This window comes from Exiguobacterium sp. s145 (genome assembly GCF_018618835.1).
Classification (GTDB): domain Bacteria; phylum Bacillota; class Bacilli; order Exiguobacteriales; family Exiguobacteriaceae; genus Exiguobacterium_A; species Exiguobacterium_A artemiae.
Map to the genome: position 1 here is coordinate 1 of NZ_JACSMV010000016.1, position 57,671 is coordinate 57,671.

55 protein-coding genes, 1 pseudogene and 1 riboswitch (1 of these 57 running past the window's edge) are annotated in these 57,671 nt (G+C 37.1%); of the genes and pseudogenes, 31 read left to right on the top strand and 25 right to left on the bottom strand.

The annotated features are described in order from the left end of the window. Positions 1-705 precede the first annotated feature (705 nt). The 9 genes from KNQ07_RS16330 to KNQ07_RS11790 form a co-directional block, all read right to left on the bottom strand. Positions 706-1,092, bottom strand: a complete 387-nt coding sequence (locus KNQ07_RS16330; protein ID WP_214766830.1) for a GtrA family protein — start codon at positions 1,090-1,092, stop codon at positions 706-708. Continuing rightward, entirely contained in the window at positions 1,089-2,048 is a 960-nt protein-coding gene (locus KNQ07_RS11755; protein WP_131504378.1) for a glycosyltransferase family 2 protein, read from the bottom strand. The genes KNQ07_RS16330 and KNQ07_RS11755 overlap by 4 nt, the downstream gene beginning before the upstream one ends. Continuing rightward, positions 2,032-3,729: a DUF6044 family protein gene (locus tag KNQ07_RS11760; protein ID WP_214766832.1), complete on the bottom strand. Its 1,698-nt coding sequence runs from the start codon at positions 3,727-3,729 to the stop codon at positions 2,032-2,034. The genes KNQ07_RS11755 and KNQ07_RS11760 overlap by 17 nt, the downstream gene beginning before the upstream one ends. 481 nt (positions 3,730-4,210) lie before the next feature. After that, the gene (locus tag KNQ07_RS11765; protein ID WP_147512116.1) at positions 4,211-5,149 is read right to left on the bottom strand and encodes an IS30 family transposase; all 939 of its coding nucleotides are present in this window, start codon (positions 5,147-5,149) and stop codon (positions 4,211-4,213) included. Positions 5,150-5,243: 94 nt separating this feature from the next. After that, complete coding sequence (locus tag KNQ07_RS11770; RefSeq protein ID WP_214766834.1) at positions 5,244-5,450, bottom strand: hypothetical protein; 207 nt, start codon at positions 5,448-5,450, stop codon at positions 5,244-5,246. A gap of 78 nt (positions 5,451-5,528) precedes the next feature. Continuing rightward, entirely contained in the window at positions 5,529-6,143 is a 615-nt protein-coding gene (locus KNQ07_RS11775; protein WP_214766836.1) for a hypothetical protein, read from the bottom strand. Positions 6,144-6,182: 39 nt separating this feature from the next. Then, entirely contained in the window at positions 6,183-7,724 is a 1,542-nt protein-coding gene (locus KNQ07_RS11780; RefSeq protein ID WP_214766838.1) for a hypothetical protein, read from the bottom strand. Then, positions 7,684-9,495, bottom strand: a complete 1,812-nt coding sequence (locus KNQ07_RS11785; protein WP_214766840.1) for a hypothetical protein — start codon at positions 9,493-9,495, stop codon at positions 7,684-7,686. The genes KNQ07_RS11780 and KNQ07_RS11785 overlap by 41 nt, the downstream gene beginning before the upstream one ends. 200 nt (positions 9,496-9,695) lie before the next feature. After that, positions 9,696-10,247 (bottom strand): hypothetical protein, encoded by a 552-nt coding sequence (locus KNQ07_RS11790; RefSeq protein WP_214766842.1) that lies wholly within the window; start codon positions 10,245-10,247, stop codon positions 9,696-9,698. Positions 10,248-10,653: 406 nt separating this feature from the next. Between KNQ07_RS11790 and KNQ07_RS11795 the strand changes: the two genes are divergently transcribed. The 4 genes from KNQ07_RS11795 (at position 10,654) to KNQ07_RS11810 (ending at position 15,929) form a co-directional block, all read left to right on the top strand. Further along, positions 10,654-11,100 (top strand): hypothetical protein, encoded by a 447-nt coding sequence (locus KNQ07_RS11795; RefSeq protein ID WP_214766844.1) that lies wholly within the window; start codon positions 10,654-10,656, stop codon positions 11,098-11,100. 568 nt (positions 11,101-11,668) lie between these two features. Further along, positions 11,669-13,741 carry an AAA family ATPase gene (locus KNQ07_RS11800; RefSeq protein ID WP_214766846.1) on the top strand — a complete coding sequence of 691 codons (2,073 nt, stop codon included), beginning with the start codon at positions 11,669-11,671 and terminating at the stop codon, positions 13,739-13,741. After that, a complete protein-coding gene (locus KNQ07_RS11805; protein ID WP_214766848.1) occupies positions 13,738-15,060 on the top strand; it encodes a hypothetical protein in 1,323 nt (440 codons plus the stop codon). Before KNQ07_RS11800 ends, KNQ07_RS11805 begins: the two co-directional genes overlap by 4 nt. A 113-nt stretch (positions 15,061-15,173) precedes the next feature. Further along, positions 15,174-15,929 (top strand): coiled-coil domain-containing protein, encoded by a 756-nt coding sequence (locus tag KNQ07_RS11810; RefSeq protein WP_214766850.1) that lies wholly within the window; start codon positions 15,174-15,176, stop codon positions 15,927-15,929. Between the two features lie 161 nt (positions 15,930-16,090). On the opposite strand, the gene KNQ07_RS11815 is transcribed toward KNQ07_RS11810, so the two are convergent. From KNQ07_RS11815 to KNQ07_RS11845, 7 genes are all read right to left on the bottom strand, one after another. Continuing rightward, a complete protein-coding gene (locus KNQ07_RS11815; RefSeq protein ID WP_214766852.1) occupies positions 16,091-16,441 on the bottom strand; it encodes a hypothetical protein in 351 nt (116 codons plus the stop codon). 31 nt (positions 16,442-16,472) lie between these two features. Next, positions 16,473-17,030 carry a DUF6036 family nucleotidyltransferase gene (locus KNQ07_RS11820; protein WP_214766854.1) on the bottom strand — a complete coding sequence of 186 codons (558 nt, stop codon included), beginning with the start codon at positions 17,028-17,030 and terminating at the stop codon, positions 16,473-16,475. Between the two features lie 92 nt (positions 17,031-17,122). Beyond that, positions 17,123-17,929, bottom strand: coding sequence for a DUF1481 domain-containing protein (locus KNQ07_RS11825; RefSeq protein WP_214766856.1), 807 nt, complete (start codon positions 17,927-17,929; stop codon positions 17,123-17,125). Then, positions 17,926-18,702, bottom strand: a complete 777-nt coding sequence (locus KNQ07_RS11830; RefSeq protein ID WP_214766858.1) for a ParA family protein — start codon at positions 18,700-18,702, stop codon at positions 17,926-17,928. Before KNQ07_RS11830 ends, KNQ07_RS11825 begins: the two co-directional genes overlap by 4 nt. Beyond that, the gene (locus KNQ07_RS11835; RefSeq protein WP_214766860.1) at positions 18,699-19,391 is read right to left on the bottom strand and encodes a DUF3102 domain-containing protein; all 693 of its coding nucleotides are present in this window, start codon (positions 19,389-19,391) and stop codon (positions 18,699-18,701) included. The genes KNQ07_RS11830 and KNQ07_RS11835 overlap by 4 nt, the downstream gene beginning before the upstream one ends. Beyond that, complete coding sequence (locus KNQ07_RS11840; RefSeq protein ID WP_214766862.1) at positions 19,375-20,163, bottom strand: ParA family protein; 789 nt, start codon at positions 20,161-20,163, stop codon at positions 19,375-19,377. The genes KNQ07_RS11835 and KNQ07_RS11840 overlap by 17 nt, the downstream gene beginning before the upstream one ends. 649 nt (positions 20,164-20,812) lie before the next feature. Continuing rightward, complete coding sequence (locus KNQ07_RS11845) at positions 20,813-21,889, bottom strand: hypothetical protein (protein ID WP_214766864.1); 1,077 nt, start codon at positions 21,887-21,889, stop codon at positions 20,813-20,815. Between the two features lie 1,073 nt (positions 21,890-22,962). Between KNQ07_RS11845 and KNQ07_RS11850 the strand changes: the two genes are divergently transcribed. The 3 genes from KNQ07_RS11850 (at position 22,963) to KNQ07_RS16335 (ending at position 24,273) form a co-directional block, all read left to right on the top strand. Further along, a complete protein-coding gene (locus KNQ07_RS11850) occupies positions 22,963-23,418 on the top strand; it encodes a helix-turn-helix domain-containing protein (protein WP_214766865.1) in 456 nt (151 codons plus the stop codon). Between the two features lie 381 nt (positions 23,419-23,799). Next, the gene (locus tag KNQ07_RS11855; RefSeq protein ID WP_214766868.1) at positions 23,800-23,970 is read left to right on the top strand and encodes a DDE-type integrase/transposase/recombinase; all 171 of its coding nucleotides are present in this window, start codon (positions 23,800-23,802) and stop codon (positions 23,968-23,970) included. A gap of 72 nt (positions 23,971-24,042) precedes the next feature. Continuing rightward, positions 24,043-24,273 carry an IS3 family transposase gene (locus KNQ07_RS16335; protein WP_353048638.1) on the top strand — a complete coding sequence of 77 codons (231 nt, stop codon included), beginning with the start codon at positions 24,043-24,045 and terminating at the stop codon, positions 24,271-24,273. Positions 24,274-24,387: 114 nt separating this feature from the next. Here the strand turns inward: KNQ07_RS16335 and KNQ07_RS11865 are convergent, their stop codons facing one another. Further along, positions 24,388-25,821 carry a hypothetical protein gene (locus KNQ07_RS11865; RefSeq protein ID WP_214766871.1) on the bottom strand — a complete coding sequence of 478 codons (1,434 nt, stop codon included), beginning with the start codon at positions 25,819-25,821 and terminating at the stop codon, positions 24,388-24,390. Positions 25,822-27,466: 1,645 nt separating this feature from the next. Further along, on the bottom strand, positions 27,467-27,880 hold the full coding sequence (locus tag KNQ07_RS11870) for an SRPBCC family protein (RefSeq protein ID WP_214766873.1): 414 nt from the start codon (positions 27,878-27,880) through the stop codon (positions 27,467-27,469). 823 nt (positions 27,881-28,703) lie between these two features. Here KNQ07_RS11870 and KNQ07_RS11875 point away from each other — a divergent pair. Further along, positions 28,704-29,639 (top strand): YsnF/AvaK domain-containing protein, encoded by a 936-nt coding sequence (locus KNQ07_RS11875; RefSeq protein WP_214766875.1) that lies wholly within the window; start codon positions 28,704-28,706, stop codon positions 29,637-29,639. A gap of 308 nt (positions 29,640-29,947) precedes the next feature. Here KNQ07_RS11875 and KNQ07_RS11880 read toward each other — a convergent pair whose 3' ends face one another. Further along, complete coding sequence (locus KNQ07_RS11880) at positions 29,948-30,715, bottom strand: excalibur calcium-binding domain-containing protein (protein ID WP_214766877.1); 768 nt, start codon at positions 30,713-30,715, stop codon at positions 29,948-29,950. 987 nt (positions 30,716-31,702) lie between these two features. Here KNQ07_RS11880 and KNQ07_RS11885 point away from each other — a divergent pair. From KNQ07_RS11885 to KNQ07_RS11920, 9 genes and pseudogenes are all read left to right on the top strand, one after another. Next, complete coding sequence (locus tag KNQ07_RS11885; protein ID WP_214766879.1) at positions 31,703-32,089, top strand: GntR family transcriptional regulator; 387 nt, start codon at positions 31,703-31,705, stop codon at positions 32,087-32,089. Further along, positions 32,082-32,762 (top strand): ATP-binding cassette domain-containing protein, encoded by a 681-nt coding sequence (locus KNQ07_RS11890; RefSeq protein ID WP_214766881.1) that lies wholly within the window; start codon positions 32,082-32,084, stop codon positions 32,760-32,762. Before KNQ07_RS11885 ends, KNQ07_RS11890 begins: the two co-directional genes overlap by 8 nt. Further along, positions 32,759-33,577, top strand: a complete 819-nt coding sequence (locus KNQ07_RS11895) for a hypothetical protein (RefSeq protein ID WP_214766883.1) — start codon at positions 32,759-32,761, stop codon at positions 33,575-33,577. Before KNQ07_RS11890 ends, KNQ07_RS11895 begins: the two co-directional genes overlap by 4 nt. A 19-nt stretch (positions 33,578-33,596) precedes the next feature. Then, on the top strand, positions 33,597-34,679 hold the full coding sequence (locus KNQ07_RS11900; protein WP_214766885.1) for a hypothetical protein: 1,083 nt from the start codon (positions 33,597-33,599) through the stop codon (positions 34,677-34,679). A 119-nt stretch (positions 34,680-34,798) separates the two neighbouring features. Then, a riboswitch (TPP riboswitch) is annotated at positions 34,799-34,899 on the top strand. Between the two features lie 135 nt (positions 34,900-35,034). After that, positions 35,035-35,787, top strand: coding sequence for a 3-oxoacyl-ACP reductase (locus KNQ07_RS11905; protein ID WP_214766887.1), 753 nt, complete (start codon positions 35,035-35,037; stop codon positions 35,785-35,787). A 56-nt stretch (positions 35,788-35,843) separates the two neighbouring features. Then, positions 35,844-37,154, top strand: a complete 1,311-nt coding sequence (locus tag KNQ07_RS11910) for an LLM class flavin-dependent oxidoreductase (protein WP_214766889.1) — start codon at positions 35,844-35,846, stop codon at positions 37,152-37,154. 257 nt (positions 37,155-37,411) lie between these two features. Next, positions 37,412-37,591: pseudogene (locus KNQ07_RS16340) on the top strand (Fic family protein); the annotation flags it as partial. Then, complete coding sequence (locus tag KNQ07_RS16345; RefSeq protein ID WP_251139536.1) at positions 37,592-37,834, top strand: hypothetical protein; 243 nt, start codon at positions 37,592-37,594, stop codon at positions 37,832-37,834. A 20-nt stretch (positions 37,835-37,854) separates the two neighbouring features. Then, the gene (locus tag KNQ07_RS11920) at positions 37,855-38,007 is read left to right on the top strand and encodes a hypothetical protein (protein WP_214766893.1); all 153 of its coding nucleotides are present in this window, start codon (positions 37,855-37,857) and stop codon (positions 38,005-38,007) included. Between the two features lie 209 nt (positions 38,008-38,216). Here the strand turns inward: KNQ07_RS11920 and KNQ07_RS11925 are convergent, their stop codons facing one another. Both KNQ07_RS11925 and KNQ07_RS11930 read right to left on the bottom strand, forming a co-directional pair. Further along, positions 38,217-39,368 carry a hypothetical protein gene (locus KNQ07_RS11925; RefSeq protein WP_214766895.1) on the bottom strand — a complete coding sequence of 384 codons (1,152 nt, stop codon included), beginning with the start codon at positions 39,366-39,368 and terminating at the stop codon, positions 38,217-38,219. Between the two features lie 73 nt (positions 39,369-39,441). Further along, positions 39,442-39,984, bottom strand: a complete 543-nt coding sequence (locus KNQ07_RS11930) for a DUF485 domain-containing protein (protein WP_214766897.1) — start codon at positions 39,982-39,984, stop codon at positions 39,442-39,444. A 292-nt stretch (positions 39,985-40,276) separates the two neighbouring features. On the opposite strand from KNQ07_RS11930, the gene KNQ07_RS11935 reads away from it, so the two are divergent. The 5 genes from KNQ07_RS11935 (at position 40,277) to KNQ07_RS11955 (ending at position 44,333) form a co-directional block, all read left to right on the top strand. Beyond that, on the top strand, positions 40,277-40,696 hold the full coding sequence (locus KNQ07_RS11935; protein ID WP_114597395.1) for a MerR family transcriptional regulator: 420 nt from the start codon (positions 40,277-40,279) through the stop codon (positions 40,694-40,696). A 76-nt stretch (positions 40,697-40,772) separates the two neighbouring features. Then, on the top strand, positions 40,773-41,639 hold the full coding sequence (locus KNQ07_RS11940) for an aldo/keto reductase (protein ID WP_114597394.1): 867 nt from the start codon (positions 40,773-40,775) through the stop codon (positions 41,637-41,639). After that, entirely contained in the window at positions 41,636-42,259 is a 624-nt protein-coding gene (locus tag KNQ07_RS11945) for an NAD(P)H-binding protein (protein WP_214766899.1), read from the top strand. Before KNQ07_RS11940 ends, KNQ07_RS11945 begins: the two co-directional genes overlap by 4 nt. Positions 42,260-42,397: 138 nt before the next feature. Continuing rightward, complete coding sequence (locus tag KNQ07_RS11950; protein ID WP_251139537.1) at positions 42,398-43,015, top strand: flavodoxin family protein; 618 nt, start codon at positions 42,398-42,400, stop codon at positions 43,013-43,015. Between the two features lie 16 nt (positions 43,016-43,031). Next, complete coding sequence (locus KNQ07_RS11955; RefSeq protein ID WP_251139538.1) at positions 43,032-44,333, top strand: MFS transporter; 1,302 nt, start codon at positions 43,032-43,034, stop codon at positions 44,331-44,333. Between the two features lie 307 nt (positions 44,334-44,640). On the opposite strand, the gene KNQ07_RS11960 is transcribed toward KNQ07_RS11955, so the two are convergent. Further along, positions 44,641-45,267: a recombinase family protein gene (locus KNQ07_RS11960; protein WP_214766900.1), complete on the bottom strand. Its 627-nt coding sequence runs from the start codon at positions 45,265-45,267 to the stop codon at positions 44,641-44,643. Between the two features lie 682 nt (positions 45,268-45,949). Here KNQ07_RS11960 and KNQ07_RS11965 point away from each other — a divergent pair. Beyond that, the gene (locus KNQ07_RS11965; RefSeq protein WP_214766902.1) at positions 45,950-46,807 is read left to right on the top strand and encodes a hypothetical protein; all 858 of its coding nucleotides are present in this window, start codon (positions 45,950-45,952) and stop codon (positions 46,805-46,807) included. Positions 46,808-46,859: 52 nt separating this feature from the next. On the opposite strand, the gene KNQ07_RS11970 is transcribed toward KNQ07_RS11965, so the two are convergent. Then, on the bottom strand, positions 46,860-47,579 hold the full coding sequence (locus KNQ07_RS11970) for a peptidoglycan DD-metalloendopeptidase family protein (RefSeq protein ID WP_047392554.1): 720 nt from the start codon (positions 47,577-47,579) through the stop codon (positions 46,860-46,862). Positions 47,580-47,811: 232 nt separating this feature from the next. Here KNQ07_RS11970 and KNQ07_RS11975 point away from each other — a divergent pair, with 232 nt between their 5' ends. From KNQ07_RS11975 to KNQ07_RS11990, 4 genes are read left to right on the top strand one after another with little or no spacing between them, the layout of a single operon-like run. Beyond that, entirely contained in the window at positions 47,812-48,510 is a 699-nt protein-coding gene (locus KNQ07_RS11975; protein WP_064506582.1) for a cytochrome c biogenesis CcdA family protein, read from the top strand. Positions 48,511-48,547: 37 nt separating this feature from the next. After that, positions 48,548-49,354, top strand: coding sequence for a hypothetical protein (locus tag KNQ07_RS11980; protein ID WP_214766904.1), 807 nt, complete (start codon positions 48,548-48,550; stop codon positions 49,352-49,354). A 52-nt stretch (positions 49,355-49,406) separates the two neighbouring features. Further along, the gene (locus KNQ07_RS11985) at positions 49,407-50,723 is read left to right on the top strand and encodes a sensor histidine kinase (protein ID WP_064506584.1); all 1,317 of its coding nucleotides are present in this window, start codon (positions 49,407-49,409) and stop codon (positions 50,721-50,723) included. Continuing rightward, on the top strand, positions 50,720-51,391 hold the full coding sequence (locus KNQ07_RS11990; RefSeq protein WP_064506585.1) for a response regulator transcription factor: 672 nt from the start codon (positions 50,720-50,722) through the stop codon (positions 51,389-51,391). Before KNQ07_RS11985 ends, KNQ07_RS11990 begins: the two co-directional genes overlap by 4 nt. Before the next feature lie 60 nt (positions 51,392-51,451). Here KNQ07_RS11990 and KNQ07_RS11995 read toward each other — a convergent pair whose 3' ends face one another. Next, a complete protein-coding gene (locus KNQ07_RS11995) occupies positions 51,452-52,024 on the bottom strand; it encodes a YdhK family protein (RefSeq protein ID WP_047394599.1) in 573 nt (190 codons plus the stop codon). Positions 52,025-52,213: 189 nt separating this feature from the next. Between KNQ07_RS11995 and KNQ07_RS12000 the strand changes: the two genes are divergently transcribed. From KNQ07_RS12000 to KNQ07_RS12010, 3 genes are all read left to right on the top strand, one after another. Continuing rightward, complete coding sequence (locus KNQ07_RS12000; RefSeq protein ID WP_214766906.1) at positions 52,214-53,728, top strand: multicopper oxidase family protein; 1,515 nt, start codon at positions 52,214-52,216, stop codon at positions 53,726-53,728. Positions 53,729-53,822: 94 nt separating this feature from the next. Continuing rightward, positions 53,823-54,149: a four-helix bundle copper-binding protein gene (locus KNQ07_RS12005; protein ID WP_082892467.1), complete on the top strand. Its 327-nt coding sequence runs from the start codon at positions 53,823-53,825 to the stop codon at positions 54,147-54,149. Positions 54,150-54,468: 319 nt separating this feature from the next. Further along, complete coding sequence (locus KNQ07_RS12010; protein WP_047392207.1) at positions 54,469-55,149, top strand: response regulator transcription factor; 681 nt, start codon at positions 54,469-54,471, stop codon at positions 55,147-55,149. A 37-nt stretch (positions 55,150-55,186) separates the two neighbouring features. Here the strand turns inward: KNQ07_RS12010 and KNQ07_RS12015 are convergent, their stop codons facing one another. Continuing rightward, positions 55,187-55,690 carry a PCYCGC domain-containing protein gene (locus KNQ07_RS12015; protein ID WP_214766908.1) on the bottom strand — a complete coding sequence of 168 codons (504 nt, stop codon included), beginning with the start codon at positions 55,688-55,690 and terminating at the stop codon, positions 55,187-55,189. A gap of 413 nt (positions 55,691-56,103) precedes the next feature. On the opposite strand from KNQ07_RS12015, the gene KNQ07_RS12020 reads away from it, so the two are divergent. Then, positions 56,104-57,671: the 5' portion of a heavy metal translocating P-type ATPase gene (locus tag KNQ07_RS12020; protein WP_214766910.1), read on the top strand. The gene runs 439 nt beyond the window's last position; 1,568 of the gene's 2,007 nt are visible here — the first part of the coding sequence; its start codon is at positions 56,104-56,106; the stop codon falls past the right edge of the window.

Consider the following 57,671-nt stretch of genomic DNA (forward strand, 5'->3'; position numbering starts at 1 on the left):
TTAATGGGAGACCACGAAAATGTCTTAACTGGAAAACTGCATACGAGGTCTTCACGGAAGAAGTGTTGCACTTAATTTGACAAACCGTCATATTAAAAAAATCTAGCCTATTTATTTTTATAAATTTATCCAGCGCTCAGTGCCCTCCGTCGCATGGAACAGGAACATAGAGATGCCTCGCGCATGAGCCCGAAAGTTCTTTTTTCTTCTTCGCTAATATAGAAAGATAAGGTTGACACGTTTAGATGATGAGCGATTCAACTAAATCAGACATCTGTAAATAAATCTTCATCCATTCGATTACTGTCTCTCTCATCACTACATCATGAAAGACACTCTCCTCTCGCATATAGAAAAGACGATATACACGTTCTTACCCGCAGTGGCTCCGTCCAATGCGGGCGTCTCACTGCCCTTGGATTTGGGACAAATCTATTCCCCATTTGCTGGTGCTTTTTTTAAAAGAAAAATGACGCTGTTTTCCGTCCATGCCCTCGCGTGAGGACAGGACGGGAGTGTCCCGTCTGCCGAAGTTGAAGATTTAATTTAAGAGTAACCCCGGGGCTTTTAAGCTGAAGTAATCGTCTCCTGCCTCGAAGAGATATGGTCAGGGGTACCGACAGACCGACGTCGAAGTCCTCCTGGGATGAACTTCGGAAAATTTTTGTCAAAAAAACACTTTGCCCCTTAAAGGCAAAGTGTTTTTTAGTCAGTAATTGACTTGCGAAAGACCCAATAAGACTGACCTAAAAAGTTGAGCCCAGTATATAAGACCATGCCAATCAAGATTGCTACTGTCTCCTGGAGGTTTGGAAAAAAGTAATGTACACCAATCAAGCTGATCCGATATGCTAAAAAATAACTCACGAGCACGACGATCAAGAAACGGAGCCAGTAAGACCACCCATCAGCTTCTTGTCGAAAGGTGAACCGTCGATTGAGCAGATAACTGATCCATACACCACACGCATTACCAATCGCTGTTGCTCCCCAGTAGCCAGTACCTACGACATGATAGCATAACAAAGTTATGGTGAGTCCGACCAGTGTATTTAAGACACCCACCAATAAGAAACGAAGAAATGTCATCATTCTCGTATTTTCTCGACGACATACCGCGGGCGCCGCTTGACTTCCTGATAGATTTTTCCGATGTATTCTCCAATCAGTCCAATGCCGAACAGCTGAAGGCCACCAATGAACCAGATTGACATCATCAATGAGGTCCACCCGTCCATCGTCTCCCCCTCATAACGTTGGTACAAGGCGTAGCCCACAAACCCGACTGACACGATGAGCATGAAGAGTGACAGTAAGAACAACAGTTTGATCGGTCGGACGCTAAATGATGTTACGCCATCCCAAGCAAGTGCGATCATCTTTCGCAACGGATACTTAGATTCCCCGGCTTGTCGCTCGTGCCGGGTATAGGTTACCTCTGTTGCCTGAAACCCAAGCGACGGGACAATTCCACGTAAGAATAGATTCCTTTCTGGGTGAGCACAGAGTGTCTCGACCGCTCGTTTGCTCATGAGACGGTAGTCGGCATGATTATAGACTGTCTCTACACCAAGCCAATCAATGAAGCGATAAAACCCTTGTGCGGTGGTCCGCTTAAACCAACTGTCACTTTGACGGTCTTCACGAACGCCGTAAACGATATCGTTTCCTTCTGCGAAACGGGCTAGAAATTGCTCAATTACACTTACATCATCCTGGAGATCGGCATCCATTGATACGACACAGTCAGCTACTGTATGCCCTTCAACAAGCCCTGCGAACAGTGCATTCTGATGTCCGACGTTATGGGCGAGCTTGAGACCACGGAAGCGCGAGTCCTGTGCGTGCACACGTTCGATTTGCTCCCATGTATTGTCACTGCTTCCGTCGTCGACAAACAGGACGAAGGAATCTTTTGCGATCAGTTTTTTTGCTTGCCATTCTTCGAAGAAACGACTCAACGCTTCAATCGTCAGTTGCAAGACATCTTTTTCGTTATAGCAAGGAATGATGACTCCTAATGTCGGCGTATTATTTTTTGTCGTCATGGTTTGTTCTCCTATCTGTATTTTCTAGAGCAGGACTTACTTTGTATAAACGTATATCCCAGGCAGATTGTGAATCATGAAACGTTTTCTCATAATGTAGTCCGATTGCCTTTGCATTTTTAATCGGTACAGCAGATATTATATAGGCAGCACCCATTTTCTTTAATCGTATCGTGTTAATTTCTAATTGGTTAATAGTTACTTGATGATTTTTTGTGAATTCATAGTGCTTTCCAAGCTCGGATGAAAACAGATAGACGCGATTCCCCCACGTATTGTAATACTGTTTAATTTGTTCACTCTTATCGAGCTCATTAGTAATCACTTGACGAAAATCTGATTTGTAGCTTAAAGGATAAAAATTGACATAGCCGTCGATGGTCCGTATTCCATTGTACTGAGCAACGGCGGGATGTAAACCAATCGAAGCGACTTGATAGTCGGATGTCGGTTGGTTAATATATCGTTTAATTGCCGTAAATTGAGATGTGGCATAAAAGTTTTCATAAGATGGATGGTGTCGGTAAAGATATTCTGGATTCCATGTCAGCAGTACCAGAGTTTGAGCTGCTAGTACACATACGATTAATTTCCGACTGCCTTTCTGCCACAACCATTCCAGTACTAAGAAAAACAGACCATACCAAAGCATCGGTTGAAGGAAATGGAACCGCGAAAAATTAAAAGATCGCATTAATGAGACATGCTGTTTTAATGGATTCCATCCGCTGTAAAACCAAAATGCGTACCAAAGCGACAATCCGATCAAGAGCCAAGCTACTTTACGAATTTGTCGAGCTACACTCTCTTTCCGTCTAAGAACGAGCAACAGTACGATCATTGAAATGATAAAAATGATTGGGGATTGAACAGCACGATCATGCGTATGTCCAACATACAAGTTTTTAAAAAATAATTGGATCGTTTCCCAAAATCCATTGTGGGCAGTATCAAAATCATTTCGACTCGAGGGTGTCTCCTCCCATAGCATGGAATAAACGAGACGATACTCAATCGCAAGATAAAGTAGGACTTGTACTCCGTAAGCCAGCCAAAATTGACCATGGAAGGTTCGTCCGCGAATCTCTTTGATAGCATGATAGGTAGCAAGGGTTGCTAGAAAAAAGACAATACCTAAAACGAAGCTCGAATAGAACGGCACAAGTAAAAGAATAAAGTAGCTTGATTTTAGTTTTTTTCTATGCCAAATGTTCCAATATGCCCACAATAGTAGCGGCATCCCGAGCGTACTCAACATTCCTGACGGCCAGAACGGAGTCCAAGAGAAGAGAACAGCGACCCATAAGACATATCCTTGTGGTATTCTATCTCGCGCATAGTCACGCAGCAACAAGTACATACCTAAAAATGCAAAGATACGGACCAACAATTGACTAATCACATACGCTGTATAGGGTGTAAACCATTGATACAACCATAGAATGCCAGTGAATTCACTAACGAAAGCATTCCTCGACACAACGCCGTTCAATAAACTCGGCACATGAGCCAGAAGACTAGCGTAAACGCTATGTGTGTCAACAAGCGTCTTATACCATACAATGTTTGAATCAAGATTATCATGAATTCGAACATGAGCATGCTCTCCGAGTAAAATCATCGGTAGAACATACAAGCTAGCTAGTAGCATCCCTAAAAAAATGTATGTTCTCTCCTTCATACCTTCGCTCCCTTGGAATTAAAATAATCTCAATATCGTCTTTAATCACACTTTTTACACTTCTTTTATTAATAATAATTATTTTTAAGATATCTTCCTTTTAAATGAAAATTAAATTGCTAAGTTGATATTATAGTATAACTTATACAATAAATGGACATTCCTATGAGAATCACACAAAATACGATGATTTTTACAGTTGACGTATTGAAAAAGCTAACATACTGAAGCAACATGCCGATTTAATTCTCTCTACTTTAACAAAACTGTATGTGATAAAAAGCTACAACATATCTTATCCTCTACGTATAGGAATTTCGGTTATCTGACAGATTCATCTTCTTTTATACAAATGATAAAACAGGTAGACTTAGCAATGTACTATGCCAAAAAGATTTGTTAAGTTGCCCATGTATTAATAGAGAGCGAAATTGAATATCTAAATAACTATAATCTTCACTTTTTTTTAGTCGACGGTTTGTCAAATTAAGTGCAACACTTCTTCCGTGAAGACCTCGTATGCAGTTTTCCAGTTGAGACATTTCCGAGGTCTCCCATTAATCCAGGCGAGCGCTTGAGCGAGTTCAGAACGGCTGACCTTTCCGAAATCTGTCCCCTTCGGGAAAAATTCACGGAGAAGACCATTGGCGTTCTCGTTACTCCCACGCTGCCAAGAAGAATACGGATCCGCAAAATACATCGGTACGCCTAACGTGTCACGAATTCGTTCATGACAACTAAACTCTTTTCCACGATCTGTCGTCGCAGTTTGGAACGTTCCCAACGGGAAGTAAAGATGCAATGCTTGAATCGCAGACTCCATCGATTGAGCGGACCGATCTTCCATCGGTACAGCGAGATAAAAACGGCTCTTTCGCTCGACGAACGTTGCGACACAGGCTTTGGATTTCCCTCTACCCGAGACAACAGTATCAAGCTCCCAATGTCCGAACGTTTGGCGCCCTTTGACGTCAGACGGACGTTTACTGATTGGCAGTCCGACGTTAAAGCGTCCACGCGTCTCACGTGGTTTCTGACGCTTTCCCTTTTGTCGAAGGAGTCCAGAATCGGCCTCGACGAGGCCCGTATAGATCCAGCGATAAATTGTCTTGAACGAGAGTCCTTCTTCTTGGAATAATCGTCCAGCAATCTGTTCAGGGGACCATGTCTCGCGTAACTTTTCGAGGATACGGTCTCCTTTTTCGAGCGTAAACTTCGTCCGTGCACCGCACTTCTTTTTGCGTTCCACATAACGCTGGTCAGCACAGGAAGCATCATAGTAAGGATTTCGTTTCAATTCTCGTGAAATCGTAGAAGGTTGACGCCCCAGGCGTCCAGCAATCTTTCGGACAGAGAAACCTAGCTCGAGATACGTATCTATTTTGACTCTTTCTGATGTGGTAAGATGAACATAGCTCATAACGAATCCTCCATTGAATTTTGTGTGGTAACTCTATTCTACACGAGGCCGTTATGGGTTTTTTTGTGTTTTCAGCTAGGTGTTGCACTTAATATTACAATTCGTCATTTAGAAAAGATTGCGCTTCTTCAACAGTATCGAACCTTGTAGCACAATCTAAAACTCCATCTAACACTTTGCCTTCAAAAATACTGTCATCGACAACATATAGTCCACAATGTTCGTCAATACTTGTTTGAACTACATAGTAACTATCATATTCTTCAATATCGCGCATATTTTCTAATAATTTTTCTTCCATATTTCATTCCTCCAATTTTAGTCCTAATAATTAAATTCGGCTTAATTTTATCTTATTTATAATATATTGTATAAAATATTATTCAGTAAATTCCGCTGCAACAAATCCAGAAATTGGTTCTCCATCATACGTAGTAGTATTAATATAAAACCAAAATCTGTCCTCACTATAAGCCAAAGTACGCATTTCATATCCATCCGTTAAGCTAGTAAGAATTTTTCCGTTTTTAGAAGGCTGATCACGTACATGCAGGACGCTCCCATTAGTAACAGCAAAAGCATATCGCTTCTCCGAAGAATCAAAATAATACATTTTTTTCTTTTCTACTTCTGTAGGAGTATACGTACCTGATTTAGGTGAGGGTAAAGCTGGATCTCCTGGTGTAGAAATACCGTGACCAAGCTCTTCAGTAGTATTATTAGTCTCTTCTACTTCTTCTTTTGAGACTTGCGATTCGGTCATTTCTTTATTGGCAGTTTTTAATTTTTTATTAAGTTCATTTTCTATCTTTGTGAATGAGAGTTTTTGCTCCTCTAATTGATTCTTTGACTCTTTTAATTTCTTCTCTAATTGCTCATTTTCATTTGAAAGAGTAGAAATTTTAGATTTTAATTCCTTAGTTTCTTGCACATCTTCGTTTGTACCACATCCAAAGAGTATTAGGAGTGGTGCAACCATTAGAATTTTTTTCATATTAAAATTAGCTCCCTATTGTACGATTTGTGCGATTTTTTAGAGTCTCAACCGCTGCCACTCTTCTTCAAGATGTCGATCCAAAGCTTGAATGTCTAATACGTCGCCTTTTAAAAAGACACGGACTTCTTTTATAGACGCATACATAAATCGACTCCATGCAACATAATTCAGTCGCGTTGCAAATAAAATAGGGACATTATTACTTCGAAGATATGCATCAATACCATCTGTTAAGCATAGAGAGCCTTGTCCAACTAGCAGCATTTTTCGAAGAGTCGGCTTATTTCCAAAAGGAAGTGACTCTATAAAACTTTTTTGATGATAAAACTTACTTTTTAGTCCCCATAATAAACGAATAATCAATTCATTTAGCACAACCGGAACTGCCATTGCTGCACCAAAACGAGCATCATATCCTTTTTCAAACACTTTAGTCGAGAACTCTGCAATCGTCAGATCGGCTCCGTTATGTTTTATATTACCGACGTTTGCAAATTGAAATACTTCAAAAAAAGGAAGAGGAATCCCAGCCCCTCTTCTACCATCTGAATGTCCCCTCGTGCCACTCGAACCAGATATATCTGATAATAAATGTCCTAACCAGTTTGAAAAACCAGCAAATAGTTTAGATAAAATCGTTCCGCCCACTAACCTAGACGAACCGTCTTCTTTTGGTTCAAGTCGAAGTAGCTTTCCATCAGATACAAAACTAGCTTTTCCAGTGAATTGATCAAGAATTGAAAAGAATAATCCTATGATATCTGGAGCATGTGCAAGTGATTTTAAATGATGATCGGTTGGACGCATGTTTAGCGACTCTCCGTTCATTTTCAAATCACTTGCATAGCGCGCATCGTAATTCACTTTAAAACGTCTCTCAAGATAACCAATGGCACTAGCAATTGAGTCTGGCTGTGTACGAATGTTCGATCCATTTGCTTTATCGTGATTCCATACCATTTTTGAAAATTTAATAACGATTTTATCGACTTTTTGATCAGACCATTTCATAATTTTACTATCGAGTGGAGATCCTACAAAAAAACTATCGATTAAACCGGTTACAAGACCACTAAACGCAGCAATCATATAATCATAACGATCACAAGATTCATTCTTCAGGATAAATTCCTCACGAAACGTTTTTGCTATCTCTGCTTTTTGTTGAGCACTTAACAAATCTTCATATGGATTTTCGTGTGCAACACCCTTCTCGATCAAATAGGTATCAATCCGCTTTGAAAAATCATTCCACGATTTATCTGAAATAGATAAAGGCTGTAAATCATCATAATCAGGAACAATAAGTGCAGAAAAAGAATGTTGTTCCTGTTGAATTTGATGTCCGTTCATCAGCATAGTTGCTTGAGCAAGTAAATGATCTAGGGCTTCACTTTGCTCATGTTGGAGGTGATCTAAGCTTTCAATGTTTTTATTCACGTCGCTTATTCTTTGTTCTGCCGATACTACTTGATGATTTTGTGCTAATAATGCTTTACCTATCTCATTCCATTCTTCATCTAATTTTTTCATTTGATCACCGATCACCAAACAAGTTTTTTGCAATTCGTTTCGCACTTCCAGTAACCTCAGCAACTCCACCACTTGTTAATTCGAAATAGCCAATGTTCTCAAAAGATTCCTGAAGCATTTCTAAATCTTCTAAACTTAGATTTTCATTTATTTCTAATTTTCCGTTTTGTGTTTTATTAAAGCTTTCAAATGTTTTTTTATAATTCTCACTGAAAGAATTCAACTTCGAAAGTTCTGCATTCTCTTGAACTCCCCCCACTAAAACAAATCCTTGATTCATTTCTGGAGTTACTTCTGGAGTTACTTCTTCTATAGATTCAGTAACTTCAGTTGTATAACACTTAAGAATAAACTCACGAATTTTTAACTGTGTTGGTTTAGGTGTAAGCTCTTCTAAACGGTCAGTACTTAAAATTAAAGGAAGATGCGTAATCATCTGTTCTTTTTGAGATTCATTTTGTTTTCTAGCACTAAATCGAGCACTTTCACTTAGCATTGTTAACATGCTAGATAATTTATTGATTTTTTCTGAGTTTTCGTTTCCTTTTTGAATAGACGCCACTAATGCACGAGATATTTCATTAATATCTTCTAACAAGTAATCCAGTGTTTGTTGAGAATTTCGAATGATTTTTTGAAGCATATATTCACGCTGTTTATTATTTTCTATATCTTTAATACCTGTGATTTTCTTTAATCCTTGATAAGTACCTACACCAATTAACACAATAGCTCCAATTCCTGTAAACATACTTGAGAATCCTAAAATCCCACCCATACCTAATGTAGCTAATCCAGATGTAAGACCTGCTGCACTCAAACCAACAACAGAACCAGATAAATAAATCGCTGTAAGTGGCATTCCAACAGCAGCAGCTTTTGCAGCGATATCTTTCATCGACTTAACAATGTCAGAATCGTTTTTCCGGAACGTTAAAATATCTTCGTCATTCTTAATTGCAGCACAAATCAAATCGATTTCTTCAGATTGAATTGAAAATTCATCTCTTAATTGTATAAGGAATTTATTTTCTTCCCATGTCGGTAAACTATTTTTTAATTTATATAAGTATAAGAGATCTTTAAATAGTGATTTTTGAACGATAGAAAAATCGATGGAAATTGACTTCTCTTTAAGTTTTCCAATTAGAAACATAGTCTCTTCTTGATCTTTTACCGATCCAATATAAGCTCTTAGTTTTAAACGGTATTCTGAACTAAGATGAATGCGTGTAACAAGCGACATCAATTCGCTATATTCTTTAGCATCGACTTTACCATCATCAGACATAGTAAAATTAGCTAATACTTTTAAATAAGAAAGTTTATACGATTCAGACATATCCGCTAAAGGTGTGATTTGCGATACATTTTCAAACTCCTGAGTCTTTTTCAGAGCAATGATCCCTTCAATTAATTTAACGAACTTTTCAATCGAATAATCATGTAATTTATTTGTCAAAATATGTGTTGTGCTCTCAGTAGTCAGAACAACGTGAAGCTGTTCTTTTTCTTTATCTCCTTTTACAATCTTTTCGCGATCTATTCGAATTTCTAGTAATTCTTTATACGGAACAACAATTGGTTTTTCAAACATAGGCTTTAAATAAAGACGGTCCCCTAAAAACAATAGCCCATCCTTGGCATTTTTTAACAAAGTTGAATCGTGTAGTAAAATCACATGTTCGGGAACAGCATCATTTGCATAAGCATTAATAGCAGAGTTTAATTTCTTTTCTGAGATATTTGGTGCAACTTGAACATCACTACCGATTAAATTAGAAGCATTATCTTTTAAAAATTGTGTAATATTCATTAAAATTACCTCCTGTATAAAGATAAAAAAAATTAAAATTTTACCATTTTTTTATTTTTTTAATATTTATGTATTTATTATACAATCATTTATTGCAATAGTAGATTATTATTTTCTACCACACACTATTTTTCGATAGGTTTAAAAACTGGTGTATGTAAATAACATAAAAAGCATGTCTCTTGTTTTGAGAACATGCTTTAAGGATTAGCTTTGCTTCTGATTGAATCCAATTCGTTGTCTTCATTCTCAGTTCTTACATTTTCAACACGGTAGTTTTTTGAGCGTGTAATCAATAAAAACAAAAATACTTTAAATGACACATACATACTAATGATTAATCCAATGTAATAAAAAATATTTACAAAAGTGAGTACAGAGATCAAAGCAACCATTATACATGCTAAAAATGAAATGAATACGTGCTTAATAGGTAGCCATAATAAGCCTAAGATTGCCCACAAAAAATGATTCATTGTACCATCAAAACCATTATAGTAATCAATAAAAATATTTACGATATAAAATGAAAAACTATTAAAAATAAAATTGATACCATTAGAAACACCTTCAAAAAAACCTAAATTAACGTAGTCAAAATTATAATCAAAAAATGATACATCTAGCTTTTTAAAGATATACTCCTGCAGGACAGACGGTGGATTTGGAAAATAGATAGGGTGTTGAAAAACAGAAACCAAAATACAAAATAAAACAAACCATTTAATTAATCTTACGATATGCCCTAACAATTGGTATAACCTTCTCATTTAAAGTTAAATATATCATATAAATGTAAAAAGTAATAAATTCAGATTTTTTGTTTCCATATTTTATAATTTATACTGGTAAAAAAATTCCTAGTGAACGGTAAAATAAAACCCTTCTCATGGAACTAAAAGCTAATAGCCTCTAAAATTAATTAGTTAGTTCATTAATCATTGTCATTAAATATGCTAATGAAATTGCCAACTGATTATCAATGAATCTTATGAAATTCTGCTTAACTAAAAAATTAGCCCAGTTAATCAAAAAATGTTTTGTCTCTACAAAGATGTTTTACCGCTATTCACTTTCCTCCATTATAATAAAATGAATGTTACTGTGTTTTTGATAACTAATGTTTGGAAATTCAATAAAATAGGAGAGTTTGATTATATGGCACCACGCTTTGAAACTTCTCGCTTTCATGTAAATTTCGGACCAAGTTCATTGTTCGAACGTGTCCACTTTAAAATGCGTAATTCAAGAACATTGAAGTTGCATTCAAAACACTTCATTGATAGACAAACTAAGAGGAACATTCCAGAAGAAGTGATGTTTCAGATCAAGCATTTTACCCCTTCACAATGGTCGTTGAAGACTGTAGAAGTGAGAAATGATACTGGAAAATTCATAAATATGACGTGGGAGATGAATTATAATGACGCTAGATTCTGGATCACCATCGGTTTTGGAGACGTAATACAGACAATCATCATGAAAGATAGCAATGGCCAAGGATATCCATACATCAAGTCAGGTAAACTGTACGATTATGTTCAGATAGTAAATGAACAACTGATGATTAGTGACAATCAACTATCAATAAAAAAAGAAACATGAATATGTATATCAATAAAATTCCTATAGCACGATATTGAACTGTGCTCTGTAAAGTAGACAGACACATTAACAAAAAAACTCTTGAGCAGCTTGGTTGTCGTTGATACCGAACTTTTTTATAAAAGCTAATATAACGTTGAATGGCGCGAAGGAATTAGTCGAACTCCACGAATTTATGGAAATAATGTCTCTTACACTTTAGTGCTTCCTAAAAATAATTTCATCGGACTGTTGTCAATACATTTACCTACAAGAAACATACTTTGAGTAGTACATTCTAATTTCGTCATACGATTAGATGGAAAATTTAGATTCATTACTATAAAGGAGAGGACTATCTAGAGGAGCATCTTGAAGGGGGCATTTAAGTGTATTAAATATGCGTTGTTCAACCTATGTATGACGAACTGATAGATTTGTCATGCAGATCGAAAATGGTACTTAAATAAGCAGGTTCCATTCCATGACATCCATTATCGATATCTGATTCGACCCTGATGCATAGAAACCCCCCATTCAAGAAATTTTCCGCCATCTACTAAGAAAGGTTACGAAGGAGGAAACAATTATGAACGAAAATTTAATCTTGATTTACCTTTTAAAGCGAATTTCCGAAACAAATGATTATCAAGAGAGCACTTTCTTTGATATTTCTAATATTAAATACGATTTTTCAAAAAAAATAATACAGATATCTCCTTTAAATGAAAACGTGCTTTCAGTTAATTCTTATATATTTGAAGAATACAGTAACATCAATAATTTAAGTGTTATTGTTGGAAATAATGGTGCTGGAAAGACAACACTTCTTAAAAATATCAGGTCATTTTTAGATTGGAACGAACACGAAAGCTATTCAAATCTCAACAATGTAGGAGTTTTTTTTGATTTAGATACTAAGGAGTTTTCATATTACTCTGCAAATCAAATAGATGAATTAGAAGTTAAATTTAATTATACTAAAAAGCAAATTGTAAACAAAATCTCAGAAAAAAAGTTCAAAAAACTAGTTTCTTCTAAAAGTATTGGTTATTTAACAGAGAATTTCAACTCTTCTGATTTTTTTTCTAATCCTTCGTCAAACGTTTACAATAGTTCGCCTGGGAAAACATTAAACGATTTAGTACGCAATTCAACGAGCAATATTGTAAACAATACTATATCTAAAAATTCTAAGGAAAACAATAAACTAAACACTATTAATCCTATAACACAGTATTTTTTTAAAGAAACATTAAATCAGGTAGAATTTGTTATCTCATCCAAATACACAGATACTTACTTACCTTTTAACCTTCCTAAAAAATTAAAAATTTTTTTAGATTCTTCGTTTGTAAAACTGAGTTTTTTTGAAAATACTAAACACTTTTTAAAAAACTATTCTCAAAATCAAAATTATAATAAAGAAGAACAATCTATAAGCAATACATTATTTATGAAAGACTCTCAAATATATGAATTGTCCGATTTAATACTGAGCTATAATTCAAGCTTATTTCAAAACATTCAAAGTCATGCTATTTTAAATTATCTTGGAGATATGTTCACTATTTTACATACGAATGATATTTTTAATAGAAATCAATCTGATGCAGCAAAAGAGAATGATATATCAGAAATATCTCTAAAAACTATGCAAAAAAGAAATAAAAATTTTAGCACCTTTTTGAATAGAATTAAAAATACAAATATTACATTTAATAATATTGTAAGCATATTTGAAACTAGTTTTGCTAGCACTGATTTTCCCGAAAGTGATATTATTCATGTTAAAACTCGTTACACTAATGCTCTTCAGAAAATGAAAAACATGGATTCATTGAATAATTCTACAAATAAAGATTTGATTATCGGCTATTCAATAAATGTGGATAAAAGTTTACAGGATGATTTTTTCCCTGCCTATTTTACGATTTCTTCACAAAAATTCTTAAATTTCTCTTGGGATTTAAGTACTGGAGAAAATCACTTCTTAAATCTGTGCTCGAAAATACTACAACTACGCAATGAATATGAGAGATCTGGTAGTGATTCAAAGAGATTATGGTTATTGATTGATGAAGGAAATTCCTCTTTTCATCCTGAATGGCAAGGAAGATATATAAAAACTATTCTCGACGTTGCATCCGAACTTCTACATGATTATTCGATCCAACTTTTTCTCACTACTCATTCTCCATTGGTACTATCAGATATTCCTCACAGTAATGTTGTATATGTAAATTCAATAGAGAGCAATAATACGGTGAACGCCAACTATAAAACATTTGGACAAAATCTATATAATCTATTCTCTGAAGTTTTTTCCACTTCAAAAACTTATGGGATTTTAGCAGCAGGTGTGTTTGAACGACTTAACTTAGACCTAATAACAATAAAAAAATCCTCAAAGAAGGATATTAATTTTTTAAACCAAGCAAATCAACCTAATTTAGATAGTATTGAAAATGTTGTGAACATTATTGGTGAAAAAATTATACGCTATTCTTTTCAAGACAAAATCTCTAAATTAAAAGATGATGGAAAAACAACAAGAGTACTTACTACTTTTGACTCCTTTAAATCGATGAATAATAGCGAAAAAGAAACTTTTATTCAATACGTAATTGATCTTCAAAAAAATGAGGAGAATCTAGAATGAATCGTATTCAATACACACAACAAATAGAAAAACGTCATTATACTTATTTTGAAAATGAAATACTTGGTCACTTGAAAAAACTTAATGATTTTCCTGATAATTCAACTAAGTCTCTAGATCATGATTTTTTTAATGAAATAAATTTCACCGAGTCAATAATTGAGTTTAATAAATATTTATTTTTTGAACAACAGAGGTTTTTAGAGTTTTTTAATGCTAATATTGAAGATTTTGTAATTGGATTACCTTATAAACTAAGAGAACTTAATAAAGCAATAGAAGATAATTTTAAACTAATTACTCATTTATTAAAGTCTACACAAAAATGTACCACTGAATTTAAAAATTTTTTTTATAAGTTATTTAGATATGATAATTTTAGTATGAGATCTATTTATTCCTGTTACTACGAAATAGCATTGAAAGAAACAAGATCGAAACGATTTTCACCTACAGTTCAAAAAAAGATAGTAGATCTTATTATTAGAGATTATCCAGAACTATCTGATTTAGAGCAAGATTTCTATGAACCCGAAAATTCTTTGCACTTCAAAAAAAAATTCCAAAAGCTAACTGAAATTTTTTGTACTCAAAAAAACTTTAACAGTGTAAAAATTTATGAAACAATATGGAATGATTACATTCTCATATTGAGTAGTAACGTTACTATTTGCCCATATTGCAATAGACAATATATTTCTCCATTTGTTTCAGATAATGGCCGCGTTCGAGCTGATATTGATCATTTTTTTGCAAAAAGGCGATATCCTTATTTCTCAATGTCACTCTATAATTTAGTTCCATCGTGTAAACAATGTAATCAATCATTAAAAGGTAGTAAAGAACTTCAATTTGATGGTCTACATCCTTTTGAGAATGACTTACATACGTATTTTCATTTCAAGTTAATACAAGTACTTGATGATGAAATTGATATTGATATTGAAGTTGATAAATCTATAAGTGATACAACAAATATACTCGAATATATTGAATTATTTAAACTAAAGCATTTATACAATTATCATTCGAATCAAGCTTTAGATCTTTTAAAAAAAAGAAAAATATATAGTGAAGAATATTTAAACTCGTTATTTCTTTCTAAAGATTTTGATGTAGACCATTCATTTGGTTCATTAGAAGATCTAAAAGCATTTGTCATAGGGTATCCCATCGATGAAAATAGTATCAGTTCCGATGTACTATTTAAATTTAAAAGAGATATTTCAATTCAATTAGGTTTTCAAAATAATGTATCTTCTAATGTTGACCAAATAGATTCGAATCTACTAGAGAAATTAAAAAAGATAAATTTTTAAGATAATTAAATAAATGATCTTTCATTAGATTTATGTTTCTAAAAATTCTATTATTAATTATTCTTAGAATCAACAAAAAAGATGATGTGATTTTATACTTTATGAGGTGCTATATGTCAGCAAATGAAATGAAAAATAAGTCTTTCCGCCTTTCTGAAGAAGTTACTGAAAAAATTGGTGAACTTCTCAAAGGACGCCAGATCACGACAAATCAGTTGTTCGAAGAATTTATTGTACTAGCTGAGCAAAAAGTAATTGACCCCAAACTGAGTGAAGAAGATGCTGTGTTAGAAGCTTCGATTAAGCAGATTGCTCTTCTTTTTCAAGAACGGGCAGCGCGCCTTGAGAAGTTTCAATATGAAAATCAGCGGATTCAATCACGTCATCTGGAAACAGTCACTGACTTGGAGACGGAAGTGGTTCAAGCAAAGGAAAAATTAGAGACAGAGTATATTGAAAAAACGTCTCTTCATCAGCAAGAACTTGATTATTTACAAAGTAAATTTGAAAAAGTAGAAGTTGCTTTGGCACAATCAAAGGAGCAAAGAGAACTTTTTGAAGTGAAGAAAAAAGAAGAGATAACATCTTTAAAGCGGGAAGTCTTTCATATGGAAGGTATGATTACAAAATTAGAAGAAGAACGGGATCAATTGTATCGACAAAATAAAACATTAGCTGATATGGTAGACGAGTTTAAAATACGAAGTCACCGAGCGGAGCAGCTAGAAGAAGAAAATCGTAAATTATTGTTAGAACTAGCCATTGCTCAACGCGATCAAGAGGCCTTTGAACGGCGACTTCAAGAACAGGTAGAATTAGCTGTTTTACGAGAGCGGACGCAACAACAGTCTAAAAACGAAAATGACTAATGTTTATACTACTCTTAATTCATCAATGGGCCGGTTTAGCTGCCTTCTCTGTTTTACTGCACACAAAAAAGGATCTTACATTCTCAATGGAATGAATAAGATCCCTTTTTTGTATGATTTTAATTCGTTTAATCATTGCTTAGGATTTAATAGAAGATACCTTATGACTTAACACGTAATCCAAAAGCTTTAAATCGATTACGTTTTTCTTCTAGTTTTACTTTCATGTCTGCTGAAAATGCACTCTCCGGCGTATTATAAGCACGCCGTGCTGCCATACTCATCATTTTAGCCACGTCTTCTAGTTGATCTTCATGCACCTGTAACTGAGCATTTTTAACATAGTTACGGGCAGTTTCACGATCACGTAAAGATTCAGGTGCCGTAACATGCCGACTTAAATCTAGCGCCTTTTGAGCGGTCTGTTGGCGATAACGCGAACTGCCTACTTGCAAACGATTCAATTCGTTTGTCAGTTCTTCTCGGAATCGTACATTTTTTTCACCGGTCATGTGTCACCCTCCTCTCAAGTAGTTTTACTAATTATATACCCTTTTCCTGAAAAATTCGACTCAAGTCATGCACATTACAAAATGGATCGTTCCAGGTCATGTTTGATTTGTACTCTTCGACAAGTTCAAGCAGCTTACTTTTATCGCACAACTCTAACAAATTCGTACTTTCAAGGTCTTCTAAATCTTTCTGTCTAGAAGAAAAGATTTTAGTACATGCTAAGAGTTCGATATCGGGTACATAGACTTCAATCGCTTCAAATAGCCCTTCAATCTTATGTCGGAAATCATTTTCCTGAAAATCTTCACGTGGTGGAAACTGAATAACACCTTCGACAATTTCAATTTCATACTCCTGAAGCGCAGCCTTAAGTTCTTGTGTCACTGTCCCTTCCGTTATTCGAATATCAATGTCTCGTGTAGGACGATACATCGTTTCCTTATTCATCATTTCAATAAACAGTAGTATTCCTGAGGCGCCTACAATAACGATTTCGATTTCAATATTTTTAGAGGCACAGAATGTATCAAGTACTAATAAAGTATCAATGATACCTTCAACATCTTTGTACTGATTAGAGTAAGACATAGTTGTTCCTCCTGCTCAAACGGTTTCATACGAAATGGATGATTTAGCAATCATCGTCATATATACTATTGCAGCTTTCCGATTCGCTTCGTTTACTTTGTATTTAAATAGGCTTGAAGAGCACGTCGGATGATTTCGTCTTCTGATACCTGCTCTTTTCGCGCAGCTTGTGTCAGGCCAATAAATAACGGATCTGTTAAGTCTGGAAAGCGAATCTGTACTTTCATGGGCTTTACTGGTTTCACTTCAGCCTCAAGCGTACGTTGTTCTTGACGTTCAATCAACATCCGCTTCACTTCACGTAATTGTTCGCGTGTCATCTCATATACCGTCAGTTCTCTATTTTGTGTCGGATATTTCCGTTCTTCTAGTAAAGCCAACTTTGGATCTTCTGGCCATGTCAACAATTCTGCTAATTTAGAAGCACTAAAATCAACATCGATCACTTTCTGAAGAATTTTCTCTCCAAAAACATTCCAAAAGGATATGTATCGACTGACTTGAGAACGTGTTTGTCCAATTTTAGTTAAGAAATCTGTCCAGCTTCCTTGTTCTGCTTTAAACTGAGCTCTTGTTTCTTCACTATGGAATAAAGCATTTGCATGAGCTAAGATTCGACATTTTTCAACAAAGCTAGTCGCTTGGATCGTATCAATGTGATTATAATACTGAACCAGTCCGTCGACATCTTGTGGAAGTCGTTTGGTTAAAATACGTGATAGGCCAGTTGCTGGAAGGGACTGATAGGGATTTGAGATCGCAGGTGCTGCAAACTTTTTGACAGCCTCTATCTGTTCATCGCGTAAGGATTCCGTTGCACTATCGTTAACTGATGGTTCTGTTACTGTTCCTTGAAAGCTCTTGAACGTGGGCTGCCCTTTTTTACGACTTCGACTCATAAGGCACGTACCTCCTCTGCTAACTGTAAATAGGCATCGGTTGCCGGACTTTTATGATCAATGACTGGACGGGATTCACGTTGGAGCGACTGAATTTTTAAAATGTATGGGATCGTAGTTAAGACCGGAATGCCAACCTCTTGTCCTAATTCATTCAGTTCTTCCACAGTATTAACGTCCCCTTTCGAACGGGCGCTTACCATTGTTGGAATAAAGGCGGCAATATGGATATCTGCTTTGTAACGTTTCATTTCCTCTAATTCCTCAGGAGCGGTATAAACAGCATCCATCGAAAACTTTTGCATTTGAACCGGCATGATGATTCGATCCTGTGCGACAAGTGCGCAACGCGCATATGGATTTAACGCAGAAGTAGATCCTGGACAATCAATCAAACAAATATCAAAAAACTCTTCTAAGCGAGCTAGTTCTTCGCTTAAGCGATACTCATACCCTAATTGACTCGTCAGTCCTGTTGGGGATGCCGAACGACGTGTAGGCACTAAATGAATCGTGCCGTTCTCATATTCACATGTGACAATGACGTGTTCAATCGGCACATAAAAGGGATCATGTTCTTCCATTAAACAATCGAGAAGAACCTTCCCGTCGTAATCATCTGTCAAGCCAAGACCGTTTGTAGTTGAAGCCTGATCATCGGCATCGATGACGAGGACACGTAGTCCTTGTCGTGCGTACACATGCGCAAGGTTAATCGTCGTCGTCGATTTCCCGACGCCCCCCTTACGATTGTATAATGCGATTTTCTTCACTGTTCTTCCTCCCCTTCTAGCCGATCGGTATTCTGATCATTCTCCACAACGTCACGGCTGATCGTGTCTTCTATTATGTTTGAGAGGTACTCACTAATGCTGAGTCCTTTCGCACTCGCCAACATCTGAATACGCTCAGATGTTTCTGTTGGCACTCGCGCTGAGAGAACCGTCGATGCCACCTCTTTCTGACGAAAAGCACGGACTTTTACACCAGACGTACTAGATCGATTGGCACGAATCTCTCGAACGGTTGCTTGCTCAATGGGCTTACGTCCCTCTTCTACAGGAAGACCATGTAACACAACATCTTCCGGATCCTCGACATACATCAATTCAAAGATTTTTGAAGCCGGTAAGGTACCAAGCGAATTTTCAAATGGTTGTAAGGTGTCATAGGCCTTAACGTAGCGTGAGGCAAGCGAATTGGAGAAGCTGACGATATCTAAAAAGTTTCGCCATTCTTGCTTATCATGCATTTCCGATCGGGCGATTGAAAGACGTTTCCCAATTTCAAAGACTGAGATGGTTTGGACCTTGGCTAGCTCTTTAATCTCAACCGCAAGATTTTCAAGATCACGTGAGACCGGTAACTTTTGCACAACAGATCCGATATCGGTTAAACCACTCCGGTAGGGATGTTGCTCTTGCGGCTTCACTTTATGAATCTGTTTATTCCGTGCCTTCATTTGGATTGCCTCCGGTCATGTGACGTGCAAGTTCTCGAAATGGTAGCGCAAGTTCTAGTCCTTCCTTTGACTTGTATTGAAGAACACTTTTTCCATTGTCTGCTGCTTTCTCAATAAAGGCAGCACGGCGAACGGCCGGAAGAACGGCAAGACTCTCCGCATGTGCTAACTGATTCATCGCCTCTGCATATTCCCGATCCCCCTTTAGTCCTAAATCGATGGCAACTGGCATAATACCGGTTAAATCGAGATCAGCATTATAGAACTTTTTCACCTGACGAATGGTACGAATGGTACTACCTAATTGATCGAATACCAGCTTCTTTGGCATAAAGGGTACGACTACATGATCCGCACACGACAGGACCACTTTTGACAGTTCATTGATAGAAGGCACTGAGTCCAAGATAATCCAGTCAAATTCCTCTGCAAGTGGATCAAGCATATCTTTCAACAAGAAGATCTTGTCTTGTTCCGATATCAAATTGATAAGTCGTGCATTCCGTTCATTTGAAGGGAGAAGACTAATATTATGTTTTTCATCATCAAATAGGACCTCTTCGATAGCAAGACCTTTTGCATGCACATCATACAGGGTCATGTATTGGATGGTATCTGATTCCTTGAGCATCAATTTGCTGAGAGAACCTTGTGGATCAAGGTCCACTAGTAATGTCCGGTAACCGAGCTCTCCTAGAGCATGTCCCATGTTTAAGGAACATGTGGTTTTGCCTGATCCGCCTTTTGATATGTAAAACGTTAATATATTCATGATTTCTCCCCTTTCCTTTTTCATCATCACATAAGAGATCATGAAAAACAATTATTTTATCGATAATATGACAATTTTTAAATAAAAATTATGTATACATTGAATATTTAGTGTATACATTTCGGCGTCGAAATGTATACAGATTTAAAATTGTAAAATCTATTCCTCTAATGATCTACGTTCTATAGAATCAACGATTCGTTGGTACCTTATGGTCTGTATAAAAATAATAGAGGTACCTAACAGATTATTAGTATTTAATACATTCTAAGAGATTAAAGGAGTTAAAAAAGAATTAAAAAGAATTGGAAAAAGCCAAGAGGATAAAAACCCTTTGATACCAACGATATCAAGACAAAATAGGTATTTGAAAAGAGACAAAAGAATTAGGAGAAATTCTTAAGTGCTTGATTTTTAAGCATTAAAAAAACGATTAAATTCAATCATTTTTGTTTATAAGTTAAATTTATTTGATTTATATTAATCATAATTTGTTTTTTTTCCAAAAAGGTATAGCACATTTAGGATTGAATTTTTAATCTCTCGAAAAAGACATTTTTATCTTTTTCACACGATAAATTAATAGGTTGTATCGATAAACTGCTTGTTTTCAAACGATATTTCAAAAAAGAGCACGACAAATAGACCATCATGCGATGGCCGATTTTTTGGAACGCTGCTGAAGACGTTCATTGAGATATATAATCGGAGATTCAAAGAAAAGACGATACACGTCTGTATCTTGAAGACCTTCTCCATAGCGATGGAAGTCATTTCGAATCGTTCGTAAGACTTCCCCACAGGCCGAGAAGCCATAGGTATCACTAAGAGACTGGAGTGAAGACACAGGTACTTCAAGTGCATCAAAATCAACAAAGTCACGCGCAATTTCTCGAAGATCGAACCATCCGATCAATGTATCAGCACGTTCAGCTTCTTTGATTCGCTTGCTATTCACTTGATCCTCAAGTTTCACGTGAAACATAAGAGGGCGAGAAACAGTATGTATGCGTTTCTGTAAAGATAGATTTTCTTTTACAGCACTGAGGAAATCTTTCGTATTTTCAACCAGCTGCACACGGAAGAGACGTGAAAGTTGATCGAGCATGCCTTTGACGGCAAGGCGATGGCCACAATATCGTGGCAGGAATCCTTTCACTTCATCATAGGTAAGTGTAGCTTGTTTCTGAGATTGGACATGGATATCCCGTTCTACCTGAACCAACGCACGTAGCGCAACACGTAAAATATTGACGTGTTCAATTTCCATCAGGTGACGAACCATTTCACACCAGACAGACGTATAACCGGTTTTTGACTGGTACGTGCCAGCTTCCTCAAAGAGATCCCGATAGTTTGCAAGGTAGTCAATGAGCTCGATCGAGATGACGCCAGAGAAGTGAACAGAATAACGCAACAGTCCTACTTCTTCAAAGAGGCGTAGGTTATCATGGAGTGAACGAACAGAAGTATGGGCATATTCTGCTAATTGTGAGCTCTCAATTAGCGAGAGCATTCCTTTATCGTCACAGTGAGTCAAAAGTGTGATGAGATGACGGATCCGTGATTTTGTCCATTTCAAATCTAAAAACGGCCCTGGGATATTATAATGGTGCTTTTCATACATAAAACCCTCTTGTCGTTTTGTCCATCGCGTGAGACCGCTCATCGCAATAAGTACTTTATTGGCAATTAATACGTGACGTTTTTCATGGTTGAATGACATACCTACACCTCCTCTACTCTGAACTATTACACCTAGTATCCTGTTCAAAAGAGCAACTGTCAAAATGTAACTACGGTACGGTAAGAAGCGACCAAACCGTTAAAAACGTTGGTGTGAAGCCGTTTTCAGAGCCGAAATACATGTCATTTCGGTACGGTCAAAAACGACCAAAATCTGAAGAATCGCATAGCAGCGCCGTAGAAGTGCTTTTTAGCTCTACAATTTTCAAAGACAATGAAGCAAAAGTGTCGTTTCAGTACGGGATTTGACGACCAATTGATTAAAAGTGCTGTTTCAGTACGGGATTTAACGACCAGTATAGTGAAAAGCGCTGTTTCAGTACGGGATCTGGCGACCAACACATACAAAAAGAGCCTTAAAAGTTTTTATTAAAAAAGTACTTTTTTTGATAAATGTTGTTCCAGTACGGTATTTAGCGACCAATTCAATTAAAATGTTGTTTCGGTACGGGACTTAGCGACCAATATAATCAATGTGTTGTTTTGGTACGGTCTAAAACGACCATAAGCGATTAAAATGTTAAGAAAAGTACGAGTTTAGTATGGAAATGGGCAACTAAAAATCAAAATTGGTCGTTTTACGACATGATTCGACATTTTGATCAATTTTTAATTTATAGTTAAACAAATGTTTAGGTGCAATATGTTAAAGACGCAGTGGGATTCAATCGATTTTATAAGAACGTATGTTCTTTATTTTAAAAACTACTATTTTGCAAATGACCAATTTGTATTCTGTTTATCATTATTATTTGTTATATATGCATGGATATTAAACTACATGAAGCTAGTCAATATAGCTTTTAAAGAATACTTCGCTAACTTGTTCTTTAGATCGTCTAACAACTACTATCATATAAATGGTCAAAAGATTAGGGTAATGAGGTTTTGTTACTTTAAGGACAAATGATTACATTTAAAATAGCCTGACAAAAGTTTGTAGCACATTTAAGTCGGAATTAAGAAATAAGCAATAAGAAGAGCGTACGAGATAAAAATGAACTGCCCCATAAAAGTTGGACATAAAAATCCAACTTTTATGGGGGGTTTTTTATGGCCAAATATACGAACGCATTTAAGATCAAGGTCGCTGAACGTTACCTAGCGGGACGAGATGGATACAGGAGCTTGGCGAAAGAATTCGGGATCACACATGAACGGATCCATGTGTGGTCGCGTCTCTATGAGCGTTGTGGAGAGACGATCTTCGATCGTTCCTATACAACCCACTCACCGGCATTTAAACTGGAAGTATTAAACGACATGGCGACCAACAGGCTGTCCGACTTAGAGGAGGCCGTTAAATACCGAATCTCTTCCCCGGGGATGATCTCAAGATGGCGATCGACGTATGAACGGGAAGGGTCTGAGGGCCTGGTCGCCAGACCGAAAGGACGTGCCCCGATGGCGAGACGCAAGAAGAAGGATCCTGAAGAGATGACGGAGATCGAGAAGCTCAAGGAACGGGTCGAGTACCTCGAGATGGAGAACGCTGCGTTAAAAAATTGAGAGCCTTGGTTTAAGAAGAGAATGCGCGACGAACCGGATCAAGGCGCAAGTGATCGACGAGTTGCGGTCGATCTATCCCGTTCCGGGACTCTTCTGACGTGCTCGGTACGGCCCGGAGCGTCTAACTATTGGCGGACGCGCCTGACGGGCGAGGATAAGTATGCGGAGGTGAAGGCGGCTATCCATTTCCTTTTCCACGCACTTCTCGAACGCCAGGGCTTCCGGCACGATCCGAAGACCGTGCGCCGTCTCATGAACGATCTCGGTCTCAAGTGTCTCGTCCGCATGAAAGCGATACCGCTCCTATAAGGGACGGGTCGGAGAGGTCGCGCCAAACCTTCTCTAACGGGATTCATGGCCACCGGCCTGAACCAGAAATGGGTGACTGACGTCACTGAGTTCCACCTCTTCGGGGAGAAGCTTTATCTCTCGCCGATGATGGACTTAGGAACCCGTGAGATCATTGCCTATACCATGTCGGACCGCCCGACATACGGGTTCGTCGGCGCAATGTTGGATCAGGCAATCAGTAAGCTCGACGGGAAAGCCTGACCGATCATCCATTCCGACCAAGGTTGGCACTATCAGTATCGAGCGTTCATCGGTACGCTTCACGAGCACGGCATCACGCAAAGTATGTCCCGTAAGGGAAACTGTCTCGACAACGCAGCCATCGAAAGCTTCTTCGCCGTGCTCAAGTCAGAGCTACTGTATCTCAAGGAATTCAATGACATGCACCACTTCAAATGTGAGCTCGAGCGTTATATCGAGTACTATAACCATCGTCGCATCAAGAGACGACTAAAAAACCTGAGCCCGGTAGAATACCGCACTCAGGTCCTCAAGGTCGCCTGACAAACTATTTAATGTCTAACTTTTTTGGTTCAGTTCAAAATCTCGTACGCTCTTCTTATTTATTCGTATAATTGTTTTTCAATACACTTACTCTCAAATACAACTAACACATGCTTAAAGTAGAAGAGCATTACTCCGATCATGGTGTTCCCAGCGTTCTAATGGATGGAAGTACAAGAAGTAGAAATCTCCAGATCGATGCCAATCTCTGATGATAAAATCAAGTTCTTTAATGCGATCTAAGTTTAGTTCCAGCTCTTTCAAATTTTCCGCCTTCCGACTTTTATTAAATCGGATAGAATGCGTGAACTGACGCCAGTGGCGTTTTGCTGGCATTTCTTCATTCAGTTGGTAAGAACTTAATCGTTCTTTTTGAAGAACAAAGGATAAATGATAAGCAAAAGTTCCCTTTAATCGTTCAATTTGTTCCCCATAGATACTAATAATTTGTTGTTTCAACAAATCATCATAGACTTCTTCTGAAACAGTGACGGTGATTTGAGTATCCCGTTTAATAGAAGAAGCTCCGCTAATTTTGACAGAAGAGAAGAGACCAAAAATTGAAAGATCGCCTTCCTCACTTCTGACTGCAACACGATAATAACCGAGCTTTACCAAACGCTGTGTTGTAAGTGTGTAGCTCTTACCACTATCGTTTCCATAAATCTTTTTGACGAGTTTCGAAATCGGAAAAACAATTTTTCGACTGGTCTGGAAGGTTACATCTCGATATGACAGAATCTCATTAAGTGCTTCAAAATCGCGTGCGTCAAGATCTGGTACATTTCCCTCGAGCTCTGCAATGAATTCGTTACTTACAAGAACAGATAAATTAGTCGGTACACCTTGTTTATATTTAGGGACAACAGCGGAATAGTCATGTAGATCGAGAGATAAATCACTTAACAAGCCTTCACCCTGACTAAATTTTTCTGTCGAATTCTTCATACGATCAGCAATCCCGAAAAACGGTACAGTAATTGAAGTCGAAGTAGCCACATGTGCCTTTGGTTGCGCTCGTTGTAATTCTTTTGCAACTTCTCCAATGACCATTAAAATATCTGTCCGCATCGTCGTCGTTTGTTGATTTTTTGTTTTTTGTCCCCAATGTGGGTAGGTATGAATCAGTAGATTATTGTTCTCGGCCCACTCTTCAAGTTCCTGAATATGTTCCTGCATTAACTTCTCAACACTATCAGCAGAGAACTTTCGCTGGAATCCTTCTTTTCCTGCAATATCCCAGTACTCAAGATACATTTTATGAAGACCACGTAATTCTTTCAGCGGACCTTTATTTTCAAGATAGTTTTTAACAGCTGCACGAACCCAGCGCCGTTTCAGTTTTTTAAATGAATAATAACGAAGCTTTGTATAGACATCTTCTTCGTTCTGAAACTCATAATACTCTACATAGAGCTGATTTACATAGGCTTCGACATCAATGATATCGATTGAGATCAGTTGTTCTGTAACGTCGTTTTCTAGCAAGGTCTTCGCTGCTTGAGAAACGACAAGTTGTCTGTGTTTGACGGATGAGGTAGAGTCCATGATGCATCGCCCCCTTATTTCGATACAAGTAGCATAGCATGTCTTGAGAGAGGTGGGGAAATTAGATAAAAAGCGTGCGCCGGCGCACGCTTTTTATCTAAGAACGTCTTCATAAGATAATCTTAGACATACTCCAAAATATACGTTTCACGTGAAACAAATTTCTGATTTTTTATTATAAGAGTTTGCTTCACACAGTAATTTCTAAATGATTATAAAAAACTAGTCCGTGCTTTTATGTTGAATTTTATATCTTCATGAGTTGTGTCTCTCGAACTAAACCACGGATTAGTTACAGTAATCCTCATAGTGAGGTTAAAGTTATTAATTAAAAATGCTTAATACATTGATGCTATATGCTTAAATACAATCTTAAACTCTTTTATTGTATAAGAAATAGTTAAAGTTAAATGACTTATCGAATTTTGCCACGTTTGTTAAAAATCAATTTTTTTAATATATGAATCCACATAGTAATAAAAACAAAAATATGATTAAGAGTTTTAGTGGTGATAGGAAGCCTTCGAAGGTTGAGTATATGAGGCACTTTAAATTCGCGATAATCGTTTCTTAAATAATAAGTTTAAAGGGATAATGTGCGAAATTTACACTGTTGGAAAAGGGATCTACCTCTTGAGAGGTCTCTTTCTTTTGAACCCTTATGCATTGAAAAAATCTCCTTGATTCTTTGATATTTTTATAAAGATCAATTAATAAGTAGATTTAATAAATAGATAAGTTAAATCAACGAAGAAATAACTTTGTGTTATTTCACTTACCAAATTAATAGATGATTTTTTAACTTATACATCTAAACGAAATATCAATTCGTGCTTATCTTTTAGCAATTTCCTAAATGACTAAGCAATTAAAATTTTGAAGGTATAAAGCTGAAATTTGAGAATAGATACTTAAATTTCATTAGAAATGTAAAATCAAGGGTTTCGTATGGAAAAGGAAGTATGTTAGAATTCGGGTCAATCAGAATAGAATCTTCATCTAAAAAGAAGGAGAGTGAAGAAAATGGATTTGTTTACAGTCGTAATTATGCTAGGGAATATCTTTATTATCATAGGTGTTTTATATTTTATTTACAAAATGATTCAATGCATTCGACTGAAATGATCCGACTTCACATATATTCTAAAATAAAAAATATTACACATTTTATTATCAAATGAAATGTTTTTAATGAGATGTATTTAAAAGAAGTAATTATAAAAAAAGTATGCGTCGGCGCATACTTTTTTTAATAGAGTGATATAAGAAGACTGATATAAGTTTTTTTATTTTAAGACTAGGCATTCGAGCATTAACAATTCATCATCCAATGACAAGAACTGATTTAACACAGTTGCATGATTGTCTTGAAGTTGAACATTATAAAAATGAAATTGCAACTGATTTTTCAATGAAATCGAAAACGCATTTTATGACGAACTCAGATAGCTTTTCGTCGCGCTCTTATAAGAATAAATCTTGTATAGACTGAATAATTTGTTGAGATTATTCCTTATTAAATCAATCGAACATATCGACACTCTCTATGTTTTCATGATGTCTGAATGACCTAAGAAAACTACAAGGGAAGTTACCTTAAAAATCAGAGTCTATACTTTGCCTTGAAAAATGTACACGTCTTCTTTTAAAACGTTGCTTTTAATTTTTGAAGCATGCCAGCCCAACCCTGGGACATAAAATTACGGACAATACTTTGCGGCTGATTTGCTTTTGGGACTAGATCATCAGCGTTTTTCCATCCCCTGTGTGTCACTGTAAAAACTGTAAGATCGTTAAATGAAGATAGGGAGAAAGTTACGATCCACCCGTCTGCATCCCAACTGAAAGATAATTCTTTTTCTGGCTGTACATTTAACACCGTACAAGGAGATGGGCCAAAAGGAGATTGAAGGTGAAACACATACCCTAGTTGTACAACAAGGTCGTTCGGCATGAACCATTCAGATAAAGAGCGAGCCGTCGAGATATGATTCCACACTTGTGCCATGGACGCATCAATTGAAATTGAGTGTTTAATGTCTTCTACAGGTTGATTCATCGTTTATTACCACCCAATCTTTTTTATGTTATGTAACTTTTGAAGATTGATAAAAGAGAAAAGTGATTCTCCATAAGTTTTCGTACTAGAACTAAGTCAATTATAATCTAAGAATGAGTTTTTATTGCTGCGTTTCTACGATTATCACGATCTAAGTATTCAACATCATTAGCTGAATCACCGGAAGCCAAATAAAATTTTTGAGCTGCTGAAGCATTAGAAAATCACATCAATCACGGTCTGCACTATAAGGATTATACATTAGATAAGCTACTACCTTAGCATTGTCGGATTAAAGACATGTACTTAATTATATGCGAAAGCAAAAATATGAAATAGAAGCCCATCTAATTTTTTAAATAAGCTTCTTTAAGTTAGTCCTTTTTATTAGGTTAAAGTCAATTTAGATCATTAAGGAAGCCAAAGTTTAAAGAAAAAAGTAACTAAGGACTATTTTTAATGTTTTTTAGTATGAGGCAATTATAATACCCAGGCGAATAAATATCATCCGAACAAGTCAACATGAGGCTGATCTTCACTACAATTTTTCCTTTACTAGTTTACCTTGTAATTGATCATGTAGATAAATATGAACACATTGACATTAGAGATGTTAACGCTTCTTATTCAATTGGATTAAAAATCAATATGAATTTTAGATGAAGAGTAATGAACTAAGAAAAGTGCAACTAGCTTAAAGATGTGAAATTTGTTCATGTTTAAGCTGAAAAAAAGTAGGGAATTTCTAAAATGTCAGCATATAAAATTGTTTTTCGTTAGTAAATTATTGTTTTCGCAAATTTATTATGAGGAGGAAAAGAAAATGAGCAGAAAAGAAAATACATTTATCGAAGTATTTAATACCCAAGCGGAAGTTTTAAGTAAAGTAAATGAATTAAAAGTACAAGGTTATGATGAAAGAGATATGTATGTTGTAGCTCAAGATAAACATTCCTTCTCTATGGTAGAGAATCAAACAAACGTTAATGTAGAAACTGCAGGTGAACAGCAGAACCAAGGATTTATGGGGAAATTCATGGCTGCCTTTTCAGATGACTCTTCTACTGAAGCATTTCGAGGAATGGGTTTAACGCATGATGAATCAGAAGAGTATCGTCGTCAGGTAGAGAACGGTAAATTGGTTCTATATGTAGACCACGATTATAATGACTCTTACGAAAAGCACAGTCAAAATTACAATCAGTTTACTGGAGAAACCGAAAACCAATACAATCAAACTGGGGTAGAAGCGAATCAAGATCATAACGATCATCTTGCAGATGTAAATCGGACCCAAGGATACGACCACACATCAGGTACAGATCGGGCGGGTGTCACGGGAATGAATAGTGACACAGAGGAAGAACGTCTCCGCTTGCATGAAGAACGGCTAAATATTGATAAAGAAAAAGTACAAACAGGGGAAGTAAATGTTAGTAAGCATGTAGTGGAAGATAAACAATCAATCGAAGTACCGGTAGAGCGTGAAGAAGTCTATGTTGAAAGACGTAAAGTCGATCAAGATACGTCTGGAACTGACGCATTCGTAGATGAGAACGACTCCATCCATGTACCACTCTCAGAGGAAAGAGTCGTCGTCTCAAAAGAGGATGTAGTCTCTGAAGAAATTGTCGTTGGAAAACGTAAAGTACGAGACACAGAAACAGTTTCTGAAACAGTAAGACGTGAGGAAGCAGATATTGACGAAGGTGACGATATTAAATCCGATCTAGATCGGGAAGACAATAAAAGACTTTAATAGTTACGAACAAAGAGGGGGTAGCTAACCAGCTACCCCCTCTTTGAGGAGAACGGGAGATACTGAACAATTACATGTTCATAGATAAGATTCATCCCAAATATACTTATTCGCAGATAAATTTAACTCTAATCTATATAGTATTTTGACAGCTTACCATAGTGGAATTTGTCAAACTGGAATCATAGACTGGTTCCATAAATGTTTCAATTGAAACAAAGTATTTAATTGTACTAAAAAGATAAAAGAGAAAGGGTACTTTTTCATAAGTTTTCATAATATAGAAGAAAAAAATACAGTAAAAAGGATTAGTTCCAGTCGCATGCGTTTCCATCATTATCACGATCCAAGTCATGAGGATCATTAGCTGGACCACCGGCAGCTAAATAGAAATCTTGCGCAGCTTGAGCACTTGAAAAGTCACCACAATCACGATCTCCACCATAAGGATCGTATTCCAGATCAGTTGTTACTTCTGTTTCTGTTCCTCCTCCTTCTTCGTCTACGTATTCTTCATCAGAAATCTCTTCTGTCATTGTCTCAATACTTGCCAAGGACGATTCGAGTTCATCCACTTTTTCTTCGGCAGCAATCCGTTTTGTTTCTTCTTCCTTCAAGTCACTTTCAAGTTCAGATCGTTTGTCTGATTCTTCTTGATAGCTTTCGACCGTTTGTAAACGTAATTCTTTTTCACGTGATAATTTATCTTTTAACATCTTTGTTTCTTGTTGCTCTTTTTCTAGTTCAAGCTGCGTATTTTTTAAAGATGACTTCAACTGTTTTGTCTCTTTCTTTAGAGTAACTAATACCTCAGTTTCCTCTGAGGTTGATTCTGTTACTGTCTTCTTCGCTTCAGTTCCTTCCACATTGTAGATGCTAATTGCAAAAGCAATAAATACGCCAAGCCAAACGATAGATACCGGATATTTTACTGAATTTCGAAGTCTCGGTTTAAAGTAAAAATATAGACCTAATACGGAAACGATCAATCCGATAACACTCCAAAAGGTAATGGTGAAGAATAGAAGATATACGATAGCAATCACGATAAGCAAAATTCCTTTACGGAAATTCATAAAATTCACTTCCATTTCTAAAAATATATGTACACTTTTTTTATTTTACAGTTGAATAAGAAAAAGCACTATATATAGTAAAAATTATCGTTGAATTTAAATATTTCTTTTAATTAAAGATAACTTTTTGTGAAAGAGTAACAGGTCAGTTTTTCATTGACTTTTTTAAAAATTTTTTCGTCCCTTTGATAAGGAGTCTAACTCTGATCAGTGAAGTGTACATCCCGAGGAGAAAATCGGAAAATGTTCTCCTCCGGCGTAGTTCAAACTTTCTTTTTTAATGCTAATGTTAATGCCAGTGCTAGCATAATATGTTTGATCTTGGCGTACGCTCTGTGGCTGCCGTCAAACGATGAACAAGAACGTAAAGATACTATCACTTAAGAGCGTTTTGGAAACGTCCTTATCGATCGGAGAATGCTATCAGCGGTAGTTAGGTTTTATTAGCATGTATATGCTCAAAGTTCCTTTTTTAATAAAAGAATTGATAAAAAAGATGTACTTTTGAGTGGCCAGTAGGGATCGATTTTTTTGAATTTAGTTTTACGAAGGAACATGAATTTTAGAAGAATTAAAAAGTATAGGTTGTTGTTGTTCTTCTTACTTTTTCATCTAGTATTTATAAGTACTAGGATATGGAGTGTTTTGATTAAGCAATCTAGATTAAACGGTCAATCATAAGCAGATGATTCATTTGCTCATGAGATAGAATACTAATTTTTGATTGCAATCTGGTGATGAGAATATCTAATAAGAACGCAATATTTTTTGAGTCCTTGAATGACTAAATCATTCAAGGACTTTTTGTTTTCCCATATTTATCATTCATACATATAAAAATAAGTAATCAAAAAAAAGAACTATTGAGAACGACAATACAGTGACAAAAGAAAACCAATAAAAAAGCGTTGACATCTAACTGTACTGACCATATCATACAGTTATAAAGTGTATTACTGAATTAATACAGCGTTCACGAGTGAGGTGATGTTATTGCATTTTAATAAACGGATTCCCATTTACCTACAAGTATTGGATTGGTTCAAAAAACGTATCGTCATGGGGGAGTTCAAAAGAGGAGAGAGTATCCCTTCACGGCGAGCGCTAGCTGCTACGCTTAAGATTCATCCGAATACGGCACAAAAAGTGTATAAGGAATTAGAAGAACAACAACTAATCACGACCGAGCTTAATGTACCGAGTAAAGTGACGATGGATCAATCCGTCATCGATCAAGCAAGAACAGAACTTCTTGACAATACGGTCACACAATTTGTCGAGTCGATTCGTGCACTACAGATTTCGCTAGAAGAGGGCCTCATTAATTTTGAAAAAGAATACACCATTCGAAAAGGGAGTGAGCTAGATGCTTGAAGTCCGCGGATTACAAAAATCATATGGTCAAAAAAAGAATGTCTTGAACGATGTATCGTTCACTGTTCCGCTGAATCAACTGACTTGTCTGATTGGATTAAATGGAGAAGGGAAGTCTACCATTTTAAAAGCCATTATAGGTTTGATTCCAGTAGATGCTGGGACCATTACGATAGACGGAGAAAAGAAACAAGATTGCATCACCTTCGTACCAGATTTGTCCACGATGCCAAGTTATATGAGTGTAGGAGAAGCAATCGCTTATATGCGCGACTATTATCCGGATTGGAATCCACAAGTAGCGAATGAGTTAATGGGCTTCTTTAAGCTAGTTCCGACAGATCGAATTGCCAATTTATCTAAAGGGAACAAAGCAAAAGTTAATCTGTTGATTGGCTTCGCGATGAATCGTCCATACTTATTGCTCGATGAACCATTAGCAGGCATTGATTTATTCACAAAAGAACAAATTGCTTGGATCTTCTCGAGTCATTATATGGAGGGCAAAGGCATCTTGATGACGACGCATGAAATTGCGGAAGTGGAACATCTGATCGATCGCGTCATCTTTCTCCAGGACGGTACGATCATCCAAGAGGAAGACTCAGAAGAAATGCGAGAACTTTACGGGAAATCAGTCCAGGATCGAATGAGGGAGGTTTATCAGACATGAAGAAATTCTTAATGCTGTCGAACGAGGAAATTAAACGAAGTCTTAAACTATATATGACGATTTTGATGACGCTGATTATCATCGAAATTACATCCGTCGTGTATCAGATTCTTCATTATCAGTCCAAAATAGAAGATTTAATGCAAAAAGAGCGACTCACAGAAATGCAAGCTGTTGAGCAACTGAATGGTCCATTGACGTTTGGTGACGCGACGAACTATTTCAAGTATGTGATTACACTCGGCATTATGTTTACGATTTTGTACGCTTTTCAGATTTGGTACCGCGATTGGTACGGCGAATCGAAATACATCTATCGTTTATTGATGTTACCAGGTAAACGCATTACGATACTACTCTCCAAACTAATGACAGTGTTGATCTTTGTTTGTGGCTTCCTAGGGATCCAGTGGGTCATTATCATCTTAAGTCATCCGATTTACGAATTGCTATTACCCGACCACTTACAAGTAGTATCAAAAATTACTGGAGAGTCGACAGCAATCAACATGCTCTACACCTTTAACATCATTGACACTTTCGTCATTTTAGCACTCGCGCTCTTCGTCATCACGATCATCTTCCTGTTTGTCTTGACAGAGCGGTCTTATCGGAAAGGAAAGGCGTTACTGACGATTGCCAGGGATGTATCCCTCTTGATTGTGCCATTCATCGCATTGCGTTACGTATTTGATGCAACGAGCATACTCGTTCCGAATCAACAAGTGTTCGTTTATCTATCCTTTATTCTCGCCTATTTTGTATATGTGAGTTGGAAGTGTATTCAATTACTAAACCATAAAGTATCTATCTAAGAGTTAGAAGGAGGAAGCCATGAGACGATACAAAGAAATGATCATCGTTGGGGGCATTGCTGGAGTGACCTTACTCAGTTATTTTGGTTATGCCGCCAGTATTAAAGGATCGGACTATGAGGTCGAAAGTTTACAAAAAGGAACTGCTGAAGAGCTGAAGAGGATCAATATTGAGGTTGAAAATGGAGACATCAAACCGACTCAATACAATGTTCAATTAGACGGTCAGATCACTAGTGAATCGCAGAACTATATCACAAGCTTGTTCAATAATTACGCAGCTGACTTTCCATCCGATTTCTATCGCTTCATTTCAAAAGAAGACGTATTTACGAGTGAGATCGGTCCACGGACGTACGGCATTAAGATGAATGAATCAAAGTTAAACTACCACTCTTATGATAAAAGTACGCAGAAGCAGTTCAAAAAAACATTCGATTACCGTCTCGCTGTACCTGATCGCGAAACGTCTGATGTACGTGTTTTTTATCAGGATGGTATGAACGTATACGTTCAGTGGGATGATCACAGCACGAAAGAAAAGTCGACAGTTCTGTTACTCAACCTTGCAAGAGGAAAGGTCGAGATGCTTCAATCCAAGCAACTTAAAAACAATCGAGAACGGCAGTATGTCGTCGTCAATCCTTATGGAATCGTCTACCGCGAAATTACGTATGACGCGGAAGGGGCAGAAAAAGACAGTGCTTACTATTTAGATAACGGTAAAAGCATCAAGCGTCTCAAAGCACTCGACGCTTACGCAGCAGAGGGCAACTTCAATACCGCTGACGATAATCAATCGTTGATCGCTTATGGGGTGTTTGATTCAGAAAATAGTAAAAGCATCAAATGGAGTACTTATGACTTTAAGACGAATCAAGTCAAGCAACATGAAGTGGAAGGGCAACATACTTATCGTTTCAATGGCTCCTATACGATGATTGCGCAGGATAAGCTATACCACATCGCTAACATCAATGACTCAGACTTCCAGGTCACGGTAGTCGATACGAAAAATGAAACGATTACGTACCAAGGGATCATCAAAGATAAGAATTCTAAAAAAAATCGTCTGATACAAGATGTGACTGTATTGGAGTAATCCTTATCGGGTGATGAATCTGTCTTTTGCGTTTGATATTTAAAGAGGTACTGTTAACGAGTCACTGACATCATCATTGACAGGTGTTTGGAAGACCACTAAAGTGAAGATAACTTAAATAGAATCACTAGGGGTGTTATTAAACTGAGATGAGTAGCTACTCAAACCCTTTGAACCTGAACTAGGTCGTACTAGCGTAGGGAAGTGTAGACTCTGATGAACAAGCGGAGACGATTGTGTCGTTCTTTGCTATGTGATTATTTAGATGTGCGCAACTTTCCTTTTGGAGAGTTGCGCTTTTTTATTTACTACTTCGCTATTTAAGTTTCAAAAATTGATGGAGGAGTGGGGAACAATGACCAGAACGGTTTTAGTAACGGGAAGTAGTCGAGGATTGGGGGCGACGATTGCAAGAGTGTTGGTGAACAACGGATTTAAAGTCGTAATTAATTACTATAAAAGCAAGAATGCGGCAGAGAAACTTGTAAGCGAACTGGGAGTAGAGAATGCTATTGCCTTGTATGCGGATGTCACGAAGCGACAAGATGTCGAGCACTTGATTCAATCAGCCACTACGCATTATGGACAAATCGATGTTGTAGTCAATAATGCATTAGTAGATTTTAAATTCGATCCGATGGCACAAAAAGCGTTTATCGATTTAAACTGGGAAGATTACCAAAAACAACTGGATGGAACACTGAAAGCGGCATTTCATGTCACCCAAAGTGTCTTGCCACAATTCATTGAACGAAATATCGGTAGCATCATCAGTATCGGAACAAACCTCTATCAAAATCCAGTCGTTCCCTATCATGAATATACGACAGCAAAGGCAGGTCTGATTGGCTTTAGCCGTAATCTAGCAGCGGAATTAGGTCAATACGGCATAAACGTGAACGTAGTGTCCGGCGGGTTGTTGAAAGTGACTGATGCTAGTTCTGTAACCACCGCTGAAGTATTCGATTTAATTGCCCAATCGACACCGTTAAAAAGAGTGACGAGTCTAGAAGAAGTAGCACAGTTGGTCGCTTTTTTGGCATCAGAAGCAGCGTCTGGGATTACTGGCCAAAACTTAACCGTAGATGGTGGGTTAACGATGAATTAAAACAGATGTGTTAAAAAGATTGACTATTTATAGGAGAAGGGAGTCATGAACTGAAGATGACGAACAGGAATCAGTTAAATATCGGCGTGTTGTTATATGGATGTGGTCATCACCAAGCCGCATGGTTAATGCCCGACTCTAAAATTGAAGAGATCGGAGAGAGTAGCTATTATCAGCGATTGGCTCAAATAGCAGAATCCGGTTATTTGGACGCTGTATTTTTTGCTGACAATCAATCTTTTCCGGCTGCAAATGCGACTGATTTACCCGCCTTTTGGTTGGATCCTTTAATCAATTTAACGGCTATTTCTCAAGTAACTAACCACATAGGATTAGTCTCAACGATATCAAGCACGTTTTCAAATCCATATACGGCAGCGAGACAATTGCTAAGTCTTGATCACGTGACTAATGGGCGTGTAGGGTGGAACTTAGTGACTTCGATGACGGACTGGGAAGCATTAAATCATAATATGGATGCATTACCTACAAGGGAAGAACGGTATAAAAAGGCGGAAGAATTTGCGATTTTGATGGAGAAGCTATTTTTATCGTGGGATCAAGATGATTTTCTTTCAGATCGATTAGTTAACCGATTAATTGATCCTGAAAAAATTCAACCTATCCATCATACTGGGACCTATTTTAGCGTAAAAGGTCCTTTATCTACTCCGCGTAGCCCCCAAGGGAAACCAGTAGCTATGCAAGCGGGTGCGTCGGAACAAGGGATTGCCCTTGCATCAAGACATGCAGATGCCGTCTATTCTGTGTCATGGAATTTTAGACAAGCGCATGCATTTCGGGAGAAGCTGCAGGGGAAAATCAAACAAACTGAGTCACCAAATCGGAAGATTAAGATATACCCAGGCTTAGTGACGTATGTCGGGAAAACACGAGAAGAGGCATTAGCCAAAAAAGCCGAACTAGATGAAAAATTACCGTTTGAAAATGCGTTGAAACAATTGAGCTTCTTTTTGCAGCAGGACTGCTCCACATGGGATCTCGAAGCAAAGATACCGGTCTTACCATCAATTGAAGAGTTTTCAGGACCCATTGGACGCTATCAAACGATTCTAGAGATTATCGAAGATACGGATCCTACACTAAAAGAACTGCTAGGTTATCTGGCTGCGGGAGGAGGACACTTGACATTGATTGGTACTCCGGCAGAAATTGCGGATCAGATGGGATTTTGGTTTAACGAGGGAGTGGCAGATGGCTTCAACTTAATGCCGCCGTCACTACCATCGAGTTTAGAAGATTTTGTAGATATGATTGTTCCTGAGCTTCAAAAAAGAGGATTGTTTAGAGAGGCGTACCAAGGGACTACACTTCGAGAATATATAGGTTTAGATAATCCTTTATGACGCAACTGATTTAGAAAGCAATAAAAGTATAAATAAAGTACCTATGATTCTAAGATGTATCAAGTTAAGAATTAGGAAGTCGTGCTATTATTTATCTATTTAATAGCTTATATAATATGATTAAGCACAAAAAGTTATACCACATCGCTCGCATTAAAGATTCAGATATCTAAGTTACCGTAGTCGATACGAATAATGAATTGTTATCATGTAATATAATTTGATCAACACATATGAGATTTAGTAATGAAGAATTTATGAATGTTTGCAAATGCGATGAATATACCATTATTTTTAATGAATCTAGTTGCAAATTAAATAGAAATATCACATCGAAGTCTATTTCGGCCAATAACATAAGTGAAAAGTTAGCTTATTATTATGGTGAACTTAATATGATCCATCCGTTCCGAGAAGGGAACGGACGTACACAGAAAATGTTTATTGAAAAAGTAGCAGATAAGCTGGGTTACTCTCTCCAGTTAGAAAAGGTAGACTCTAAGAAATTACTCGAGGTGACGATTGAGTCAGTAAATGGAACTGGAAGACCTTTGAAAAAAGTCTTTGAAGAGGTAATTGTAACCAAACACTTCAAAAGTCAATCTGATCAGTCACATATAAATAGTAAAAGTATTACTTCAACAAATGTAAGCAAAAACAATTATGATTTAGAAAGATGAGCTAAAAAGGAGGGACTAGTATGGATGCGGTCAAGCGATTGAAAGAAGATATTGAGAATAGTGCAGATTGGAATGTAACTATTACAGTTAGTAAAAAAGATCTCGAGAAACTAATTCGTGCGTACGAAGAATTAAAAAAGCAATCTAAGCAAGAGGATAAAACTAAAAAATAAAAAAATGTTAAAGGACTGAGTCAAAGCTTCTTAAGAAGTGAATGATTTGGTTCTATTTTTATAAAAAAATATTATGAGGACTTATGTACTGTTTTGTAGAATCGCACAGTATGGGAATATCAGTGTTTAAAATGTATACCATGTTTTATGCTGGAGCATAAAACATGGTTGTATGAGTGTAAAAGATAACTCCAGCTAAAAAGACGAAATCATCTCTCAGTCACCTTTTCTGTAGTAGATTCAGCCCCTTCAGTTCTGTCTTCAGGACTTTGCCGCGGAGAATCATGAAGTGTTTCAATGTCGAAATGACAAGCTAACACGTGTCCGGTCCGTTCGTGAGGACTGTCTAATGGTTCGGGAATAACCGAGATATTTGACGAACAAGTAATCATGAACTCCTTCATGCGCCTCGATTCCGCGAACTGGTTCATATGTTCAGATACCTCTTCTGTGTAATGAACTGTGACCAACAGCTCTGGGCTTGGTGTTTTCCAATTCTCTTGTTTCAGTATCGCACGTTCTAAAAAAAATTGATGACTGAGTAGTTGGAAATACGTTGGCAACTTGAACCATGCAACGTCTTTCTGATCTAAGTAACCAAGAGTATTTAACTCTGCAGGACTGACAGCTCGGTCTCGCACTCTTGTATTTCTTTGATTCTGGACTTCTTCAAAGCTTCCCACATCATCGCTAACTTTTATTGATATAAATGCTCTTTGCCCTTCATCCATTTTATATATCTTTGAATAGAGAGCATACTTCGGAAATCCTTTGTGAATTGACAGACGAAAACGATCGCTCAAAGCTTCTCGTTCTTCGACATCATTGGTCTCGAACTTAAAATTATCAAATTCAACATGATTTACGAGAGTATACCAATACCCGACACTCGTCGCCGTACCAAGTCTTTTATTTTCCAGACGAATTGATGCTATGTCATTTTTTTCGTTCAGATCATTCGAATCTATCCATTTAACTTTTTCAGACAATGGTGGATGCAGCGGAACATATATCTCTTTCTTCTGGAGCGACAAGAACGATCCATTCTCAACCCGATAGCGTAAGGCGTTTGCCCTTGCTTCTTTCTCTGCAATCTGAAGCGTCGATTCTGCAACTGAAACGGAATCTTTTGCCGCTTTCGCGGAATCCTTTGCCGCTTCTGCCGATTGTTTAGAGTCACCTCGCGCTTCTAAAGCTGTCATGGCATTGATGACGCTCACAATCATGCCACCAGCCACAAATATCAGCGTCGCGATGTCGTTCGCTTTTTCAAAAAAGGTTGCTATCGATCCAATAACAAGTGTAGCTACTAGAACCATAATCGAGGCTGTTATACTGATAGTCGCAAAATTTTTATTCATATCTCACCCCTATTTTTCCTTTAATCATACCAAATCGCCTCAAAACTCGCGTGGATAATTATGATGTAGTGAATCAATTGAATAACTTATGGTAAATGCTTCGAGGTGGAAGTACGACTACTTCTTTTGTAATAGGTAATTTAATAAGGTCTTCGATTCTTACAAAATATATTGGATCATTAGATTTATTTAAATCAACATGAGGATCTTTTGAACAAATACAGGTAGTAGAGTCAAACATCTTGATAATATACACTTCTCCAAGATTTTCTATGGATACTTTCAGCATAGTTTTATTTTTAATTAAAATATTAGTTATCATTCTTCTATACAACATCGAAAGAAGCCAAGCAATAAAAAAGATACCTACGGACATAAGTATAGTGCTAGTCATATTTATGTTTTCAGATATAAACAGCTTCCATAGGATATAAAGAAAGATTAATAAGTAGGTTAAGTAAAAAGCTAATTCTCCTATACTTAGAAAGCGTTTTTTCAAGAGCTGATCGTCGGTTAAAAAAACACTTTCAAAATGGCTTTTTGATACAAGAGACATTCCATAAACAATCAGCGGAGGTAAAGAAAAAACGAATGCGATGATGGCTGATACTTTCATATGAATTTCTTCCTTTCAACTTTTATGAACTAATCTACGAACTTTAAAGTATTAAGTTTCTTTAAAGGTGAGAACTAGAGGTTTGTTTATATAAAACGGTGGTTTGATGTTTAAAAAGATAAAAGATCATAAAACTTTCTATTCTTCGAAAGATATAAAACATTCTTTGAATGGGCATATGAATAAAGAAATCGACCTTATAAGAATGCCGTTTTTAATTACAACTATGGTCTTGCGTTGGAGTTAGGTCAAAGGTTTATTATGGTTTATGAAAGGTAAGGAGGGATAATCGATGAATATCCAAAAGGCAGCTAAAATGTTTGATTTAAGTGTGGATACACTTCGTTATTATGAACGAGTAGGTGTTATCCCACCTGTTCACCGAAATGCTAGTGGATATCGTGACTATAAGACAAACGATCTAAATTGGATTTATTTAGCTAAGAATTTGCGTAGTGCCGGATTAACAGTTGAATCCTTAATTGAGTTTGCCCAGTTGGCCGAATTAAGGAAAACGCAAAATGTAGAAGAAGCTCAGAAGCAGATTTTATTTGATCAGTTGGAGGAGCTGGATAAAAAGTTATCTGTAATGCAAGAAGTGAGGGAGTTACTCGTTTATAAAATTGAAACGTATGACGAGCATATTGCAAAATTCAAGACGGGTGAAATGTCAGCAGATCAAGCCGAAAAATTGTGGGAGTGGAAAAAATAAAACGTTTCCCTTGCTATGGACTTAACTCGAAGGTTTAGGATAAATAATGTAATCGAAATTAGAGGAGGACATCAACATGCAAACAATCAAATTAAATAATGGCGTGGAAATACCACAATTAGGGTTTGGCGTTTATCAAATTCCATTGAATGAAACAGCTGAAGCAGTTTATCAAGCAATCAAAGTAGGATATCGTTTAATCGATACGGCTTCTATTTATGGAAATGAAAAAGAGACGGGCGAGGGAATTAAACGAGCAATTGACGAAGGGCTTGTTACACGCGAAGAACTTTTCATCACCTCTAAGTTATTTATTTTACAAGCACCGGAATCTAAAGCAACTGAAACGATCGAACACTCTATTCATACTATGGGGTTAGACTACCTTGATCTTTATCTTATTCACCAACCGTACGGTGATGTTTATGGAGCATGGAGAGCAATGGTTGCAGCACAAAAAGCGGGTAAATTGCGTGCGATTGGTGTTTCAAATTTCAAAGCAGCTAAGATGATTGAATTCATTGGGCTGAATGAAGTGAAGCCTCAAATCAATCAAATTGAAGTGAACCCTTGGAATCAAAGAATGGAAGATCAAGAATGGCATGAAAAATTTGATGTACAAGTAGAGGCTTGGGCTCCTTTTGCAGAAGGACTTCACGATCTATTCACAAATCCTGTATTAGCAGAAATCGGAGAACAGTATGGCAAAACTATTGGACAAGTTGTGCTTCGCTGGTTAATGCAACGAGGAATTGTCGCACTGGCTAAATCTGTCCGTCCGGAACGAATGGCTGAAAACATTGACATCTTTGATTTTGAACTTTCAAAAGAAGATATTGAAAAAATAGCTGCCTTAGATATGAAAGAATCAGCTTTCTTTGATCATGATGCGCCACAACAAGTTGAATGGTTTATGAATCGTATGGTGGAAACGGAAAAATGATAAAAAATATCCTAATCATTGGTGCAGGTGGACAAATTCCAGAAGTGTTGATACCACTATTGCTAGAACAAGCTGATCTAAACGTAACATTGTTTGGTCGGCGGGCAACTAGTCTATCCTATCCGGACGTGACAAAGATTTCTGGTGATGCAGGGAATGTATCAGAGTTGGTGAATGCCATGAAAAACCAAGAAATTATCTATATGAATTTTGATAATAAAAAAATAACAAGAGCAGTCATTGAAGCCATGCATCAAACTGGCGTTAAGCGTATTATTCAAGCCGGTGTATTAAGCGTGTACGGCGAAGTTGCGGAACCTTTTGCCACATGGAATAGTCGAATGATGGGCGGATCGGTTGCTCATAACCGTGGAGTAGAAGCACTTGAAGCAAGTGATTTAGATTACACGTATATGCGGATGACTTGGTTATATAACGGCAAACGAAAGGATTATGTCGCAAGTCCAAAAGGCGAACCATTTTTAGGCGCTCAAATTACAAGACAGGCGATTGCTCAATTTATTATCGATAATATTATAGGTGAACGAAACGATGTCCGAGCAAGTATCGGATTATGGGAACCTGGATCAGAAAATAAACCGAAACCTGATTTTTATTGATGGATGTAAAACAATCAGTAAGATGAATAGAAAAGGCTGTGACATAGTCCATTATTGTACTATGTCACAGCCTTTTTATAGAGGTGGAAATACGGTACAAAGGTGGCGATTTAGATAATTAAGAAACAATACATTTTCTTGCTAATAACAGTTGTATGCGTCATTATCTTTGGGGTCATTCTTCTATCAAAAACAATAAATGAGAAGGAAAAGGAAGGAACAACTATAAAAAATTCCAAAACATTGATTGTCTATTATTCAAGGACGGGGAATACTAAGGCAGTTGCTGAACTTATCAAAGAAAAAGTGGGGGGAGATCTCGTACAGATTGAAACAAAGGAGGAAAGACCCACGGATTACAGAATGGAAGTAGAACAGAATGCACAAGAACAAGAGGTTGACACCCTACCAGAATTAAAAACAACCATTCCTAACTTTGAGAACTATGATCGTATTTTTATCGGAACGCCCACATGGAACATGGCTTTACCTCAATCAGTAGTTTCATTTTTAGATGGTTATAATTTCAACGGGAAAACAGTGATTCCATTTAACACAAATGGCGGTTACGGTCCTGGCTCAACCTTTAGACAGATAAATGCCGGTACTCAAGGAGCGAAAGTTCTAGACGGATATACTGTAAAAGGGGGAGAAGAAACCAACGGGATCATACTTGCAATTAAAGGTGAAAATAAAGCAAAGGTATCAAAGGAAATCGATGTTTGGCTAGAGAAAATCAAACAATTAAAGAGATAGAAAGAAGTTAGAAAAGTTGAATACAGAAAAATTTGGGGCCATCTTACCAATTACATTACTATCTTACTTTTTAATATTAATGGATAACTCGATTATCTTTACTAGTTCAGTTGAGATGGGAGAAAGCCTGGGCTTGTCTGCCGCAGCGCTCTCCTGGGTATCGAGTGCATATACGCTCACATTCGGAGGCTTCTTACTTCTAAGTGGACGGCTTTCTGATTTGTTTGGAAGAAAACGTGTTTTTTTGTTTGGGCTGTTCATCTTTGGATTCAGTTCACTAATCATAGGTCTATCAAGAACACCTGAGATGGTGATTGCGATGCGTGCGATTCAAGGGATTGGTAGCTCGATTATTGCACCTACAACCCTTGCCTTGATCATAGATGTGTATCAGAACAAGATGAGACAGCGTGCTATTTCTTATTATGGCGCAACAGCAGGAATTGGTTCGAGTGTCGGTTTATTGGTTGGCGGTGGATTGACTAGTTTGATTTCTTGGCGGGCCGGTTTCCTGATCAATGTACCGTTTACGCTTCTTCTGTTTTTCTTAACTGTAAGGTACGTAGAAAATTCAGAACGACGAAAAGAACGCATTGATTATTTAGGTAGTTTATTATCAATCACAGGGCTAATTGGTATCATATATGGATTGGCAGAAAGCAAAGGTGTATTCGTCATTGGCGGTATGTTTATCTTAGGCTTATTCATCTTATGGGAAAGAAGCACTCCATATCCCATTTTGCCATTATCTCTCTTTAAAAATAAGATACGATCTGGTGCCTATGTCACACGGCTTCTATTTATGATGGCAATGTTGCCATTCTGGTTCTTTTTGCCGCAAATGATGCAGAATCAATATGGCTTTTCGGCCTTACAGTCGGGTTTGGCATTTTTACCTCTGACAATCGTCAATTTTATCATAGCCATGCAATTACCACGATTAATCTCAAAATTCGGGAATGGGAAAGTTTTGCTTATCGGTGAGGTGATATTAGTAACTGGGTTGATTTTACTTGCTTTCTCTAATCCAGCCAATGGTTATTGGCGTACTATTCTCATTCCTATGCTGATACTGGGATTGGGGCAAGGACTGATTTTAGCACCGGTCACCTCAGCAGGCGTTCATGAAGCGCCAACTGAACTGGCTGGTATTGCGAGTGGGGTTACAAATACCATGCATCAAATCGGAGGACCGATCGGCTTATCTTTAATTCTCTCGACTACTAATGAGTTTTCTAACAAAATTTGGTTCATGACGTTGTTTACACTTATTTCTATACTGGTGGTTTCTATTTTTGTGACTCAAAAGAAGTATTGATTACTTTCGAACAGAGCAAAAATGATTAAATTAATAATTAAGAAAAAAATCTACAGTTATTGAAATTGTTACCTATATGACAAAAAGATGAACTAACACTTCACCTCTAGGGGAGAGAACGCTAAAAAAGCAATCTCTCCCTTTCAATTTTTCAAAATCAATTTAAAAAAGTTAAATACTGATTTTCTCTAGAACTGAAAATCAAAAAATCATTATATAAAACGGTCGTTTAATATAAGATTGATACGTGTGTGAAATTCAAAAAAAATCCTCCTGGTCTCAGCCTAAGAGAATCTTCAAGAACTCATCACTCAATGTGTACAGCATCTGTTTCTTCTTTTTCAAGGATTGTTACTAATTTATAGAAACTTGTTTTTTTGATTCCAGCTTCTTGCATGGCTTTGACTGCCGTTATTTCTTTACGTTTCCATTTCCGATAGACTTCTCTGAACTCATCTGAAACTAAAACTTTTGGTCTTCCAAACTGAACACCATTTTGTAGAGCCAAGTCGATGCCTTCCCGTTGTCGTTTTCGAATACGCTGTCTTTCTTCCTCAGCCATCCAAGAAAGGATCTGCAATACTAAATCTGCAATGAATGTCCCCATGCTGTCTTTATATTGAGTAGTATCGAGTAATGGCATATCTAATACAATGATGTCAGCTTCGATATTTTTGGTTAAATCGTTCCACTCTTGAAGGATTTCTTCTTTGTTGCGACCGAATCGATCGAGTGAATGAATGCACAACACATCACCTTTTCGGATAATTCGTTTGAGTAACTGGTAATTTGCGCGCTCAAAATTCTTTCCACTTTGTTTATCGAGATAAATGTCGCGCTCGTTAATGCCGACTTTTTTCATGGCCTCTAGTTGTCGACCTTCATTTTGATCTTTACTACTGACTCGTATGTATCCAAATTTACGATTTTCCATAATTCACCTCGAAAACGATTTTCTTCCCTCATTATACCCGAAATCAGTTCGTAAAAGTATGTGTAAAAATGCGGACGTCCGGAAATTGATTTAATACTTTTTCGGACGTTATTTTGATATGGAAGGTGATGATTTTCATGTGTCCGTAAAAGTGTACTTTTACGAACGTTGGGTAACATCATGCGTACGGGGATAAAAACATATGCTACAGAAATCATGTAAGGGAAAAAATGAATGATAAGCATTCTCATAACAGGCTTTAATCGTAATGTGGGTTTTGCAATCAGTCATGCGTGGAAATCAGAATCGAATTTTCTACAAAAATTTAAAGAGTAAAATGATACGTTTAATAAAATTCTTTTCATTTTTAATTTTATAGATTGATAAATTTTATTAATTAAAATATTAAAAGAAATAAAATTTCGGAAGTAAAAAGGTAGTTTTGATTTTTATTGTAAAAATTAAAACTACCTTTTATTGAAATTAGGACAAAAAATTAAAAAAATAAAACTATTTGTGAACTGCTTACGTTATCTATGATTATGTCAAAGCGACTGGTGCCAAGGATGAAGACGCCAAACAAAAAGCCTTAAAAGAACTCGACGAATACCGCGTCGAACAAGCAGCCTTCCTCGACAAGGCAACAGAGGGGCGTCTGAAAGCTGCTGATTTAGAGGGTGGATTGAAAGTCCATATCACGCAATTGTTGACTTCGTTTGATAGTTATGTCGCGGGCGACTATGATGCCACATACAGCAATCTGCGTATCGCCATCGAGCATATGTATATGGTGGGTGAAGGATTGTCCGGCGCCATCGTCGATCAATACCCAGATAAATTCAAAAATACGAAAGTCGATACACCGGCAGCGGATCTCCGTGCCGGACTGAACCGAAACTTCTCAGAACACGCAGCGCTTGCGATTCTGACGATGCAAAAAGGAATCGACGGTGCGAAGGACTTTGACGCAGCGGCCGGTGCCTTGAACGAAAATACAGACGATCTGTCCGCTTCGATCGGGTCAGTGTACGGTAGCGAAGCCGCACAAGAGTTCAAGAAGATTTGGTCGAGCCATATCGGTTACTTCGTCGATTATGTCAAAGCAACAGGCGCGAAAGACGAGGAAGCACGCGACATGGCCGTTCAGGAACTGGATGAGTACCGCGTCGAACAAGCCGCGTTCCTCGATGCCGCAACGGAAGGTCGCTTGAAGTCGAAAGACTTGGAAGAAGGACTCAAGGTCCACGTCGATCAACTGTTACTGGCGTTCAACAGCTACAATGAAAAAGATTACGACAAAACGTACCCGGCGATCCGTGAAGCCTACGGTCATATGTACGGTGTCGGTGAAGGAACAGCAACCGCAATCGTCGATCAGTTCCCGGATAAATTCAAAGGCGCACCAGCCGGTATGCCGAATACCGGTCTTGGTGGAGCAGCTGAAACACAATCTTCAGCTGGCATCCTCTGGTCATTACTCGGAATCGCCGCTGCGTCAATCCTCGGATTCTTCGTACTCCGTCGTCGTCCTCAGCAATGAACGTAAAAAGAAAAGATGATGTCCGAGGACATCATCTTTTCTTTTTTTTAGGTTACAAATAGTTCATTGGGTTGACACTATTCGCTGCAGAATAACTGCTGTATTTATAACTGTTTTTATGAATCTCAAAGTGCAAATGATTTCCGAACGAGTTTCCTGTATTCCCAACTGTACCAATCTTCATACCTTTAGAGACTGTCTGACCACTTTTTACCGAAAGGCTGTTCATATGAGCATAAACGGTTACGTATTTTTGATTCTGTAGACTATGTGAAATCATAACGTGTTTACCGTACGCACCGCTGTTTTTAGATGTAGTGACTTTTCCACTGGCAGAAGCGTAGACGGGTGTGCCTTTTGCTGCAGCTAGATCAACGCCATTATGGAATGTATAACCGTAAGCACCATTAGAGTTTCCGTATCCTTGGGTCAGCCGACCTTCTGTAGGAGAAGCAAAAAGAGAGTTATTATATGATGTTTTTTTGGCAACGTGGCTCTTATATTTTTTTAGGTAAGAACTATAGATATACCGTGTGTTTCCTTTGTAAAGTACTTTTGTCCAAGCTCCTTTTTTTCCTAAATAAGAAAAGGTCTGCCCAGTGTTAGTGATGCCGACAATTTTGTGATTGAGAGAAGGACCAGTCCGAACACGAAGATCGTCTGTCTTCACTTTTACGTTATATGCACTACTTGCTTCGACTTTTGGACTATGCATCGAAAAAGTTGTTGTGAGTAAGACACTAGAAGCGATAAGTATTACCTTGTTTTTCATTAGTTGTACTCCTTTAAAGATAAAGATACAGTGACGAACGATTTGTTAAAAGGAGTATAGCATCACTATATTACAAAAAAGTATATCAAATTCATTTCAAAAATTGACAAGAGATTTAATCAAAAAATGCATAGTTTTTTCACAAACGGATTTTATGATGAAAATTAAACACATTTCTTTTTTATAAATATTCCAAAAAATAGATTTATTTTTTGTGTGTAGGAGGAATTTGATGGAATTATCTTTTTTGTTAGCTTTTGGGGCAGGTTTTTTATCTTTTATTTCGCCATGTTGTCTGGCTTTATATCCCGTTTTTTTATCTTACATTACAGGGGTTTCAGTTAGAGAGTTAAAAGAAAATGAAAAGTGGAACTGGAATGGAGTTCCCCATACATTAGTTTTCCTACTTGGATTTTCGAGCGTATTTTTAGTTATGGGTTTTTCAACGTCATACTTGGCTGATTTTTTTATAGTGTATAAAGATGTTTTACGGATGAGCGGTGCACTTATTTTATTCATATTTGGTGTTATTCTAACTGGTCTATGGACTCCAACATTTTTACTTAAAGAGCGAAGATTGAACTTAGGAAAAAGAAAGCGTGGCTATATCGGAACATTTTTGGTCGGAGTCGGATCAGCTGCTGGATGGACTCCTTGTACAGGACCAATTCTCGCTGGAGTTATTGCTTTGATTGCCACAAATCCTGGTAATGGATTTTTATATATGCTCTTTTATGTTCTAGGTTTCTCCATTCCATTTTTCTTAATGTCGTTTTTGGTCGGGAAATCAAGATATTTAATGAAGTATTCTTCAAAGGTTACAAAAATAGGTGGAGGGTTTATGATTTTATTAGGTATCATATTGTATTTCGATGGTCTAACGAAACTAACTACAATATTGATTGACTTTACAGGGTTTAGAGGGTTCTGACGCTCTATTTTCTATTTCAAGAGGAGATGAATCATAAATGTTTCGTGAAAATGTCCTGATAATGGGAGTAGAGGAAAACTGGAAAGTGATGGAGAACATAAAACAACTTAAACCTTCAGGTATAGATATTCATATTTCTTCAAAAGAAGGATGGGTTCGAAAGTTACTTCCTGATTTTAAATATTTTGATTCATTTTCAAAAAAAGAATCAGAAGAAGGGTATATTAGTAATCTCATTGAATATTGTATTTCTCAAAAAATAGGCTGGATTATTCCTTTAAGCGAACAAGAAGCAACTACGCTATCAAAACACAAGTTAAAAATGAGAGAAAATAACGTAATGTTTATAACATCCTTTGACTGGGATAAAACAGTACTTCATGATTCATTTTCGGTTCAAGGTAATACCTTTACTTACTCTTTTGACCAAATAAAGAATGCGCCTGAAGGTGTAAAGCTGGGGAAAATTGATGCATATATCGATTATCGATCTGATGAAGTGATTTGCTGTTTTATGAGAGAAGAGTATGAACGATACCAAGATACGGTGCTTTCATATGAGGTGTTTTCTAATTCGATTTTAAAGCAGTGCGTAGCAATAATTGCTCAAAGGCTTAATATAAAGGGTTCTTTTTCTTTCGATTATCAACGTGATTCAGAGGATGTGTATACGATTACAAAAATAGAATGCTTCATGACGCATTCTACTCGTGAGGCTATTTTAAGTGATTATGATTTCGCTAATTATTTGTGGAGCAATATTCAAGGAATTGTCCTTTTAAAAGAATCAAATGATAAAAGTCCTTTTGTGTATCGCCTAAATGAAGAATATTTCTTTTTCTAAATTTCAACAGTTTGTTTCCATATGTAATCATCTTAAATGAGAAAGGTACTTTATGAATAAACTTTCATTTAAAATAACGCTATTTTATTTTTTCGGGATTCTCATGATTTTCATTCTCTCATCTGCTATTGTATACAACATTCTTGAACATCAACAAGTAGAAAGTGAACTGGAGAGCCTTCAAGAGAGAGGCAATAGTCATCGAGATGTTCTTTCCACTAACTTCGACAAGCAAACAGTTGAACACGTTGTTTTAATGGAGGAAAAGGCGATGACTGATGTGATTATCTTAGACAAAAATAATCAAGTCGTCGATTCATCTAACGACGCTGAACAATTTTTGAACCCGGATTGGATTCAAAAAAAGGATGGAATCGTAGAAGGTAATTGGAGAGAAGGCAAATTTTTAGTGACGGTGAGTAATATTGAAGATGGCGGTCAAATAATCATGTTAGAGCCGACAAAGTATATACAGCATTTGATGGGGGAATTGAAACAACAAGTAGTGTTCTCTCTATTCTTGTTAGTACTTTTTCTATTAGTAAGTGTTTATTTTTTGAGTTACATCATTATAAAGCCACTTTTATCAATGAAAGAGGCAACGGTAAAGTTAAGTAAAGGCGAGGTACTGAAAATCAGAGAAGCTGAGAGAAGTGACGAAGTAGGAGATTTAGCACGAGCGATCACTAAGTTATCTGTTGATTTACGTCACATTCAAAATACAAGAAAGCAATTTCTGACTTCAATCACACATGAATTGCGTACGCCGATTACCTACATCAAGGGATATGCAGGACTCCTCAAAAAAGACGAATCGAGATTTGGAGATATTATCTATGAGGAATCCGAAAGACTTCAAGAACTGATTGAGGATTTGTTTGAACTTGCTAGATTGGAAGAGCCACATTTTCAAATAGATCCTCAGATCACAGAGATGAATGATTTCTTAAAACAGATCAGTGAAAGAATAATTTTTAAATTTGAGGAGAAACAAGTGAAATTAATTCTTCAAAGTAATAAAACTCCCATCTACAAAGAGATAGACCAAGCTAGATTCGATCAGGTTCTCTTAAATTTACTGGATAACGCGCTAAAATATACACATGCGAACAAACGCGTATTTTTAAAACTTGATGAAAACTTTATTGAAGTTACGGATGAAGGTGGTGGTGTGGATGAGCAATCACTCCCGTATCTTTTTGATCGTTTTTATCGAGTAGATTCTTCACGAAATCGTGAAACAGGAGGTACTGGGCTCGGTTTGGCTATCACGAAAGAAATAGTTGAAGCGCACAAAGGGACCATCGTAGCTATTAATGTAGAAAACGGGCTGAAGGTTGTCATTGACTTGAGGGGGATTCCAGGATGAGAACCATTGCTTTGGTAGATGATGAGAATCGAATGTTAGAACTGATTGAACTCTATCTGCAAGACAGATATACCTGTATTAAGCTGAACAGCGGAAGAGAGATATTGAACTTGATTGATGTAGATGAGCCTGACTTAATCATATTGGATGTGATGATGCCTTTAATGGATGGTTTTGAGACCTGTCAAAGGATAAGGGAAGTTTCGAATGTACCAATCATTTTATTGACAGCACTCGACGGAAAAGAAGAAATCGTAAAAGGATTACAACTGGGAGCAGATGATTACATTGTGAAACCGTTCGACGAGGCGGAATTGAAGGCAAGAATTCAATCGATTTTCAGACGAACTACGGTTTCTTTAGGATCAAAAATCGAATCGTCGGGTCTAATCTTAAATGAAGACGCCCATGAGCTGTATTATGATAATCATTTAGTCAAAGTCACGCCAAAGGAATTTTCATTACTTGCTAAGTTATTAAAAAATCCAGAACGTGTCTATTCAAGAGAGGAACTGCTCTCAAGTTTATGGTTAGCAAATGAGTGGACAGATGAACGAACGGTCGATTCTCATGTAAGAAACTTAAGAGAAAAACTTAGGAAACTCGAGTTTCCTATTGAAGAACACTTTCGCACAGTATGGGGAATTGGTTACAAGTGGGTGCCTTAAATAAGGAGAAAGAAGACAAGAGAGGAACGGTTAAAAAACCGTTCCTCTCTTGTTTATCGTTTATTCTGCAGATAGTTCGTCTTCAGTCACCCATTTATGATTTTTCACTTCTTCACCTGTAGTCGATTCAAAATCAATCATATACACTGTTGTTTGCTTAGCTGAATCGATAGTGGCCGTAGCATCCTTCATTCCTTTCATATGATCCGCGTCTACTTTTACTTCATCGCCTACTTCATAAGGAGATGATTTAGGATCTACAATCTCTTCTTGAATAATCCACTTATGATCCATGACACGTTTCCCACCATTTGTAGGGTCATAAGAAATGCTATAAGCAGTAGTATCATAAGCTCCTACAACTTTTGCTTCTGCCCCTTTCATGCCTTCCATATGTGCTTCTTTGATCATCGCCATGTCGCCAACTTTAAATTTAGGATTTTTAGCCTCTTGGAGCCCTTTCGGGACCTCTTTCGATCCAGACATGTCCATCGTCGAATGATCCATACCATCCATATTTTTATCCATGCTTCCTGTTGATTTAGAATCATCACCATTGCTTCCGCACGCAGCGAGTCCTAAAGAAAGTGAAGCAGCCATGGTTGTCATAAAAATCTTTTTCTTTAATTTCATAAAAAATTACCTCCAATTGTTTTTTTTATGCTTTCCATAGACTTTATCACACAAATTTGCAGAAACTTTGCAGAGAGTAGAAAAGTAGCACATTGGAAAAAACTATAAAATTCATTGGTAGAAAGACATAGTTCTTTCACAATCATTCTTTAAGTTAAAGATAATAATTGATTGGAAGGAATGATCCATATGAAGAAAACATGGTTAATCGCAACTATCGGTATCTTTACTCTCATGATTATAGTGGGCGGTTCGTATTTACTTCTTACCCGAGGTACTATGTCAAATAACAAACAGCACATGGGATCTATGATGAATGGAGGAAACACTACTACAAATCAGAATATGATGGAAGGTATGGGACATGGTGCGAGTGTCGATTTAAAATCAACTGAAGAAAAAGAGCGACGATTAAACATCCCTAAGATACTAAAAGCCGATCGTGAAACCAAGAATTCCATTCAATACACGATTGTCGCTAAACAAGGGGAAACAAAGTTCTTTCGAGATGCTAAAAAAACTAAAACTCTAGGATATAACGGAAATTATTTAGGTCCTGTAGTGGAGTTAAAAAAAGGGAAAACAGTAACAATCCGTACAGTGAATCGCTTATCAGAAGCCACTACATTCCATTGGCACGGTCTTGTTGTACCATCATCCGTAGATGGTGGACCACATCAGGTCGTGAAAGCTGGTGAGACGAAGGTAGTAAAGTTTAAAGTGAAGCAAAATGAATCGACATTGTGGTTTCATCCACATCCAATGGGTAAGACTGCTGAACAAGTATACAAGGGGTTGGCAGGATTGTTATACGTAAAAGATGAAAAAACTAAAGAGACGATGCTACCTCAAAAATATGGTGAAAATGATATTCCATTAATTCTTCAAGATCGAAAAGTTAAAAATAGGAATGTCCTTGAATATGCTGATGTAGAAAAAACAGATGGGGCTTTAGGCGATACCCTCCTCGTAAACGGAACGATTAATCCGTATTTTAACGTGAAATATTCGCAACTTAGGGTCAGGTTGATAAATGGATCCAATGCACGGAACTATGCAGTGAAGTTATCTGACGGCTCATCCTTTAAAAAAATTGCTGATGATGGTGGTTACATCTCAAAAGCGAAAAACGTAAAGAAAATTGATTTAAGTCCAGGCGAACGTATAGAGGTATTGGTAGACTTTTCAAAAAGAAAAATTGGTGAGACTGTTGCATTTGAGACAAATGGAGTGAAAGTCGTTAACTTCAAGCTGAAGGAAAAACAAGGGACGAGTCTAAGTGCATTGGCACCGAAAAGTGTAAATGAAAATCTGCTCAAGACCTCGTCTAAAGTGAATCAGAAGTTAACTCTCTTCGGAATGGGCAAAAATGTTGAAATCAATGGAAAGAAGTTTGATGAGACGAGATTCGATATTAAAGCAAAAAAAGGCGAAACGGAAGTCTGGGAAATCTATAATAAAAAAGACATGATGGGCGGAATGACTCACCCCTTCCACATTCATGGAGTCCAATTCAAGGTATTAGAACGAAACAATCAGAAACTGGATAATCAAGAAACAGGTATAAAAGATACTATCGCCATAAAACCAGGCGAACGAGTTAAGATTCAGATGACTTTCAAAGAAAAAGGGGTATTTATGTACCATTGCCATATCCTTGAACATGAAGAGAACGGAATGATGGGGCAGTTGAGAGTAGATTAAAAAAACGAGTAGCTGTTTTCATCTTTTCTTCACAAATTAAGGAAATAGGCTTTGTGTAAGTCAAATAAAGATGAAAAAACGGAGGTTTTTTAAAATGAATACTGGACAAAAAGAAGTCTTAAACGCCCTACAGAACTGTATAGTGACTTGTAATGAATGCTTTGATGCGTGTTTGAGTGAACATCATGTTTCTTCGATGGTAGAGTGCATACGTCTAGATAGAGATTGTTCTGAAATTTGTAGTCTTTTAGTACAAGCTATTTCTCGAAACAGCAGCAATATCGGTGTTCTTGCTAGAAGCTGTGTTGAAATTTGTGAAAGATGTGCCGACGAATGTTCGAAACATGATCATGATCATTGTAAGAAGTGTGCTGAGGCTTGTAATGAATGTGCAACAGTCTGTCGTAAATTAATTGTTTAAAGTGCAGAGTTAAAAATGAAGGAGCATCTAGAGCCGCCATGCCAAAAAAGTGTGAGCTAAAAATCTGATGCTCCTTTATCTATAAAAACTACGGTACTTAGTTATGAAAAATTTCATAACCTTTATAGACCAGTAGTATGGTGAGAAAAAAGAAGGATACATAGAGAGTAACGATTAAACTCTTCATAAATGCTTTCATGAAAATCAACTCCATCCTATAGTTTGAGTTGATTATATAGAAAGTTCGTGAAATTAATGAGGAAATAGATTGACAATCATTTATTATTAAAAAATTCTAATGTAAGAGGTGGTGGCTAGGATGGATAAAATATTAATTGTTGATGATGAAATAAGAATGAGGCAATTATTAAGACTTTATCTAGAACCAATAGGATATGAATGTAGTATGGCGAATGATGGGATCGAAGCTTTGGAGAAAGTGAAAAAAGAAACTTTTGATTTGATTTTATTGGACGTCATGATGCCAATGTACGATGGATTCGAAGTATGTAAGAAAATAACGGATTCTCACCCGGAAGTCCCAATCATCATGATAACGGCTCTAAATGATGCTGAATCCATCGTCAAAGGACTAGATGCTGGAGCTACAGATTATGTCACAAAGCCGTTTAACGGGGACGTACTTTTAGCAAGAGTTCGATCTGTCATGAGAAGAAAAGCAAAAGAACCCGTTATCTACCACGGACTTACGTTCGATGAGAGTAACGATTTAATTGTGTTAGATGGTAAGTCGATTGATTTCACACCCAAAGCACATGCGTTACTGAGATTATTTCTTCAACATCCTGGAAGGCTATTCAACAGATTGGAGCTTTATGAATTCGTTTGGTCTTATACATCAGAATCGGATCCAAGGACAGTGGACTCTCATATTAAAATGATCAGAGAGAAGTTAAGAGAGTTAGATTATCCAATTGATAGCCACCTGAAAACAATTTGGGGGAGAGGATATCGTTGGAGTGAGGATGAAACAAAATGACACCTTTGCTATACAAGTAAAAGTGTCATTATAAAAATCATAAAGGAGTGGGTGTCGGTTTCGAGTAGCCATCTTTATACGAAGAATCGATTTCAGAACGAATATCTTTAATCGATTCTCCATCCCGTTGCTTCAAAATAGACTTTACAGCAATCTCAAGACATGTGCTGCATGTTGTTCCGTGGCTTGTCCATTTCACCGACCCATCCGTCGTATTTTCTTCTATGAAGCAATCATAATTATTTTTGTGATTGACTGTTTCACCACAGCCACAATAACAAGGCATTTTCTCTAGTAGTTTACGATTTTTCGCTACAGCTTGATAAACATTTCGTACATCTTCAGGTTGATTTTTTAAAAATGTAGGAAGTATTACCGATGATGATGTTTCTTCAATCTTGTCACCGCTCATATGTTTCGCATGATCGGCTTCCTTTGAATGATTGGGAGTAGAAAACTCCGTCGTGTCTTGAGCACAGCCGACCGCGATCAAGGACAGGCTAATAAGGCTTACACTTTTTAAGAGTATGTTAAGTTTCACGATTCGATTCTCCCTCGAGATAATTTTGTAGGCGCGCAAAACAAAGCGTGTGAATTAGCATTTTTCGTATTTTCTAGTAGCTCTTTTTTCTGTTCACGATAATACCTATTCATTCATTTGATCATAGTTTTCATTGATTCAGTTAATTCATGAATCGTCATCAATCGTTTGATGTATACCTCGAACTTGTCCTTCAATTCCTTTTAAAGTTCCAGTACTTGTGTTTTTCACTCTAAATAGTCTTCTTTAAACAAAGGGTCTCATTTTAAAAGATATACCCTACTTGTATGATAGTTTTTAATTTTTAGTGTGTCAAAATACATTTTATATATAAATATAATTTAAAGAAAAAACGATATGTCACTCTATATATACACCATACAGGTATATAGTACGTAAAAGGGGGTTTTCTTATGGATCACCATATCAATCACGAACATACTCAGCATGAAGACCAACAAATGGGTGCTTCACATCATGAACATGAAGGAATGATTGGAGACTTCAAGAAAAGATTTCTCGTATCGTTAATATTGACTGTTCCAATCCTGCTACTTTCTAAAATGATTCAAGAATGGTCGGGTATCAACATTAGCTTTCCATATGACGACGTTGTTTTGCTTTTTCTATCCACAATTGTCTACTTCTACGGTGGATGGCCGTTCTTAAAAGGTAGCTTAGACGAAATGAAACAAAAAAATCCGGGGATGATGATGTTGATCGCTTTAGCGATTAGTGTTGCATACTTTTATAGTGTGGGCATCATCTTAGGTCTAGGAGAGGGACATGACTTTTTCTGGGAGTTAGCAACGCTCATAGATATTATGCTTTTAGGACATTGGATTGAAATGAAATCAATCATGGGCGCGTCTAACGCGCTACAAGAATTAGTCAAATTGTTACCCAGTATTGCGCATCGAATTGATGATGAAAAAATAGAAGATATTGAGGTGTCGGAATTACAGACTGGTGACGTGATTCTGATCAAACCTGGGGAGCAAATTCCAGTTGACGGTAAGATAATAAAAGGAGCAACAACAGTTGATGAATCGATGCTGACAGGTGAATCTCTTCCCATCGAAAAGAAAATGGACGACAACGTAATTGCTGGCTCCATTAATCAAGAAGGAAGCTTGACCGTTGAAACGAAAAATACAGGTGAAGGCACGTATCTATCGAAAGTGATCGAATTAGTCAGCGAAGCACAAGCATCTAAATCTAAAACACAAAATTTAGCGAATCGTGCAGCAAAAATTCTCTTCTATGTCGCTGTTTTTGCCGGTGTGTTGACATTTATCATTTGGCTTGCATTAGGATATCCGCTCAGCATTGCTATCGAGCGTATGGTGACTGTCATGGTTATTTCGTGTCCCCATGCACTAGGACTTGCAGCGCCATTGGTCGTCTCTGTCTCGACGGCGCTGTCTGCTAAGAAAGGCTTATTGATTCGAAATCGGACGCAGTTTGAAGAGGCACGGAAATTAGACGCCATTATTTTTGATAAGACAGGTACTTTGACGCAAGGTAATTTTGGTGTGACGGATTTGGTGCCGATTGATGAAATTTCCTCAAACGAACTACTTCGTCTAGCAGCTGGAGTCGAACGTTCATCCCAACATCCTCTTGCTAAAGGGGTAGTGAAAAGAGCAGAAGAGCTACAACTATCACTTCCATCGATCGAAGACTTTATGTCTATTACAGGAGTCGGATTGGAGGGGAAAGTAGAGGGTACGTTAATTCGTGTAGTGAGTCCTCGATATATTCGTCAAGAAAAAATAACGATTGATGAGCTCGCTTTTGAAAAATTATCTGAAGAAGGAAAGACCGTCATATTTGTATTGAAAAACAAGCAATTACTGGGAATGATTGCACTTGCTGATTTAGTAAGAGAAGAAGCAAAAGAGACTGTGACTGCGCTTAAAAACAAAGGCATAAATTCAATCATGCTCACTGGTGACAATAAAAAGGTTGCACATTGGGT

Bases quoted from the DNA above. Each gene is read 5' to 3' on its own strand.
- KNQ07_RS11850 (WP_214766865.1), top strand. From the start codon at position 22,963: ATGGCCAAATATACGAACGCATTTAAGATCAAGGTCGCTGAACGTTAC.
- KNQ07_RS11975 (WP_064506582.1), top strand. From the start codon at position 47,812: ATGGAATTATCTTTTTTGTTAGCTTTTGGGGCAGGTTTTTTATCTTTT.
- KNQ07_RS11805 (WP_214766848.1), top strand. From the start codon at position 13,738: ATGAATCGTATTCAATACACACAACAAATAGAAAAACGTCATTATACT.
- KNQ07_RS11795 (WP_214766844.1), top strand. From the start codon at position 10,654: ATGGCACCACGCTTTGAAACTTCTCGCTTTCATGTAAATTTCGGACCA.
- KNQ07_RS16345 (WP_251139536.1), top strand. From the start codon at position 37,592: ATGTTTATTGAAAAAGTAGCAGATAAGCTGGGTTACTCTCTCCAGTTA.
- KNQ07_RS11840 (WP_214766862.1), bottom strand. From the start codon at position 20,163: ATGAATATATTAACGTTTTACATATCAAAAGGCGGATCAGGCAAAACC.
- KNQ07_RS11810 (WP_214766850.1), top strand. From the start codon at position 15,174: ATGTCAGCAAATGAAATGAAAAATAAGTCTTTCCGCCTTTCTGAAGAA.
- KNQ07_RS11835 (WP_214766860.1), bottom strand. From the start codon at position 19,391: ATGAAGGCACGGAATAAACAGATTCATAAAGTGAAGCCGCAAGAGCAA.
- KNQ07_RS16330 (WP_214766830.1), bottom strand. From the start codon at position 1,092: ATGATGACATTTCTTCGTTTCTTATTGGTGGGTGTCTTAAATACACTG.
- KNQ07_RS11960 (WP_214766900.1), bottom strand. From the start codon at position 45,267: ATGGAAAATCGTAAATTTGGATACATACGAGTCAGTAGTAAAGATCAA.
- KNQ07_RS11945 (WP_214766899.1), top strand. From the start codon at position 41,636: ATGATAAAAAATATCCTAATCATTGGTGCAGGTGGACAAATTCCAGAA.
- KNQ07_RS11815 (WP_214766852.1), bottom strand. From the start codon at position 16,441: ATGACCGGTGAAAAAAATGTACGATTCCGAGAAGAACTGACAAACGAA.
- KNQ07_RS11895 (WP_214766883.1), top strand. From the start codon at position 32,759: ATGAAGAAATTCTTAATGCTGTCGAACGAGGAAATTAAACGAAGTCTT.
- KNQ07_RS11845 (WP_214766864.1), bottom strand. From the start codon at position 21,889: ATGTCATTCAACCATGAAAAACGTCACGTATTAATTGCCAATAAAGTA.
- KNQ07_RS11755 (WP_131504378.1), bottom strand. From the start codon at position 2,048: ATGACGACAAAAAATAATACGCCGACATTAGGAGTCATCATTCCTTGC.
- KNQ07_RS11880 (WP_214766877.1), bottom strand. From the start codon at position 30,715: ATGAATTTCCGTAAAGGAATTTTGCTTATCGTGATTGCTATCGTATAT.
- KNQ07_RS11800 (WP_214766846.1), top strand. From the start codon at position 11,669: ATGAACGAAAATTTAATCTTGATTTACCTTTTAAAGCGAATTTCCGAA.
- KNQ07_RS11870 (WP_214766873.1), bottom strand. From the start codon at position 27,880: ATGAATCAACCTGTAGAAGACATTAAACACTCAATTTCAATTGATGCG.
- KNQ07_RS11875 (WP_214766875.1), top strand. From the start codon at position 28,704: ATGAGCAGAAAAGAAAATACATTTATCGAAGTATTTAATACCCAAGCG.
- KNQ07_RS11765 (WP_147512116.1), bottom strand. From the start codon at position 5,149: ATGAGCTATGTTCATCTTACCACATCAGAAAGAGTCAAAATAGATACG.
- KNQ07_RS11985 (WP_064506584.1), top strand. From the start codon at position 49,407: ATGAATAAACTTTCATTTAAAATAACGCTATTTTATTTTTTCGGGATT.
- KNQ07_RS11785 (WP_214766840.1), bottom strand. From the start codon at position 9,495: ATGAATATTACACAATTTTTAAAAGATAATGCTTCTAATTTAATCGGT.
- KNQ07_RS11770 (WP_214766834.1), bottom strand. From the start codon at position 5,450: ATGGAAGAAAAATTATTAGAAAATATGCGCGATATTGAAGAATATGAT.
- KNQ07_RS11905 (WP_214766887.1), top strand. From the start codon at position 35,035: ATGACCAGAACGGTTTTAGTAACGGGAAGTAGTCGAGGATTGGGGGCG.
- KNQ07_RS11930 (WP_214766897.1), bottom strand. From the start codon at position 39,984: ATGAAAGTATCAGCCATCATCGCATTCGTTTTTTCTTTACCTCCGCTG.
- KNQ07_RS11900 (WP_214766885.1), top strand. From the start codon at position 33,597: ATGAGACGATACAAAGAAATGATCATCGTTGGGGGCATTGCTGGAGTG.
- KNQ07_RS11820 (WP_214766854.1), bottom strand. From the start codon at position 17,030: ATGTCTTACTCTAATCAGTACAAAGATGTTGAAGGTATCATTGATACT.
- KNQ07_RS11995 (WP_047394599.1), bottom strand. From the start codon at position 52,024: ATGAAATTAAAGAAAAAGATTTTTATGACAACCATGGCTGCTTCACTT.
- KNQ07_RS11825 (WP_214766856.1), bottom strand. From the start codon at position 17,929: ATGAGTCGAAGTCGTAAAAAAGGGCAGCCCACGTTCAAGAGCTTTCAA.
- KNQ07_RS12000 (WP_214766906.1), top strand. From the start codon at position 52,214: ATGAAGAAAACATGGTTAATCGCAACTATCGGTATCTTTACTCTCATG.
- KNQ07_RS11970 (WP_047392554.1), bottom strand. From the start codon at position 47,579: ATGAAAAACAAGGTAATACTTATCGCTTCTAGTGTCTTACTCACAACA.
- KNQ07_RS12005 (WP_082892467.1), top strand. From the start codon at position 53,823: ATGAATACTGGACAAAAAGAAGTCTTAAACGCCCTACAGAACTGTATA.
- KNQ07_RS11865 (WP_214766871.1), bottom strand. From the start codon at position 25,821: ATGGACTCTACCTCATCCGTCAAACACAGACAACTTGTCGTTTCTCAA.
- KNQ07_RS11760 (WP_214766832.1), bottom strand. From the start codon at position 3,729: ATGAAGGAGAGAACATACATTTTTTTAGGGATGCTACTAGCTAGCTTG.
- KNQ07_RS11980 (WP_214766904.1), top strand. From the start codon at position 48,548: ATGTTTCGTGAAAATGTCCTGATAATGGGAGTAGAGGAAAACTGGAAA.
- KNQ07_RS11925 (WP_214766895.1), bottom strand. From the start codon at position 39,368: ATGAATAAAAATTTTGCGACTATCAGTATAACAGCCTCGATTATGGTT.
- KNQ07_RS11890 (WP_214766881.1), top strand. From the start codon at position 32,082: ATGCTTGAAGTCCGCGGATTACAAAAATCATATGGTCAAAAAAAGAAT.
- KNQ07_RS11775 (WP_214766836.1), bottom strand. From the start codon at position 6,143: ATGAAAAAAATTCTAATGGTTGCACCACTCCTAATACTCTTTGGATGT.
- KNQ07_RS11940 (WP_114597394.1), top strand. From the start codon at position 40,773: ATGCAAACAATCAAATTAAATAATGGCGTGGAAATACCACAATTAGGG.
- KNQ07_RS11910 (WP_214766889.1), top strand. From the start codon at position 35,844: ATGACGAACAGGAATCAGTTAAATATCGGCGTGTTGTTATATGGATGT.
- KNQ07_RS11885 (WP_214766879.1), top strand. From the start codon at position 31,703: ATGTTATTGCATTTTAATAAACGGATTCCCATTTACCTACAAGTATTG.
- KNQ07_RS11920 (WP_214766893.1), top strand. From the start codon at position 37,855: ATGGATGCGGTCAAGCGATTGAAAGAAGATATTGAGAATAGTGCAGAT.
- KNQ07_RS12010 (WP_047392207.1), top strand. From the start codon at position 54,469: ATGGATAAAATATTAATTGTTGATGATGAAATAAGAATGAGGCAATTA.
- KNQ07_RS11935 (WP_114597395.1), top strand. From the start codon at position 40,277: ATGAATATCCAAAAGGCAGCTAAAATGTTTGATTTAAGTGTGGATACA.
- KNQ07_RS11990 (WP_064506585.1), top strand. From the start codon at position 50,720: ATGAGAACCATTGCTTTGGTAGATGATGAGAATCGAATGTTAGAACTG.